Source organism: Streptomyces sp. CB02980 (assembly GCF_014451325.2).
Taxonomy (GTDB): domain Bacteria; phylum Actinomycetota; class Actinomycetes; order Streptomycetales; family Streptomycetaceae; genus Streptomyces.
Window position 1 is genome coordinate 1 of record NZ_JACSCH020000001.1, and the last position, 47,384, is coordinate 47,384.

Consider the following 47,384-nt stretch of genomic DNA (forward strand, 5'->3'; position numbering starts at 1 on the left):
GGCCGGCCGACGAGATCATGCCGCTGCTCCGCACCGCCGCCGACGCCGCGCTCCTCGGCTTCACCAGAGCCGACCTGCTCGAGCAGGCCGAGGCCATCAGCACCGGCGCACCGTACGAGCTCCGCGTCTGCGTCACCGGGTAGAGCTGGCGGGTGCGATCAGCCGCGCAGCGGCACGCTCGGTTCCTCCTCGGCCAGCGCCTCAGTCTGGCTGCTGCCCTCCACCTGCGGCCGCGGGCGCCCAGTAGCCGGGCCGCGCCCTGTAGCCGATGGTGAAGGTGTGGCGCATCGAGCGACCTCCCCGAGGGTCAGAACCCGCCGGCTGCACTCCCCGCAAAGACGTCCACGCGTCGGCGTAGCACCGGCGCCGCCTCGACGGGCACATCGCGTCGGTGACGCCCTGGCACCCTGGGCAACAGCACTGACGGCCATCGCGGCAGCGATCGGCCTGTTCTTCAGCGCCCTGGTGGCGTCGTCGAGCGTAGACGCGACACGCAGGCAGCTGGACCAGGACGAGCGGCAGCAGGCTGGGCGGGTCGGCTACTGGGCCGAGTCAGCCGGCGAGCTTGCCGAGACCGTCATCATCGTGAACCGCTCGCTGGATCCCGTGACCAACGTCGAGCTGTGGTGGTACGCGCCGGACGCGAACATCGACCCGGCCAAGCATGAATGGGTCTTCATGGCCTTCGAGACCATCCCACCCTGCACCCGAATGGTCTTCGATCACCGCGCCATCGACGAATTCCTTCTGAGCCACTTCGGGATCGAGCAGGGCGGGGCCCCGGTCCGGGCGATCCAGTTCATCGACAGCGACGGGCGGCAGTGGTTGCGCGACCCGACGGTGCTTCGTACGGCCGAGTACGAAAGGGACGATGGCGAGTACGTCGGTGATGCTCCTGCTCGCCAGGAGCCTGCCGAGCACTGCGACAAATGATCATCTTCTCGTGACAGCGCAGGACATATCCCTCGGCAGCCGCCGCCGCCGCATAACGGCAACCACAGCGGTGCGCCGTACAAGCTCCCCATCCGCGTCACCAGGCAGCCGAAGAAGGCGTGCGATCACGGGCCAGGTCTGCCTAGCCTGGGAGCTGTAGGGTCCCGTCGTTTCTGGCATAGCGCAGCACGCTGACCAGCAAGTCTCTGGGTTGCCTCGCAGTGCGGGTCGACGTCCTTGTCTCAAATCCGTGGCACTTCCTCAGGGCAGCGCTGGAAGATGTAGGTGTGCAGCTCTCCCACGTCTATCGCGTCACCAAGTACGACCCCGCAGACCGTGACGATCACGGGCACTACACCGGTGCCGAGGACGTCACCAGCGATCACGGCAAGGTCGAGGCGGCCTATCTTCAGGCGGTTCAGGCGTTCGCCGCGGATACAGGCGTCGACCGTCTGTCTGTGCGCGAGCCGGAGGTCTCGTCGTTCGTCCATTTCGGCGTCGAACCGCCTCTGGATGGCTTCGGTCTCGGCACGCTCCTTCCGGGCGGTCTTGCCGACTTCCACGACGGAGCAGAGGTGCCGCTGGACACCGGGTTGGAGCTGGTGCGGCTCATGCTGCGGGACAGTGGGGCCTGGTGCCGGCTGGAGGCTGAGGGGGCGTTCGCCGTGCACGTCGGATGGGACCAGTACGTCTACATCGGCAGCAGTCAGCCCTGTCATGTGGCCCTTGCCTGCACCCGCGAGCTCGGACTGTTCCCGGAACGCCTGGACGCATCCCCCTACGACTTCGAGCCCGACGAGGACGGCGTTCGACGGCCGGGCGACAACGCATTCTGGGACGGCCTGCACAGGGCAGTTGCCAGCGGCCGCGCGGGACTTCTGGAAGAGATCTACGTCCAGAACGCCTCACGATGGCATCGCCTCACCAGCGGCACCATCGATACGGTTCGCGCCGCCCTCGCTCCTCGCGCGCGTCTGGCCGTGTGGCCAGACCTCTCCTCAGACACCGCCACCGTCCTCGACGCCCTCCCCACCGAGGGCCTCGTCGAAGGCGTCTGGCAGGACACAGACGGCCAGATCCACAGCGCTGTCGCTGACGAAGACGATTTCCCGGAGCTGGCTGCCCGAATCGCCGGTGCGCATGCTGCAGCGCTTCTGCCCATCTACGCCGAAGAACGCATCCCCCTGCTCTCCGCTGTCATGCCTGACAGAGACGGAGTCATGCGCGCCCGCTGGCAGGCCGAACCATCACTCAACGACACGGCTCAGGAACTCTGACACCCGAACGTGGACACGCTGAGGCAACCGCGCACCAGATGGCCGCGATGCCGGAGAAGAACACTCTGAGGAAGGCCACGGCCCAGAAGACCATGGCGAAGAAGACGACCCGCCGGAAGACCGCCTGACCCGTTCGGGTCGTGTCCTCGGGGTGCTGCCAGGGACGATCTCCCTGTGGAGACTGATGAGCCGGTGATCGGTGACTACCCGGACGCAGACGAGCCCCGACTGCCCCTGCTGACCGCGGCAGAGGCCCCGGACGCGATCGGGTACATGCGGCTGCTGGAGACACTCAACCTCACACCCCGCCGGCTCCCCACGGACTAGGTTCTGTCCGGTCGATCACGTGCGGAGCCAGACGAGTGTTGCTGCGACGGTCGCGGTGCCCAGGTAAACGTAGGCGCGCTTGTCGTATCGGGTGGCCACGGCCCGGTAGTTCTTAAGCTTGTTGATCGCTCGCTCCACGGTGTTGCGCTTCTTGTACAGCTCCGTGTCGAAGCCGGGCGGGCGACCTCCCGCTCGACCCCGGCCTTTGCGATGCCCGACCTGGTCGCTCTTCTCGGGGATGACGTGCCGGATGCCGCGCTGTCGCAGGTAGCGGCGGGTTCGGCGGTTGCTGTACGCCCTGTCCACGCTCACGCTGTCCGGCGTGGTCCGCGGGCGCCCCGGACCGAGGCGGCGGGGTACCCGGATTCGCTCCATGACCGGCTCGAACTGGGTGCAGTCCGCCCGCTGGCCCGGGGTCAGAAGCAACGACAAGATGCGGCAGCGACCATCGGCACTCAGGTGAATCTTGGTGGTGAACCCTCCCCGGGAACGGCCGAGCGCCTCACCTCGCGCACCACCTCCGCCAGCCGGATGCGCAACCTGCCCCCCACCTTGCCTCTCTGGTGTGCCACCGCCCGCGCCCCCTTTGACGTGGCAGGAGGCGGGGCCTTGCGGGCGCCGGCCGCATGCTGGTGAGCGCGGATCGACGTCGAGTCCACCGAGACGTCCCTGTCGATACCACCGACAGCATCGGCCTGCGCCTGCACCTGCTGGAGCAGCCGCTCCCACGTCCCGTCGGCGGACCAGCGCCGATGGCGCTCGTAGACGGTCTTCCATGGCCCATAGCGTTCCGGCAGGTCACGCCACTGCACCCCGGTCCGCACCCGGTGCAGAATCCCGTTGACCACTTGCCGGTGATCACGCCACCGCCCGCAGCGGTTATTACCCGTCGGCAGGAGCGGCCCAAGACGTCGCCACTCCGCCTCTGTCAGATCCCCCCCGACCGGTCATCAAGAGCCAACGAAGTAGTGGACGGCATAGACACGGTCAGCATCTGCGATGCCACCACGCCAACTCCGGATCTGCCATGGGCTCGTGATGCGTTCGCCTGAGCAGCACCTCATCCAGACTCTCGACCCGTACCTGGAGCTCGGCAGCGGCGCTCGGCGGCAGCATGAGCAGAGCTTCTTGCAGCTTGTCCCGAGCCCAGCCCTCACCACAGCACGGGCAGGTGAACTCGGCCTCCCAGAGCCTCCAGCGGCGCTTGGTGCCGTGGACGCGGACAGACCACAAGCTCAGTGCAACCGACACGATGCCTGGGGTCAGTCGCTCCCGTTCGAGCGTGCGGACGGCCGCATTTGCTGCCCCCGACAGTCTTGGGACATCGCGATAGCGCACCCAGGGCCGTCCCCATCCGCGTTCACGCGGTCGAAGTGAAGCTGGCGTTCTACGCGGCACGACCCCTTCGGACATCAGTCATGAACAGCATCTTCCCACAGCCCAAGATCGGCCGGACAGGACCTAGGCACAGCCCACCCCGCGCCCGACCGCCCTTGAGTCCGCTCCCCCGACCGATGCACCCCGCCGAGTGGCTCGCCCGCCGGCCCGGCCCCGAGGCGTCGCACGCCTAGGTACAGCCCGCCCCGCGCCCGACCGCCCTCGAATCCGCTCCCCCGGCCGATGCGCCCCGCCGAGTGGCTCGCCGGCCGGCCCGGCCCCGGAGCGTCACACGCCTAAGATCACCGGGACGAGGGACCGCGGACGAGACACGAAAAGAGGCAGCTGACATGGCGGACGAGCGCGTGTACCTGGTGACCGGGGGCGGCACGGGGATCGGGGCAGCGACCGCGCATGCATTGACCCGGGCCGGACACAAGGTGGCAGTGTCAGGGCGCCGCCCCGAGCCGCTGCGCCTGGTCGCCGAAGAGACCGGCGCCCTGCCCGTACCGTCGGACATCGGTGACCCCACCGCGGTGACCTCGCTCGTCGACACGGTAGTCGGCACCTATGGCCGTCTCGACGGACTGGTACTCAACGCCGGCATCGGGCGGGGCGGCGGAGTGGGAGAGGTGACCCTGGAAGACTGGGACGAGGTCATGCGAACCAACCTCACCGGTCCCTTCCTGCTGCTACGCGCCGCGCTCCCCCACCTGCTCCACGCCCGCGGCGCGGTAGTCGCAGTGGCCTCGGTGTCCGCCCTGCGCAACGGCGTCGGGAACGCCGCCTACGCCACCTCCAAAGCAGCACTGCTCCAAATGTGCCGCTCGCTCGCGGTCGACTACGGAGGCACCGGGTTGCGCGCCAACACCGTCTGCCCAAGCTGGGTACGCACCGACATGGCCGACCGCCGAATGAACCGGTTCGCCGACGAGGCAGGCCTGGAAGGGAACAGCCTGGAAGCGGCATACGAGGAAGTGACCCGAGTCCTGCCCGCCGGGCGGCCCGGCGAACCCCAAGAAGTCGCCGAGGCCATCACCTGGCTACTGTCACCCGCCGCCTCGTTCGTCAACGGTGCGGTACTCACCATCGACGGCGGCGCGACCGCACTCGACCCCGGCACCCTCGGCTTCGACTTCCGGATGGAGCCACGCACCCCACGGACCTGACCGACAGCCACGACCGAAGGTGACCGGCCACGTTCAACCGACCGCCCACCCCACACAGCCGGGGACAGCCGCGGTCATCCCGCACGATCAGGGACGGTCACAGTCATCCCGCACGATCAGGGACGACCCACGACGCGCCACTGGTGACGGACACACGCACCGGACGACAGTTCAGACCGTGGAACACACCGTGCTCCGGCTGACGAACCCGCTGATTCCCGCAATCGCGGACACCGCAGCAAGCAGCTCAAACACTCACATGCCGGTACGGACATCCCGCAGGCACGGGGCGAAGCCCGACTTTGCCGCTTCACAGGGGTGCCCTCCGGGCCATCCCCGCGGGCGCGGGGGCGACCTCGTGCTCGACGAGGCGAGCGCGATCAAGGGTCTTCTCCTGACGGAGCTGGTGGATACTGTGCGCACGCTCGAACCATCCCGCGGGCACAGGGGCGACGACCCAGCAGATCGAGCGGGACGAGATGGGGTAGGACTATCCCCGCAGGCGCAGGGGCGACTGTCTATTCAGCGCGTCGATCCGGGGCGCGCGGGCAGGGTCGTCGTGAGTGAGGCAGCGCTCGATCGCGTCGAGAATCCCCTGGCCATCGGTGCGTAACTCATGGTGACCACCCTGGTGTCGAAGGAGACGGCGGACGAACCCGTTAGGGCTGCGTCCCTCCTCCTCCCAGTCTGCGCGTCCTGCCCCGTGACCACGGAGGGGCCGGCCCCAGCGCGGGCCGGCCCTTTGTCGGTGTCCGGGGAGCGGGTGCGGGTGCGGGGCTAGAAGCCCTTCACCACCCAGTCCTGGACGTCAGGGGTGGGGCTGCCCTGAGTCCACAGGGTCAGCCAGACTCCGTTGCCGAAGGAGTTGCCCTTCGGCGTGATCGCCTTGCCGTAGGCGTTCACGGCGCTGCCGTCGGCCGAGGGGGAGAACCGCTGGACGTCGCTGGAGGGGTTGCACGTCCACAGGGTCAGGAGCGCGCCGTTGGTGTTCGCGCCGTTCGCCTCGGGGGTGATGCACTTGCCGCTCGCCTTGTGGACGATCAGGCCGTTGTCGTACTTCCAGCGCTGGGCGTCCGCTCCCGTGCAGGTCCACACCGTGACCGGCGTGCCGTTGGCGGTGCCGTTGCCCTGGGGTGTCGCGCAGACGGAGCCCGCCTGGTGGAAGTTGGTGAGCCAGCTCCAGCCGTCGACGGGCTTGCCGGCGTCGGGCTCGATGTTGAACACGACTCTGCGCGGTCCGCTGGAGTCCACGAGCGCTTCGTTGGCGCCCCAGAGCCGCTTGGCGAGGGGGTCCCAGGAGAGGCCCTGGGTCAGCTGCGGCGCCTGGGTGAGGACGTGTGGCGCTTCGCCGGGCTTGGCCACGTGGATGCAGGAGTAGAGCTCGGTGCCGCCCGGCCAGTACGTCGGGCACGTGCCGCTCATGTAGTAGTTGGTGCCGTCCGTGGCCGTGCCCTGGATGCCCCAGACGGGCGAGGAGTAGCCCGTGGTCTCCGAGGCCACCGTGGTGGGAAGGCCGGTGCCGAGGGCCGACAGGGGCCAGCGGACGATGCGGGCGCCCGCGCCGTTGCGGTTCTCCACCGAGACCAGGGCCGGCGTCGCGCCAGAACGGTCGACGCTGAGGCTGCTCAGGCACAGCTCGCTGTTGAGGCTCGGACCGCAGGCGCGGGGGCTGTTGTTGAGCCAGGCCGTAGAGACGTTGTCGACCGCGGCGGTGCTGATGGTGCTGTAGCGGGCGACGAGCGGCATCGCCCAGAGGTGGAACCGGGCGGAGGTCTTGCCCGCGTTCAGGCGGGTGAAGGCGCTCGTGGTGTCGTTCATGCGCCACATGCGGGTCAGGTCGAAGACCTGGAGTTCCGCGCCGTTGGCGACGAACAGCCGGTTGCCGTACCAGGCGACGCCGTCCGAGTGCGAGGTGTACTCAAGGGGCTTGAAGTTGCCGTTGACCGGCTCCACGAGCGCGATGTGCCCGTACTTGACCTGGCCGCCGGTCGACTCCGTGATGGTGACCCGCGCATAGTCCTCGACGGTCTCCGACGGCTTCCGGTCCTTGACCCACGTGCCGTGGTACCAGGCAGTGGCGGTGAGGGAGCGCCCCGCATACAGCCCGTCGGCAGTGGCGCCATGCGAACCCGCGAAGCCCTGCGGCATCCAGCCGCCGCCGCCCTCCGCGTAGTTGGACCGGTCGTCCTCGTCGTCCCAGCAGAACCCGTCGGGCTTGAGGGCGCCGTTCAGTCCGGTGGCGTGACAGAGCCCCGGACGTCCCGTACGGGTGCCCAGGACATCGGTGACGGACGCCTTGGCTACTCCGGCGGCCTCGGCGGAGTCGATGAGGCCCGTCTTGTCCCCGTCCACGCGGGTGAGCTTGAAGTTCGCGGTGAACGGTTCCAGACCTGAGGCGGCCTGGGCGGGCTGGGCGGGAAGCAGGACCGAGGCGGCCACGGCCGCGCCGAGTGCGAGCTGAGCGAGGCGATTTCTTCGCCCGAACATGAGTTTCATTCGGGCAGGCTAAGTACCTCCGCTCGCCCATGATCATCTTCTTCACCGGGTCTTCACGCAGGTCACAGGGTCTGCGCAGGCGCCGCGTTGAATGTCCGGCAGTACCTCCAACGAGCGGAAGCGGCCGTTGGCAGATCGACCATCCAGCGTCGGATTCCATGTCGCCGCTCAGCGGAAGAGATTGATCCAGCTCAAAGCCCCCAGATTCGTCCGAGGAGGTCACCACGAAGCTCCGCCGCGGCCTCACCGCCGAACTAGTGCTGTGACTGCATACGTTCACCGGGTTGGTGATCCCTGACGTCAGGAGCTGAACTCCTAGATCGACACGAGCCACCAGGTATTCATGGCCCCTCCTACAGGCCGAACAAGCGACTCAGGGCGGCGGTCACCCAAGCATGAGTTGGCCCCAGGGGGTACTGCCGGGGGCCGTCGGCTCACTGATCCGCAGGGCTCAGCTGACCGGTCCCGTCATCGCGTGCGGCCCTACCGCCGGTTCGAGCAGCGACAACGTCCGCTGCTGCGCATCGAGGCCGACGCGGATGCCAACCGGCATCGGCAGATTCGGGCCGGCATGCCCGAACTCGACGTTGCCCAGGACCGGGATGTCACGGTCACCGAGGACGTCGAGGACGATCTCGGGCAGAGCAGGGGACGCGCCGGGCTCGAGTCCACTGATCTCACGCGGAACGCCCACGACCATGCCGGAGATCCGATCGAGGATGCCGCAGTGCCGCATCACCTGCAGATAGCTCCACACGTGCGATGCCAGGCCGCCCGTCTCCTCCCAGAACAGCACAGCACCGTCGAACCATTCGAGCGGCAGCGCGAAACGCGTCGCCTGCGCCAGCACGATGCGATTGATCACCCCTCCGATCAGCCGACCTTCGACACGACCAGGACGCCAGCACTCCCACGACGGACTCGCAGGCAGCGCACCGATCGCCTCGGTAGCGGTCAGCAACCTGGAGTAGAGCTTCTCGAGTTCCGCTTGGCGCGCCACGGGCGCAGACACCCAGTGTCCGCCGAAGCCAGGGACGGCCATGTCGGCATGGAACCCGACCAGACCCGTGCGCGAATAGAGCACCAGATGCAGCAGCGAGATGTCGCTGTAGCCGAGGATCGGCTTGGGGTCGGCCCTGATCGCCTCGACGTCGATCAGGTCAAGGTAACCGAGCGCGGTCTGGCCGCCGTCACTCGCAACGATCGCGCGCACCTCAGGATCTTGCAGAAGACCATTGAGCTCCCCGGCGATCTCCGCCGGCGTGGCCGCGCTCCACCAATGGCGGCGTCCTGCTGCGAGTAGCGGAGCCCGACGCACGCGAAATCCCATCCGCTCGAGCACGACCACCGTCTGCTCGACGTTGGGTTCGCAAGCGGCTGGCAGCGGACCGGACAACGATGCGATGACAACGAGATCTCCGGGCCTCAGGGCACGCGGCCGAAGCAGTCGAGGCAGTGCAGGACTGGACATGGCGTCAGTGTCGCCGGTGCCATCGGCAGGGTCACGCGACTTTCGCCGGCCGTCCACCCCAGCACAGGCCCTCCTCGCTACGGATGCGGGCTCGCTCGCAGCGCTGGGCCGCGAGGACATCTGGACGGCGGGCATTGGTGTTGCGCCAGCACAGGTAGGCGTGCTGGCTTTATTCACGGGTTGTGGGTTCTGGCACAGATCTTGGGGAATGGCCACAGATGGTGACAGGGTCGTTCGATGGAAAACGGCCATGAGCCCGGATGCTTGACTGCAACGTGGTCACCAAGTCGCGGTCGTCGAGCGCCTACGGCGCCGTGTGCCCCTGCACTATTCGGGGTGAAGAACGCAGCGGATCCCGGTCAGGCTCTCGTTCAGCTCGCGAGCTCCCAGGGCGACGCGTTCGTCTGGATCCCGCGTCAGCTCCTCGCAGAGCCGCACCGCGTCGTCGCGGTCGCTGGCGTAGATGGCAAATGCATCGCGGACCGCGGTGTGGATCCAATCGCCATGGTTCGGGCTGGCGACTGCCAGCGCGGACGCGATAATCAGCAGTCCGGCCCTGTCCTGCCGTCGAAGCAAGGCTTCTGCGGTCACCCGTGTGACAAAGGTGTTTTCGCGGTCGAGCACCAGCTCCAGCAGCGGATCGACAGCCTCCTCCATCTCGGCAAAGCTCGCCAGACCGCGACCGGCGTCCGCCCGGTCCCCAGAGTCGCTGCTTCGCCCGAGCTCGCCAAGGGCCACGACAGCAGCACGCCGCAGGGCACTGTTCACCAGCTTGCCCACCCCTCCCGCAAATTTCGGCAAAAGTAGCACCACGGTCCCCGCGGCCGCTCGGGGGCCTCCAAGGCGACTGCCCACCGCCAGTGGGGGAAACTCACCCGGCCCACGAAAACGACCTCCAACCGGCTCCGTACTCACTGGTCAGCCCCACTCACGAACCCCCGAGTGGGCACCCTGTCGGGATCTGGGCGACCGGCTTCGAAGACGTCGACCAGCGGCAGAGCAACACCTCCGCGAGGAGCTACTGAAGCAAGATCATTTTTCGGAGCAGTTCAAATCCGGCTCGACCGTAGAGCTGTCGCTTGATCTCCTTGATCCGGTTCACGGCGCACTCGATGCTGCCCGAGCTCCAGTCCAGGGTGAGCCCGGCTGTCACGGCGTCAAGGTCCCGGAGCAGGTGGAGTGCGAAGCCGGTGAGCCCGGGCAGCTGGCTGGCCTCGACCGCGTCGATCCAGGTGGGAAGTGTGGCGCCGAGGCGGCCGGTGAGTATCTCGCCGAAGGCGCGGACATGCCCGGCGGCCGTGTCCAGTTCGGGGCAGCGTGCCAGGACATCCTTGAGGCCGGCGCGGTCGTCCTCGCTCAGCGCGGTGGGGTGCCGGGTGAGCCAGCCGGTCACCTGGCGCACCGTCGGGGGCCGGGGCGGCGCGTCGGCCGGAGCCCCGCGGAGGGTGGCGATGTGGGCGCGGACCATTTGGTAGGTGACGGGTGCGTTGTCGGCGACGAGTTCATTGTGGAGGTGGGTGACGCTGGTGCATCCCGCGGCGAATCGGCGCTCCAGGTAGGGCTTGCAGGGGTCCAGCCTGCTGGATCGGGGCCGGCTGTCGCGGATGGTGTCCTGCCAGCGTGCGGCGTTCGCGTACCGGAGCACGGTGTTGAGGCCCCAGCCCAGGTGTCGGGCAATCGCCCGACGTGAGTGACCTTGAGCAAGAAGCTTGTGGACCAGGGCGTGTGCTGCCTTCTTCCGCTCGGCCCGCCGGCCGGCTGGTACCGAGTCGTCCTGCGGCCGGCCGGAAGCCAGTCGGGTGGCCTCCGGCAGCATGCCGCTGGGCGAAGAATTGCTCAGACAGTCGCGATGGGCGGCGACGCAGGTCTCCACGGCTCGGCCGAGGCCCTGCCACAGATGGAACCGGTCAGCGACCTGCAGAGCATCGGGGCACCGCGCCGGGCGCCCTCGGCATAGGCTCCCGCTCGGTCCCGGCAGATAATCTCCACGCCGGGGTGACGGACCAGCCACACGGCCAGCGGCCCGGCTTCACGCGTCGGGAGCCATCGACCACACGATGGTCTTCGACGCTGGTCAAGACGGTGGAGTAGGTCTGGCCGCGACGGATCGCGAAGTCGTCCACGCCCAGCACACGCGGAGTACTGAACTGCGGATCAGGCAGTGCCATGACCCTGCGTAACAAGGTCATCCGTCCCGCGCCGAACCCCAGCTGGGCAGCCAGCCGAGCGCCTGCCCGCCCGGCCAGCGCGAGCCCCACTCGCTCCAAGGCTCGGTTAAGCCGAGTCGTGAACCTTGCGTGCGGGGCGGCCAGCCGGGAGAACGGCTCGGCGAACGTCCGGCGCGGGCAGTCCGCCGTTCCGCAGATGAAGCGCCGGACCGTCAGCCGGATCTCAAAGCCCTGCTCAGCGAGCGGAAGGTCCTTCAGCTTGCGCTGGTAACGGTTGTGGACCCGGTCCGAGAAGCGACCGCAGTCCGGACATGCAGCCCCGGCGGCACGGCCTCTCGCCACCACCTCGACCGTGCCGAACGCGGCCGTAGCCGTCTCGACATCCACATCGTCGATCCCGTTGAACACCAGCGAGTCCCAGAACGGTGCATCGGTCTGCATGAACAGCACCATCGCCATCCACAACCGCCCGCAGCAGCGGCCGGCAGACACCTGAGGGAGCGTCAATTCAGACCGTTGGACGACAAGGCGTACGCCGTCTCACACGAACCCGCCTCCTCACAATCGAACATCTAGGTCACCCTCCGCGACCGCTCCCCAAGATCTGTGCCAGAACCCAATTCTCGTGAACATTCGCGGGCGTCAAGATCCGCAAGTGCTGCCCAAACCGGCGGACAAACGCTGCCCCTAGAAGGGTTCTGGCTCGCTTTCCGTGATGTGTGCACGCTGAGTTACGACTGGTGCTCCGATCGGGCTTCGGGAAGTTGCCCGAAAATGTTCAGGGCCGATCTTGGCGTGGTCGACAGTGCGGCGTCGTGGAAGAAACGTCGCCCCGCCTTGAGGGCCTGCTGTTACCGTCCATCGCGGACGTGTCGGTGCTGTCGCTGAACGTGAGTCACGAGGCGATACGCATCGACCTGTGCAGTACGGCGGCCGGGGCGGCATGCCCGGACTGTGGGAGCGAGTCAACCCGGGTGCACAGCTCTTACCTGCGGTTTCCTGCAGACGTGCCGAGTGGGGGACGTCTGGTGATCATCCGACTGCGAGTTCGACGGTTCTTCTGTCCGGAGTCGTCCTGTGCTCGGCGGACGTTCGCTGAGCAACTGCCGGGACTGACCCGGCGGCACAGCCGGTGGACCGAGCGGTTGCGGTCGACTCTCGCCGCGGTAGGTCTCGCCCTCGCCGGCCGCGCTGGCGCCCGGATGGCACGGGCCTTTGGGGTGCCCATCAGCCGCAGCGCGGTGTTGCGGCTGCTCGAAGCTTTACCCGAACCGGATGTCCCGACCCCGCGGGTGGTTGGTGTCGATGAGTACGCCACACGCAAAGGGCGGGTCTACGGCACGGTGCTCGTCGACGTCGAGACCCGCCGGCCGGTGGATCTGCTGCCTGACCGGGAGGCGTCCAGCCTGGCCGCATGGCTGGCGAAGCGACCCGGCATCGAGATCGTCTGCCGGGACCGCGCACCGTTCTTCGCGGAAGGCGCCACAGCCGGGGCGCCCCAGGCGACGCAGGTCGCCGACCGCTGGCATCTGTGGCACAACCTCGGGGAAGCCGCCGAGCGGGCTGTCGCCCGCCACCGCCAGTGCCTTCGCATCCTGGTCCCCGATCGCGAGGGGAAGGCCGAACCGCCGGCACCGGCCGAGGAGAAGGCGGATTCGCCATGGCGGAGCGAGCGATTCGCCAACCGCGTCCGAGCCAGGCACGCCACGGTCCACGCACTGCTGGAAGCCGGCCACAGCCGCCGCTCCATCGGGCGTCAGCTCCAGATGACCCACCGCACCGTCAAAAGCCTCGCCGAAGCCGCGAAGCCGGAAGACCTCTTCCACGGCCAGTGGCAGCACAACCGGACCTCCGTCCTCGACGAGTACAAGCCCTACCTGGACGAACGTTGGGACGAGGGCTGCACCAACGCCTGGAAGCTCTGGGAAGAGATCGTTCCCTTGGGCTATCGCGGCAGCTACGGCCGGGTCAGCGCCTACCTGCGAGAGAAGCGCACCTCGCCACGGCCGGTCACCGCGCAACCGCCTGCACCCCGCGTGGTGACGAGATGGATTCTCAGCCGACCCGAGAAGCTGACCGAGATCGAACAGCTCCGCCTCAAGGCCGTCCTGGCCAACTGCCCCGAACTCGATGCCCTGACCAGTCATGTCCGGTCTTTCGCCCAGATGCTCACCGAGCGCCAGGGTGAACGGCTGCCGCAGTGGCTCGACGCTGTCCGCCAAGACGACCTGCCCAGCCTCCACACTCTCGCGGCCGGCATCGACCGAGACCGCGACGCCGTCATCGCCGGACTGACCCTGCCCTGGAACTCCGGCGTCGTTGAGGGACACGTCAACCGGATCAAGATGCTCAAGCGCCAGATGTTCGGCCGGGCCGGCTTCGCGCTGCTGCGCAAGCGAGTCCTGTTGGCTCACTGATCGATGTCAGAAGCGCGCGATAGCTTCCCGACATGGGTGTTTATCTGGTGAGCGTCGGCGCGGAGGAATGGTTCGGTGACGAGGAAGACGGATGGGGTGAAGTTGCTTCGGGGCTCGATGCTGAACTCAGGCGGCGGGGCATGCCGCCCTACGAGGATGTCCCCGCAGAGACGGACTTCGCCCCTGGCTCAGGGCAAGCTTTCGAGGAAAAGCTGACCCCCGATATGACCGGGTTCCTCGCCTTGTGTCAGACGCATCTGTCACGAGAGGAATCGGAGATCCTCTGCGGCTGGACCGTGCTCGTGCCCTTCTCCCTAGATGAGGAGATCTGGTTGCCCATCGAGTCCGACGACCACGAGTCCATGGTGGCCGGCGCTCCTCAGGTACTACCGCTCGCCGAGAAGCTGGCGGCAGCCATCGATCTGCCAGCCGAAACCCCGGCGACGTGCGACAACCTCGACCTGAGCACGTGGTTCAGGCACCAAGCAAAGGAACTGGCCGCTGGTCGAACAGGATCGTGGACCAAGGACCTGGATACAGCCTTCTACGTCGCACTGTTCCTGCGCGCTGCACAGCACTCGATCCGGCGCGGCTGCCCCATCGTCTGCACCTGAGACCCACCTTCGGTCCCACTGGTCTCCCAGCGAACATCACCCACCGTGCACGCGTCACGGAAAGCGAGCCAGAACCCCTAGAAGTGAACAAAGCCACCATGACGTCGTTGCGTGCGTACCAGGTGCGGGTGCAGGTTTCGTCGCCGGCGGACGACCAGTCGCCGTGGTTGTCCGCGCTGATGGCCATGCCATAGCCGTCGTAGGCGGTGCTGACGGCCGTGGTGCGCCACTTCTTCGCGGCGGTCAGGTAGGTGTTGGTGTAGGTCCGTGCGGTGCGGATGTAGCCGGCGGTGATGTGGGCGTAGGACTTCTGTTGGCTGGCGGTCTGCTTGTACCAGAGGTCGTTGACCTGGTTGCCGACTACGGTGGTGCCGTTTGTAGGTGATCTGCTGGCGGAGTCTGCCTGCGTACTGTTCGCTGTCGGTGAGGTCGCCGACGGTGACTTCGTCGCCGGTGCTGCCTGCGATGTTGTCGATGTCGATGCCGGAGACGGTGACGCTCTTGGTCAGCGGGTTGCCGCCTGCGTCCTTGGCCAGGCTTCGGTCGCCGTGCATGCCCTGCATGTACAGGCTGACGGTCTTGGAGCGGGTGTCGCCGACTGATCCGGATCCCCACAGCATCACCCAGACCTGCCCTTCGCGTGAAAGGCCTCTGGCCCCGAGACCGCCGGTCCGTACCTCGATCACGGACCGGCCACACCCCGTGCCTCACCCCGCCTCAGCCGCGCGAGGAGGGGCTGGCTACGTAGCTCGCAACCGAGAACGTTTGTTGTCGGTTTCCAAGAACGCTCCCTGGCCGCAGCCGTTCGCGATGTCGGCCAGAAGGAGGAGCGCCAGATCGAGCAGACAGTGCCGCTTGCCCCTCCGGGCCAGGGGCCTATTCCTCCGGCAGTCGCGCCATGTCGGACACGGGCCCGAGATGGCCGAGCTTGTCGGGATTTGATACGGAGCGGAGCGCCCGGATGACGCCGTCGGTGATGTCCAGCTCGATCACCGACGCCACTCGCCCTTCGGCGTCGTACGTCACCGCGCCCGGCCGGCCGTTGATCAACGCCGGCCGGAGGGTGGCGCCAAGCGTCAGAACCCGTCGGATTCCGCCGACGAGCAGCTGGCCGACGCGCCGCGGGTCGGTCACCGGGTTCCTGGTCGCCCGCGCCTTGCCGCCGCCGTCGCCGTGGAACACCACGTCAGGCGCGAGCATGCCGAGCAGCGCCTCCAGGTCGCCGCCTTCCGCGGCCTCGAAGAACTTGCGGGCGAGCTTCTGGCCCTCTGCCCGCCGCGCCGGGGTCGGTGTGCTGCCGACGTCCTGTCCTCCGGCGACGATGCGCTTCTTGGCGCGGGCGAAGATCTGCCGGCAGTTCGCCTCGGACTTGCCGGTGGCCCTCGCCACATCCGGATAGCCGTACCCGAACACCTCACGCAGCACGAACACCGCCCGCTCCACTGGGGAGAGGACCTCCAGCAGTACGAGGAATGCCATCGACAGCGAGTCGGCCAGCTCGGCGTGCTCAGCCGGTCCGGGCCGGTCGGTGGTCACGACGACCGGTTCGGGCAGCCAGTTCCCCACGTAGGTCTCGCGTCGTACGCGTGCCGAACTCAGGTGGTTGATTCCCAGCCGCGTCACCGCCGTGGTCAGGTACGCCTTCGGAGCGTCGATCACGGTCCCAGCCTGGTGCGCCCGGGTCAGGCCGAGGAAGGCGTCCTGCACGATGTCCTCGGCGTCGCCAACCGATCCGGTCATCCCGTAGGCGATGGAGAACATCAACGGCCGGTAGCCGGCCTCGTCCAGCACACCCGTTGATCCCAGCACAGAACCCTCCCCCGACTCGTATATCGCGGCAATAGGGCGAGCCTGCCTCCGCCTGCCCGTTCCAAGATCCACACGACGTTCAGCAGGTTATCCGAGGCCTCGGACCACCCGCCGCCGTGGAGACGCAGGTCACATCCACCCCTGTCACAGCTCGCGGGGGTGCCATGTCTTAGAGGGGCGACAGGGAACAACAACGAAGGAATCCACGATGAACGCTCGTCTGAACGTCTTTGCCAGCCCGGTCGCCGCCAAGGCGTGGAAGCACATCATCGCGGCGAGCAACGCGCTCGGGGACTCGACCCTGCCGGCCGCAACCCGCGAACTGGTGATGCTCCGGGCCAGCCAGATCAACGGCTGCGCCGGATGCATCGACATGCACACCAAAGACGCCGCAGCCGCCGGTGAGACCGCGGTACGCCTCCACCTGGTCGCGGCCTGGCGGGAGGCCACCGTCTTCACCGATGCCGAACGCGCCGCTCTGGAACTGGCCGAAGAAGCCACCCGCATCGCCGACGCCGCCGGTGGCGTCCCCGACGAGGTGTGGGCAAACGCCGCCAAGCACTACGACGAGGAGCAGCTCGCCGCCCTGGTGACCCAGATAGCCCTCATCAACGCCTTCAACCGCCTGAACGTCACCGTCCAGCAGCCCGCCGGCCACTACCAGCCCGGCCAGCACTGACAGCCGCCCGGACAGCCACTCCGGCTGCCGACGCTTCCTACCCTTCTACAAGGAGAACCCCATGAACCTCGCGCTGTGGATCGTCACCGGACTGCTGGCCGTTGCCTACCTGGCGGGCGGTGCGTTCAAGCTGGTCACACCGAAGGAGAAGATTGCCTCCAGCGGGCCCAGCGCGAGGTGGGTCGACGACTTCAGCGGCAGCGGTGTCAAGGCGATTGGAGCCCTTGAGGTCCTGGCTGCGGTCGGCCTGGTCCTGCCCGCCGTGCTCGACATTGCGCCGGTTCTGGTGCCCCTGGCCGCCCTCGGTCTGGTGCTGCTCATGCTCGGCGCGACCGTCACCCGCATCCGGCGTCACGAGACCAACTACATGGTCGTGGACCTCGTCTACATAGTCCTGGCCGGTTTCGTAGTGTGGGGCCGCTTCGGCCCCGAGTCCTTCATGAGCTGACCGGTGCGGTCTCCGGCCACACCCCCACGGCGTTCAGCTGGTTCACACGCAGCGGGGCAGAGATGCTCCACGAGTCCGCCGCACGGGCCGACGAGGTGCTGTGCCTGAACGTGGAAGACCTCTATCCGCAGGACAAGCGGGGGAAGATCACGGCCAAGGGCGGGGCGACCGAGTGGATTCACTGGCAGTCCGGCACCGCCCAGCTCCTGCCCCGCCTCATCGCCCGCCGCACCCGCGGCCCGCTGTTTCTCACCGACCGCAAGGCTCCGGCCCGGAACACCGACGCTCGACGTGTGCCCGGAGACCGGCCGGGCCCGGCTCTCCTACCGCCGCGCTCGAGATCGACAAGGGGCCCGTCGTCTATCACATCCGCCCGACTGAAGCGCCGGGCACCGAGATGGCCGGGGAGATCAGTGCCCTGGAGGCGCAACTCGATGCCGCCGGCTTCGAGGTCGTCCGATCTGGAAGTGTGCGGACCGCGCCGAGTGGCCAAGGGCGCCTGCGGCGTCGCTGCGCGATGGGCTTCGCCCACCCTGGACAACTCGTCCCGATCCGAGGCTCGGCGGGCTATCGGATGGCCCCGGACGAGTGACGTCCGGCTTCTTGCACTGCGGCTTACACGGGGTTCTGCAGCCCGCCGTCGGTCAGCGCCCGGCGGGCCTCTTCGCGGCTGAGCGGTTTGCGGTGGGGTGGGGCGAGGCGGCAGTCGCCGATGTGGACGCTGTCCGCGACCGGCAGCCCGCCCTCACGCAGGAATGACAGGACCCAGCCGGGCCCTTCCGGGAGCTGCCGTATGGGGCGCAGTGCGGCCTCGCGCCGCGCTGGCACTCACGCCGGCGCGAGTACCGAATCCTGACGTTCAGTTACTATGCACAAACGCAGTGTAACTATTTGTGAATGGGGAAAGCCATGCCACCGGTTGCCACGGTCAACGACGTATGCCTGGACGAATACCAGGCCCTGAAGCTCCGCAAGAAGCACAAGTACGTCGTCTTCAACCTCAACGACGACAACACGGAGATCGTCGTCGAGAGGGTCTCCAGCTCGGAGAGCTACGACGACTTCATCGCGGATCTCCCGGAGGCGGAATGCCGCTGGGCCGTCTACGACTTCGAGTTCGAGCAGGAGGGCGCCGGGAAGCAGGAGAAGCTCACCTTCATCTCGTGGGCCCCGGACACGGCCAATGCCGAGCAGAAGACGCTCTTCGCTGCCTCCAAAAACGAGCTCCGACGCTCACTGAACGGCATCGCGGTGGAGATCGAGGGGACCGATCACAGCGAGGTCGGCTACGAGTCGCTCCTCGACATGGCGAAGCAAAGGAAGTGACCTGGCACCCCGCTCACCGTCCGGCGCCCCACTGAGGTAGCGAGCCCTAGGGACGTGTCGCCCCGGCGCCAGGTATGGCCGGCTGCATGGTCCTGGTGCCCGACGGTGGGCGGATGCCGACCTTCGGCCGCGTACGCGGCGTCCTCGGCGGCTTCACGGGCCTGACGCCCGTTCTCGGAGCGCTTCCGCATCCGCATCTGCGCGCTGCACGCCGCCGCCAGGTCCGACAGGTCCCGTACTTCGTCCTCGCTCCACACCCGGGGCGAAGGGTCCATCACGGCAAGGACGCCCAGGACCTCGCCTGAACCTCCGATGAGAGGCACACCGGCGAACGCGAAAGCCGCCACGCCGTCCTCGGCGCGTGCGAGGAACTGGGAAAATCCGCTCTCCGCGACCCGCCGACAGCACTCCAGCACCTCCGGGGCGGGAACCCTTTCGGGCGGCCAGCACTCGGGGAGCGCCCCTGCGGCCTCGCCGGCGGGCTCCAGCCAGACGAGCCCGAGCGGGACCGCCAGGACACGGGTGGCGAGCCGGGCGAACCGATTCAAGCGTGCCCTCCCAACAATCCTGTGCGGAGCAAGGCGCAACGTGCTTGCCGCAACCAGGCCGTGGGGCCTTTCGCCTCGGGCCCATTTTAGGTGGGAGAGCGCCGTGAAGCGCGTATACCTCTGAAGCCGACGGGCGTCGGGAGCATCGGTACAGCAGTTGACACGAGAACGATCATGCTCAGCCAGGAGCTGCCCAACGGATCCTCGCTAGTGCACCCGTCGACCTGTTCCCATCGAGGAGCCGGTGCAGTGTGCCCACGCTCGCAGGCGTGCACACCTTTTGGGGCAAATGCACCCACCTTCGCATGAAACCGGATTACTGATTACTTTCCGTAACGTTTCTGCTTCTTAGGGTGCGGTTCGGGGTGAGTCGTTCGGCGAACCCCCACACCTCCTCCAAGGAGTCAACTGATCATGACCACCCCTGTCGTCGACATCTGGGGCCCTGCCGCTCCAGGAGCTCGAGCCGAAATCTCCGCCGCGCCGGCGCCTCACGATGAGTGGGAGCTCCCTGGCGGGAAGGCCTGGGTCTTCTACAGCCCGCTGAACCGCAGGCAGCTCATCCGGCCGGTCATCCTCTCCGACGGCTTCGCCGGCGGGCCGAGCAGCCTGGACCGGCTCTGGGCGGGCCTGGAGGAGAACGGTGACTACCGCTTCGTCTCCGAGCTCCACGCAGCCGGGCGGGACGTGATCATCCTGGGCTACGACGATCGGGCGGCATCGATCACGGCAAACGCGGACACCGTCATCGACTGCATTTGCCGGGCCCTTTCCGAGCGGGTGGGACGGTCGAAGCTGGTCGTGGGCGGGTTCAGCATGGGCGGGCTCGTCACCCGCTACGCGCTGGCGAAGATGGAGCTGGACCCCGCCCTCCCGGACCACGAGACGTCCCTGTACCTCTCCTACGACACCCCGCACCGAGGCGCGTGGCTGCCTGTCTCCCTGCAGGCGTTCACCCACTTCGCGGCGGACAACTGGGGAGAGGTCCCCCTCGTGGGGGAGAAGCTGCGCCAGTTCTCGGCGCTGCTCAACAGCCCCGCCGCACGGCAGATGGCGCGCTGGCACCTGGAGAAGGCCAGCGGCACTGTGAAGGAAGCTCCCGAGCGGGTCGAGTTCCTCCAGGAGCTCGAAGAGCTCGGCAGCTGGCCTCGGTCCGTCCGCAAGATCGGCGTCGCCAACGGTGTGGACACCGGCAACGGCAACGGCATCAAGCCCGACGTGACCGCTGTGCGGGCCGACGGTGAAACGCTCGTCGACACATGGCTCAAAACCCAGGCCACCGGCGACCAGGAAGTCGCCCGTCTGCAGAAGAAGGGCGGCGAGGCGGTCTCGGTCCGCACCAGCGGACTGCCCGACATCGACGGCGCCCCCGGCGGCTTGTTCACCGCCCCCTCCGAGCAGGGCGACCCCGGCAGCTTCGGCCTCGTCGCGCTCCTCGGTAGGCTGCTCGGCAACACCGTGGACCCGGACGTCATCACCACGTCCTGCTTCATTCCGGCCATCAGCGCCCTCGCCGTCGGCGACATCAGCGACCCGAAGGCGCTCTACCAGCCGATCACGCCGGACAGCAGCGAGCTCGACGCCTTCGTGGCCGCCGGCCGCAACGAGGGCCACACCACCATGACCGAAGAACTCGGCGCATGGATCGTGAACGAGATCGTCGCCAGCAGCTGACCCCTCCGGGGGCGGACGGGGCGAACTCACACAAGCCCGCCCGCCCCCGGCCTCCCGGCGAGCCTCGCTCGTGGTGCAGGAGGACGGCCCTCAGCCGAGGAACACGATGGCCGCACTACGGCTTCGGGGGACATCGGTACAGCACCGATGTCCCCCGAGAACGGTTCAGCAGATACCGGCAGCTGAGCACCCTGGGCTATGGCGGCGAGGGGGATGGCGGGGTTGGCGACGGAGAGGTCGGGGCTGTGGTGTTCGCCGAGGCCGAAGACGTCGAGTGGGAGAGCGCCGTAAAGCCCGTATGCGCCTGATTGCCGAGGTGGCGGTGACAGCGCCGGCCTTAGAAGCTCGGCCCCGCCTATTGGAGGCTCCACCGGTGCGGGTGCCCGGGCTCGATGGGGCAGGCGAAGATGTTCAGCAGGCCGTCTCGGCCGATCCGTGAGCTGCGCGGGGCGGCTGTCCCGAAGGTGCTCGGCGACATCCCGCTCTTCGACAGGCATCCAGCTGCCGTTGGCGCCGCCCCACTCGTGGCTGTCGACGGTCAGCAGGAGGACCATCGGGGCGGCACAGGCTTCGCAGATCATCGGGTGGGGGTCGGTCGTGCGCCAGGAGGGGAATCCACCCACCCGGCAGCCCTGGGGAATCGACAGGTCATGGTGGTAAGTGACCAGCTCGTCGTCCAGACCGCGCTTCTCCGCCTTGCACTCCTCCGCACGCTCCCAGGCGTCGACCCTTCTCCACAGCCTGGCCGGCAGCGAGCCGGCGTACGGGTAGGTGACGACCTGTTCGGGGTGCAGCACGCATGGCTCGGCGACCGCGCCCTCGAAGCCGACCAGCGCCGGCTGTGGCGGAGCGTCCAGGGGCACAGCGACCAGGTCGGAGCGGCGCCAGCGCACGTGCGGGGCCAAGCCGTAGCGGCTCGGGCCATGCGCCTCGAACGGGCACCAGAGGACCTGGAGCAGATCGCAGCCGCCCGGGCCCGGCGGAAGGCCGGGCACGTCCCGCCGGTACAGCTGGACCAAGCCGATCAGCGGGATCGGATCGGGGTCGGCGACGTCCGGGTCGCGGTGCCTGCGACCGAGCTCCGTGAGCAGGACCCGTTCCTCGTCGCTGGGTCGGCCACGGGCCCAGGCGTCCGCGAGCAGCTGTCGCCCGCGATGGATGTCCGCGACGCGGTACCCGCGGCTGCGTTTGTGTGGCTCGGTGCAGACTGGCCACGGTTCGTCGGCCGGCCACAGCAGAGGACCGCCGACCGAGCTGACCGACGCGTCCGGACGCCCCGGCCGCGGGTGCAGACGCGTCGTCACACCACGAAACGCCCCCAACTTCGGGAAGAGCTCCTCGACGTGCACGGGGCGCGGTGGCGTGGTTCTGGTCATGGCGGAAACACTAAGTGGCCAACTCCGAAAGTCCTTCGGGGCTTGACGCGATTGGTGTGGCTGTGTGGGGCACGGCAAGCTGGGCAGCGGCCAAGGCCGCTGCCCAGCGCTGAGGTCATATGGGGTCGCTCCCGCGTCCGAGGTGATCCCTTCCCATCCTGGCGGGGTTCATCGCGGGAGCCGCCTCGTGGTCGGTGCCTTCTGCGTGTCGTCAGGCGACGCGGAGGATGCTCTTGCCATGGGTTGTGCCCTCGGCGAGGCGCTGCACGGCCGTGGCCAGGTCCCCGAGGGTGTACTCGGTGGTGATGTCCATGCGGACCTTGCCGTCGGCGACGAGGTCGAGTGCGCGGCAGGCGCTGTCGGCGAGCCGCTCGGGGTGGGTCTGGCTGAGCAGGTTGCTGTTGTAGGTCAGGAGTGACTTGCCGTGCATGAGGAGGTCGTTGGCGTTGGCGAGGACGGGTTCGTACGTGGCGAGGTTGCCGTATGCCACGAGTCGGCCGTGTGCTGCGAGCTGGTCGAGGCCGGCGGTGCGGGTCGAGCCGCCGACCGGGTCGAGGATGACGTCGGGCTTTTCTTCGCCGAGCTGGGCCGGGAACTCCTCGCGGAGCAGGAGCTGGTCGTACCCGAACTGTGCGGCGTAGTCGGCCCTGTCGGCAGTGCTAACCACACCGACGATCCGGCCTGCTCCGGCCAGTCGGGCGAACTGGGCGGCGAGCGTGCCGACTGAGCCGGCGGCGGCGTGGATCAGCACGCTTTCGCCGGGCCGCACATTCGCGGCGGTGTTGATCAGGTCGTAGGCGGTCGGTGCGCCCCACCCGAGACCTGCGGCTGTCCTCAGCGGCATGCTGCCGATGCCAAACGTGAGCGTGGCGGGCGCCAGGACCACTTCGGCGTAGGCGCCAGAGGTAGTCAGCGCGGTGACGGCCTCACCGACACGGCGTGCGTCGATACCCGCGCCGACCGCGACGATGTGCCCGGATGCCTCGAATCCCGGGACGAAGGGGCGAGGTACGGCGAGGTGGCCGTCCCTGACCATGGTGTCGCCCCACTGGATCCCGGCGTAGGCCACACGGATCGCCACCTGGCCGGGGCCGGGGGCGGGCTCATCGAGTTCGGCCACCCGGTAGTGGTCATCGGCGTCGAGAACGACAGCCTTCATGGTTACAGCCCCCTGTGTTGACTCAGTATCCTTACAGTCGAGGACGGTAGGCATATAAGGTTCCTGAGTCAACCCATGAACCTGTCAACGGAGTGGGAGTACGCGGTGAAAGCCCCGATCGAGAACGACCTCTGCACCCGGATCAGGCGGTCGGAGCAGGCGTTGATGGCGCACCACGAGGCAGTACTGCGTGCCTACGGGCTGACCATGACGCAGTACACCGTGCTGTTGATCCTCTCGCGCGAAGGCGGCATGTCCGGCGCCCAACTGGCCCGCTCCTGCGGGGTGACGCAGCAGAGCATGAGCAGCGTGCTGGCCAATATGGAGACCAAAGAACTGATCCGCCGCGAGACGTCCCCGGTGCACGCCAAGGTGCAGATCGCCACCCTCACCGATGAGGGCCAGACGCTGCTGGACCGCGCCTACCAGGAGGTGATCGTCCTTGAGCGCGCGCTCACCGACGCGTTCACGCCCTCCGAACACGCCGCACTCTGCGAGCTTCTGGAACGCGCCACCACCGTCCTGGTCCAGCAGACGCGCCACGCGCCAGCCCCGCCCGCCACCTGAGCCCGAGGCCGCCACACCGCGCGAGCCCCATCACCGCGTACCCGCTCTGGAAGGTCGGTCACCCCGCCTGCGATGCCTGCCTGTTCTGCCGTGCCCGTGGTACTGACCGCCGCCGAGCGCCACCATCTGAAGAAGATGGCCTACGGCCACAAGACCCCGCATCAGGCTCGGCAGCGGGCAACCATCGTGCTGCTGGCGGCCCGGGGGCGCCCCAATGCCCGGATAGCCTCGCAGACGCGGATCCACGTGGACACGGTACGCACCTGGCGGGGCCGGTTCATCGCCGGCGGCCTGCCCGCCCTGTCCGACCGCAGGCGCTCGGGCAGGCCGCCCTCGTTCACCCCGCTGCACGACGCCGAGGTCAAGGCGCTGGCCTGCCAGTTACCCGCCGAGAGCGGGACACCGCTCTCGCGCTGGTCGTGCCCGGAACTTGCCCTCGAGGTGGCCGCCCGGGCCATCGCCCCGGCCATATCGGCTTCCACAGTGCGCCGCTGGCTCAAGGCCGACGCGATCAAGCCCTGGCAGCACCGGTCCTGGATCTTCATCCGCGACCCCAACTTCCCGACAAAGGCCGCCCGCGTGCTGGACCTGTAGGCCGTGTCTTCGACGGCGAACCCCTGGGCAACGACGAGTACGTCATCTCGAGCGACGAGAAGACTTCCATCCAGGCCCGCTGCCGCTGCCATCCTGCCCTGGCGCCAGGGCAGGCCCGGGCGATGCGCGTCAACCACGAGTACGGCCGTGGCGGCGCGCTGGCCTACCTGGCCGCCTACGACGTCCACCGCGCGAAGGTCTTCGGCCGATGCGAGCTGAAGACTGGCATCGTCCCCTTCGTGAACCTGGTCACCCAGGTCATGACCACCAAGCCCTACGCCTGCGCGAAACGCGTCTTATGGATCGTCGACAACGGCTCCTCCCACCGGGGGAAGAAGGCCATCGATCGTCTGGCCACGGCGTTTCCGAATGCGGTCATGGTCCACACCCCCATACACGCCTCCTGGACAAACCAGATCGGAATCTTCTTCTCGATCGTCCAACGCAAGGTCGTTACGCCCAATGACTTCACGGACCTGGCGCAGGTCCGGGACCGGCTCCGAGCATTCGAAGACCGCTACAACGCCACGGCACAGCCATTCCAGTGGAAGTTCACCACCTCCGACCTGGACGATCTGCTGGCCCGGCTCGACCGGCACACACCCGCCGACCGACAAGAAGAATCCTCCGTCGCCCTGCAGTTTGATCAACCCCCGAAGGACTTCCGGAGTCGACCACTTACAGCGAAGTCGCTCGTCATTACCCTGCCGGGACGTCTCGGCGGCGGCCTGCTGAAGGCGTTCGCGCGCGGCAGGGAGGACGCCCTTGCCCCAGGCGCTCTGTTCCTTGAGCTGCTGGGAGCCGGCCTCGAAGTTGATCTTCACCGAGCGGCAAATTGCGCGGTCACAATCCGTTTCTGGCCGCCGCCGGCCCCTACGGCACGGCGCGTGATCATCAGCCGGTGCTCCGTGCCAACCTGGCGTACGCAGTGGTCTGGAGCCGGAGGTAGACCGCCCGTGACGGCGAACAACGACCCTACCGTCAGGCAACGGCGTCTGGAAGCGGAGCTGCGCCGGCTCCGCATGGCCAGCGGCATGACCGGCACGCAGGTGGCGGCGCACCTGCTGATCTCTCAGCCCAAGGTGAGTCACATGGAGACCGGCCGCCGTGCCGTCAGCCCCCGCGACGTGCGCGACCTGTGCAAGCTCTACGGCGTCACCGACCAGAATGTCGTCGACTCCCTGACGGAGGTCGCCAGGGAGTCGAGCCGACAGGGCTGGTGGCACGCCTACGGCGACATTCCCCACAGCGTCTACATCGACCTGGAAACGGCAGCCGCCTCCATCCATACCTACGAGTCCATGGTGATCCCGGCTCTGCTGCAGACTCCCGCCTACGCGGCCGCGGTCATTGAGGAAACGATCCCCCTGCTCACGGTCGAGCAGGCCGCCGCGCGACTGAAGGTGCGACTTCGCCGTCAGCACCGGCTCTACGACCCCGCCCGGCCCTTGAGTCTGTGGGTCGTCCTGGACGAGTCAGCCCTACGGCGCGTCGTCGGCAGCCGGGAGACCCTGCGTGAGCAAGTGGAACACCTGCACACGCTGAGCACCGAGCCGCACATCACCGTCCAGGTCCTCCCCCACATCGCGGGCGCCCACCCGGGCCTCTTGGGGCAGTTCTCCGTCCTGGAGTTCCGCGACAGCCGTCAGACAGTGGTGTATCTGGAGAGGTTCACCAGCGGCCTCTGCCTGGAACGGCCGGCCGACGTGCAGCAGTACAACGCGATGTACGCCCGCATGCAGAATCAGGCCCTCAGCCCGGACCACACCCGGCACTTCATCACCGAAGCCATCAAGCTCCGCCCGTCCGGGTGGCTGACCACCGCCGGACGGTAACGCGCTCGCCGTAAGGCAGTGCGGGGGCGGCCCCGGCCAAACTGCGTCCCGTCACGGGGACCGGGGCTTGTCCCGCACACCCATTCCGGCACGGGCCAGGAAAGATAGCGTGTCCGTCCAGGGTGTGCGAAGGGGCCCCGATTCCGTTGTCCGGAACGCGGCCCCTGTCCTCACGGCAAGGTAGGGAAGGTCAGGCGAGGTTGATGTTCTCCGCCTGGGGGCCCTTCTGGCCCTGGGTGACGTCGAACGTCACCATCTGGCCCTCCTGAAGCTCACGGAAGCCCGTCGAGTTGATCGCCGAGTAGTGGGCGAAGACGTCCGGGCCGCCGCCGTCCTGAGCGATGAAGCCGAAACCCTTCTCCGCGTTGAACCACTTCACAGTTCCCGTAGCCATATCTCATGCCTTCCAGTCGATGAACGCCGCCCACACGATGTGGGAGGCGGAGGTGATCGCCCTGGTTCCTGCGGCACAGCACAGCAAAACGCCCACGCCGAAGGCGTGGGCAGAGGGAACTTCCGAACCACGACAGCTAACGGGGACGGTACACGTCCGCACACCCCGTCACCAGAAGGGCTCCTCCAAGTGGGAACGGACCCGCCGAGGTACGGCGGGGCGCGCACCGCCTCAGGCCGCGGCCGGCGGGTCGGCCTCTTGGGCGGCGCGGCGGTATTCGGCGTTGATGCGCTGCGCCTCTTCGAGCTGGTCTTCGAGGACGATGATGCGGCAGGCGGCCTCGATCGGTGTGCCCTGGTCGACCAGTTCGCGGGCGCGGGCGGCGATGCGCAGCTGGTAGCCGGAGTAGCGGCGGTGGCCGCCCTCGGAGCGCAGCGGGGTGATCAGACGGGCCTCGCCGATGGCGCGGAGGAATCCCTGTGTGGTGCCGAGCATTTCGGCGGCCCGGCCCATCGTGTAGGCGGGGTAGTCGTCGTCGTCGAGACGGGCGTACGAGTCGTCTGCTGTCATTTGCACCTCTCTCTGGAACGCGTGGAGGGGCCCTGGTGCCGTACGGCACCAGGGCCCCGAAGGAACTTCTACACCACGTGCCGACCCTGATACCGCGCCGGCCTTCTGTGTCCGCCTACCCAACCCAGTCGCTGTCGGGAGTGCGAGGATCGCGGTTGCTTGACCGGAGACCACCTCACTATCGATGTCCTGCGGTACCCGGACTCGAGACTTCCGTCCGGGCGATCCTGATGGTGCTTCGTTCCTCCGTTCTTCCCTCGGTGATCAACTTCCTACCATCGGGGTACTGCGTACTGCTGACACTGCGTACTGCGTACTGCGGGTGATGCGTACTGCTGAGCGACCTGTGACAGCGTCACTCTTCGGCAGCCAGCCCCGTGGCCCGTCCTGCATCTGCTCTGGCTTAGAACCCCACTGCCGAACTTCCCGGTGCGCGCGCCCGCAGCCGACGCCTTCACCGAGGTACCACTCACTCACTTCACTGCTGGGTACTGCGAACTGCACTTACTGCGGGTACTTCCACTGCGTTAACTGCGGTACTGCTCTCGGCGGCCCCTGATGACTGCGGGCCACCCGGTCCGGTCGTCAGCCCCGTCGCCGTCCTGCAACAACCCTGGCTCCGGAACTCCACCACCACACCGTCCTGCGTACTGCAACCACCTGTACTGCGGGTACTGCTGCCCGGCAGTTCGTCTCTGCCGAGCCCTTCGGTCTCCCTGCGTTACGAGAGAAACCATAACTACATCACTGACGGATGTCTACTTCGGCCATCATAGATTTTCATGTAGCCGGCGAGCAGGTAATCGGTCCCGTCCGTGACAAGACAGGCGGGCGGCCGTCCAGACCGCTCGGCAGCCGGCCGCCGGGCCTGAACTGCGCAGGGTGCTCTGGGCCGCATCGGCCTGCCGCGTCGCCCCGCCTCCCGGACGGGTCCTGCTGCCGGGGTCCGCCCCGGGAGGAGGGGGTACGCACCCGTGAACAACGACCCCTTTGGCCAGGGCCCCGACCTGTTCGAGCCCGACCCCGAGCGCCCCGTGCTGGACGCTACGTTCGAAGACTTCTTCCACCGCAACAAGACCTTGTTCTTCAAGATCGCGCTCAACCGGCTCGGGGGCCCCGCGACGCCGACGAAGCGCTCAGCGACGCCGCCCTGGTGATGTACCAGAAGTGGGAACGCATCCAGGTCCACGTGAATCCCGAGGCCATGGCCATGCGGATTCTCAAGCACAAGATCATCGATGGCGCCAGATCTCGAAGCGTCGCTCCATGGCGTCGGGGCCGGCGTCCCAGTCACGCAGCCACCCGGGGATGAGGTCGGGCAGCTCCGCGGTGAGCAGCTGCGCGACGTCGCGTCCGTTGGGGCCGAGGGCCTGCCAGGCTTCGGTCTCCTCGATGACGCGGATCTGGTGTGCCAGGAGGCGGTAGGGGTGGTCGCGCTGGGCCCAGTTCCCGGTCTCGCCGAGGGGTTCGACGACGAAGAGGCGCGCTGGCCACTGCCAGAGGTCGTTCAGGACCTCGCCGAGGCGGTGGTAGGTGCGGAAGTACGCGAAGTGGGTCTCGTCGTACTACCTGGTCTTGCAGGGGGTGGGGTGGTCGATCACCTGGCCGACGTGGTCGGCGAGGCTGACCGGAGTGCCGGCTTCGGTACCGCGGGGGACGGTTCCGTCGGGCTGGGTGGCCATGTAGTAGACGCGGGGCTTGCTCGCGGGGGACCTTCGTGGAGATGCGGCGGAGTCGGAGTTGGAGCCGGGTTGTCGGATCCTCCGACCTCCCTGGCCCTGAGGTCCGGGGTGGGTGGAGGTGCGCGGAGTCGTCAGAACGGGCGCGCCTGCGGGAGACGCGGAGGCGTCTCCCGGTCGTTCGGGTGTTGACCCGGCGGGCCGAATCGGACGCGGTGGGCGGCGGAAGTGCGCGGAGCGGGTCAGCGAATGACGACCGGGCGGTGGAGGTCGCGGTGAAGAAGAGTGACGTGGTGGCCGCGGCGGCGCAGACGCCTCGCGAGCAGATGGGCCGTGACGCCGGCCCTTTTCCGAACTAAGAACTCGTCCTTGGCTGTACTTCGCGCAGGGCCCAGGCTGCTTCGCGGTTTCGCCCGTCTACGCCGGTGCCGGGCTGCAACGACTTCATTTGTGGTCGCGCATGACGGTAGGGATCTCGTCGCGGGTCGGGTAGTTCGGCAGGGGGGCCGGCTTGCCCTGAAGGAACGCAGTGATGACGGCGGCGGCCCGGTCGTTGTTGTCGTCTAGGCCGTTCCACATGTGATGGCCGACTCCGGGCATGTACTGCGTGCGCTGGATAGCGGGGTCATTGGCGAGGATGGCGGTCGCCCATTGACGGACCTGGGAGGAGCATTCGGCGATCATCAGCATCGCGGGGGTCCGGGACTGCCTCAGTAGCGGTGCGATGGAGGGCGAGTCCTTGACTGTCTGCTGGACGCGGAGGCTGGCGGCGGGGCTGAAGGAGAAGTTCTGTGCGGTGTCCTCGCTGGGGATGCGGTGCGCGTCGCGCGCGCAGTAGGCGGATGCGGTGTCGCTGCCGAGGTCTGCGGCGGTGAAGGCGTTGTCGCCTTCGGCCTGTCCGATCAGTCCGGTGTCGGGGGTGAGGAGTCCGAGTCGCATGAGGCCGAATGCCACGGCGTACCGGGGGACGTGCGTCGATCGCGGTCCGGTCGGGTTGGGGGCGAGGTCTTGTGCGGATGCTCGGCCCTTGTGCCCGGTGATGTGTGCGGTGGGGCCGTCCATGGGCCCGGGCTCGGCGATGATCGCCCGGTGCAGGCGTGTGGCGACGCCTGGGTCGGCCAGGGCTCGGGTGAGCACGACTCCGCCCCCGGAGAATCCGAGGATGTCGACCTTGCCCTTGTCCAGACGGTCGACGAAGGCGGCGAGGTCACGGACCGCCCTGGAGATCGTGTACTGGTCCATGGGGAGCAGGTCGCTTCGTCCGCCGCCGGCCTGTTCGTAGGCGTAGACGTCGTAGCCCTGGCGTGCCAGGAGTTGCAGAAAGGTGTGGTCTTGCACCGAGATGCCGCGGATGGGGCCTCCGTGGAGGTACACGAACGGGACGGGATGCCGGGGGCCGGGGTTCGCAGGCGGGTAGTGATAGACCGCGACCCGGCTGCCCGTGGCCAGGTTCCAGTGCTGAGTGGACACGAACGGCAGCGCGGGCGGATACCGCCGGGCCGTCGGTGCGGTCGGGATGCAGACCGCCGCCGTCAACGCCGCCGCGACGACCACCGGCAGGAACGGCACGAGCCGCGCCGGCCAGGTGCTGTGCCGACCCCGCCACAGCGCGAGGACGGTCCCGGTCCCGAGGGTCGTCAACCACGCGGCGAGACCCGAACCCGCCCCGTCCGTGAGTGCGATCAGTGCGAGGAAGACGACGACCAGCGCCGCAACGGCGGCCAGGGCCAACAGTAGGCGTCCGGTAAAGCGGACGAGACGTATGGCGGACGTGGGCACGGCGGACCTCCGACAGTTTTGGAACACTGTTTCAAAACGACGTTATCAGAGGGGGTAGGCTGCTCACCATGGGTAGGCCCAGAACAAACGACGAGGCCGTCAAAGAGCGGCTTGTGGAGTGCGCGACCGAGATGCTCGCCACCCGTCCGCGGGAGTCCGTCACGGTCCGCGCCGTGGCCACTGCCGCCGAGGCGTCGACGACGGCGGTGTACTCCTTGTTCGGCGGTAAGGACGGGTTGATCCGTGCGGTGCGCGACAGAGCCGTCGCCGGCCTGCTCCAGGACCTGTCGGCGGTACAGACCTCCGCGGACTCTCTCGCCGACCTCTACGCACTGGCCGTGGCCTACCGTCGTTGGGGGCGCGGACACAGTCACCTGTACACAGTGCTGTTCGGTGGTGTGCAGTCCTTCGACCCGTCGGGAGAGGCCGGTGCCAGTGACCCGATCCGCCCGCTCCTCGCGGCGATCGATCGCGCCTTGACGGCGTCCGTCCTCGCCGGCGAAGCAACGTCGATCGCCCTGTCGATCTGGGCTGCCCTGCACGGGCTCGTGACTCTCGAACTCGCCGGGGCCCTCGAAGCCACCACGGCCGAGGCCGCTTTCCGCTCGACGATTCACGCCACGCTGCGCGGATGGACGACCCCGGAGGTGTTCCGCAGTCTTCGCCAAGCCGAACTCGCCCGGTGACCGGATCAGGGCCGGAATCCAGGCTCTCCCGACCCTGGCTGAAGCCGTGGTGGGTCGGTGAAGACTGGCTGCGTCAGTGACAACCGACTCCAGTGGTAGGCCAGTTCTGACTCCACTGGGGGTGTCCAGCCGGACGGCGAGACATCGGCCGGCCACACCCAGGGTCAGATGCCCGCTGTACCTGCCGGCTCTCCGGCGACCACGGGCCGCACACGAGTCAGCAGGAGTTCCAGGAACCGCTCTGGCCGCCGGAACGCCGCGAAATGGCTGCAGTCCTCGATCAGCGCGAAGTCCTTGACCGGCGCCTGGACGTCGTCAAAGAAGCGGCGGGCGAGCTCCGGCGGCGCGAGGACGTCCTTGTCTCCCTGGAAGATGAAGAGGGGAAGCTCGAACTTCGTGCCCTCGGCCCAGTCGTCGAACCCGGTGGTGGCCTCAGTGATCTGCTCCGAGATGGTCATGCCCTTGACGAAGCGCCCCAGCTCGCGCAGCGAGTGCAGCGGCGAGAACCACAGGGACCCCATGACAACCTTCTTCATCGTGTCCAGCGTCAGCGGGTCGCTGGTGGCCACCAGCTTGGCGTGCATGGCGCGCTGGCGGGCGGTCCACTGCCGTTCGTCGGGGTCGAGCGCCTCGACTGCCGCCAGTTCCTTGCGCTTTCCGGTCGTACGCAGCCGGGTGAGCAGGGCCTGGTGCACGAAGTCGTCACGGCCGGCGTCGTGGATGTTCTGGTCGGTGCCGATGTATGCGGAGTAGCGTTCGGGGAACTCTCGGGCGAGCCGCAGGCCGAAGGCGCTTCCGTAGGACTGGCCGAGCAGGACGATCTTTTCGGCGCCCAGGCGCACGCGTATGTGGTCGGTGACCTCGATCGCGTCCGCGTAGATCCGGTCGAAGGTCATTTTCCCCTGGCCTTCCGGACCGCTGCGGCCGAGGGTCTTGAGGGCGCCGCGCATGTCCCAGCGGACGATCGTGAAGTGCCTCTCCCAGGATCTCGTGCGCGGTACGAAGATCGCGGTCGAGGCCCCAGGGCCGCCGTGCAGTTCCAGAACCACCGGGTTGGCCAGATCCTCGCCACGGACCGAAATCCACTGGTCGATGCCGCCGATGCTGACGAAGCCCTGCTCGTCGATGCCGTTCGGAGTGTCGATCTTCATCAGTGAGGCGTTGCGGGAACGCTTGATGGCGCGGTGGCCAAGGGCACCGACCGCGGGTGCGGCAAGGAGGACAGCTGCGGACGTGGCGGCGATGGTGGCGATCACGATGACTCCCTGGAGAGAAACTGTATATGTCGTAAGCGGTTGGCTATACGATATAAACAGTCAGGGTGAGGTGTCAACGGGGTGCAGCAGGAGAGGTGGAGGTGGCCATGAAGAAGGTCGGGAAGCAGGCCGGCGTGAAGGAGAGCTTCGCGCTGCTGTGGGGTGAGCAGGAGCCGCCAAGCCGGGGCCCGAAGCCCTCGCTCACCGCGGGCCAAATCGCAGAGGCGGCCATCGAGATCGCCGACGCGGAGGGCCTGAAGGCGGTCTCGCTTGCGCGGGTGGCCAAGGAATTCGGCGTCACTGCGATGGCGCTCTACCGGTACGTTCCCGGTAAGACGGAGCTCCTCGACCTGATGGTCGACCTTGCGATCGGCCCCCCGACCCCGGTCGCCGGCCTCCCCGGCGGCTGGCGCCCGCAGCTGACCGAGTGGGCCCGGCAGTGCCTGGCGACGTACCACCGCCACCCGTGGATCCTGGCAGCGACGGGCATGCGCCGCCAGATCATGGGCCCTCATCAACTCGGCTGGCTGGACGCAGCCTTGGCCGCGCTGGTCGCGACGGGGTTGTCGGCCGCCCAGCAACACGACACGTTCCTGCTGCTCGTCGGCCATGTTCGCAATGTCGCCCATCAGTACGTCGATGATGACGAGGCGGCGAACGAGGAGTGGGCCCACCTGACGGCCAAGGTCCTGGAGCGACAGAAGGAGCGCTTTCCCGCCCTGACGGCGGTGGTCGCGGCAGGCGGCTTCGCCCCGCAAGGCGGGAATCCGTTGGACTTCGGCCTGGAACGCATCCTTGATGGGGTAGCGGCCCTGATCCCCAGTGACCCGGTTCGGGACTGCCAGTAGTCAAGAACTCCCCGACCAAGCGATCATGCACCCTCCCGCTCCGCGCTCCCCGACACGGCCAGGTGGAGTCGGAACTCACCCTCCGACTGGAGTCACTTGGTGTCTATAGAGCCAGTGAAGACCGGCATGCCAAGGTCAACCAGGCGCGGCCGTCCATCGGTCGGAGCTCGTTTGAGGCTGTTGAGCTTGGCCATCGCGGCGTCAAAGCTGACTTGAAGTCCTTCGACCTCGCCGAGCCGGCCGTTGGCGCGGGCCTCGCGGATGCGCTCGCGGAGGTTCTAGATGATCTCCAGGAGGCGGGGCCGCTGGCGAGGATCCATCTGGAGGACCGGGCAACGGATGCAAGCATGCTCGTGCTTGCAAGGGGTTCCGTAGGGTCGCCCGCAGGTGCCCAGGGAGACTTTGCGGAGCTCGAAGTGCTGCTGGAAGTCGTGCCACTCCGCAGGGGTCGGTTCGCGGTATTCCTCTTGGGGCCGCTCGGCTCGGCGCCGGTCGAGGAAGCCCCGGTAGGTCCGCACCAGGTCATCCTGGAACACCGCGAGGTACGCCTGAGTGGTGGTCAGCGTCTTGTGACCGAGGATTCGGGCAGCGATATGGACTGGCAGGCCGCCGGTGACGGCTTCGGTCGCGAACATCCTTCGGAAGTCGTGCGGGGTGTAGCGCAGTGGCTCGCCAGCGTGGTCGCGGAGTCCGGTGGCCTCCCGGGTATCGCGCAGGGACCGCAGCGCCGGAGCCGGAACGCTGCGGGCGAAGGGCTCGCCGTCGAGGCCTTGGTGACGGTAGCGGGCGGCAGCGATCGTGTGCTGGTCGGACGCGATCGCGTAGAGGTGGGTGTCGTCGGCCTCCAGGCGGATGCCGTGCAGCGGCTCGACGAACTCACTTCCGATGTGGCTGACCGTCCGGGACAGCATGCGGCCGAGCTGATGGGCGTTGATGGCGACGGGCATGTACGCGTCTCCTCGAGAAGGTGAACGGGGGATGAGGCCGAGCGGAGCTGTTCCGGCTCCCGGCCCGCCCCCACGGCGGTCAAAGGCGCGGGGAGGGACTGGCAGACGTCAGCTCGGTACAGGCAGGTCGTAGCGGTCCGCCTCGCGGTGCTTCGGCGAGGGCGTCAGGTCTGAGGTGAGGGGAGTCGTCGGTGTAGGGCACGTCGGTTCTCGGAATCCGATGCCGTGAACTCTCCTCAGCCCCGCTTGCCCAAAAGCTTGCCCACGACCCGGTCGGGGCACAACGCGGGCAAAAGCGCAGGTCATCGCTTATCGACTGCTGGGGACGTGCGGACGTGCGGCACGGCGGGCATCCGTATGGAGCCGGGGTGCTTCCCTGGCGGGCAAACTCCTTCGGCTCCGGTGGGCGCATGTGCCTCGTCCCTTTCAGGCTGGGCGGTCTCGAGCTGGTCGACGAGTTTGCGGCAGGTGCAGGCGCCGGCATCGATGTCGTGGAGGCGGGCCGTACACCCCGTCACGAGCCAGCTGGTGCCGTCAGGTTCCTGAACCCAGTGGCAGGCCGGCGGGGGCCTGGGCCTGGTCGTCTCCTCTGGTGTCTGCAGTGGCGTCGGCGGCCCAGCAGGGGTGTCGGCGGGCGCGGCCGGAAGCCGGGCGGCCTGTCCGGCCCTCGCGCTCCTTTCGGGGGGCGAGGGCCAGGCGGAGCGTCCGGGTCGGGTCAGCGGTTGGGGAACTGGATGACGGTCGGGGTCGGGGTGTCGTCGCCTGGCGGGGTGGGTGTGGGCAGGGTGGCGTGGATGTCGAGCTCGGGGCGGAACTCGGGGCTGAACGCCGGTGTGGCCGGAGCGTGGTTGTGAATGAGGGGGCGGAAGGTCAGGCCGCGCAGGGCGAGGGTGCTGGCGAGTGCCCATACGGCGGCGGCCAGTGCGGCGGCCAGGAGTCGGCCGCCGACCGGGGAGGCAGTCCAGATGACCCAGATGCTGCTGCTGCCCCACAGGGTCCAGAGGATGCGGGCGCCGGTGATGCGTAGGAACCCGCCGAACAAGCCGGTCAGGCCGGTGGCTTGCCACAGGGCGTAGGCGGTGGCGCCGGACAGGGCGGGCAGATGCGCGGCCTGTCCGTCGAGGAAGGACCGGATCGGGGTGGTGAGGGTGGGCCAGACGCCGCTGGTGTCCTGCTCCAGGTCCATTCGGGGCCGGGGCACCGTGCCGGTGATGGCCTCGGTGACGGCGCCGAGAACGCCGGCGGCAGCGGCGAGCAGCATCAGGGCCACGGCGGCGGCACCCAGCAGGGCGAGGGCCTTGATCCAGTGGGCAAGGCCGTGCCAGTCAGCCTTGGGGGCTCGGCGGATGTCCTCCCACACTCCGTGGAGGACGCCACCCTGGTCCCAGGCGTGGTTCCACCAGTCACGGGCCGCATACAGTCGCGCGCGTGCCGCGGCGTTCCTCGAGTGCTGCGTCGGCTTGGGGAGTTCGGGGGTGTGGTTCGGTCCGGTCTGCATGGCAGTGGTGCTCCTCTGGGAGGGGGCGGTGGTGCTGGGCCGGGCGGCCTGTCCCGCTCTCGTCCTGCCGGCCACGGCGGTGGCGGGGGGGGTGCCCCTATGTGTTTGGTCAAGGGAAACGGGGGTGCGGTGGGTCGGCGAGCCGGGCAGCATGGCGGGGTGGCCGACCTGCTGTGGGATGACGTGAAGCGTTTCTTCGACCCTGACTTGATGGGGTCGTTGCCGGACGTGCTTGTCCCGGATGCCTCGGTGGAGGACTGGCAGGCGGTCCTCGATCTGGTCGCGGAGAAGGGCTGGAAGTGCCAGGACTCCGAGGGAGAGACGGTGCTTCCGGTGCCCCGGGCGGAAGCCGTTCTGTCCCGTCCGGCGGATGCCGAGTGCCCTGACCTGCGGGTCTGGCCGGCTGCCGATGTGTTGGCGATCTTTCGTTTCCATGCCGACGATGAGGTCGACTTCGACGTCGACCTGCGGGAGTTGCAGGGCCAGGGTCGACTTGATGTGTTCTGCGGCTTCCTTCGGGAGATCGGGCGGCGGCTGGGCAAGCCCGTGCTGATGGACCCGGAAGGCGACTCCGGCCATCCGGTGCTCGGCTTCGACGTTGAGGCTGATCGAGTCGGTCTCCTCGCAGACCCGCAGGTCAGGTGACTGCGGCCGGCGGCTGCGGTTCGTAGAAGGTTCCGTCGCGGAGCATCGCGAAGAGGACGTCTGCTCGTCGTCTGGCGAGGCAGGGCAGGGCCTGGGTGTGGTGTTTGCCCTGGGCGATCTTCTTGTCGTAGTAGGCCCGGGATGCCGGATCGCTCAAGGCGGCGAACGCGGAGAGGAAGAAGGCGCGTTTGAGCTGCTTGTTTCCTCTTCGCGAGGGCTGTTCGCCGCGGATCGAGGAGCCCGAGCTGCGGGTTGCCGGGGCGAGTCCTGCGTAGGCGGCGAGGTGGCCGGCGGTCGGGAAGGTGCTGCCGTCGCCGACCTTGACCAGGATCCTGGCTCCGGTCCTGACACCGGCCCCGGGCATCGACGTCAGGACTTTCGAAAGAGGGTGGGCCTCCAGCAGTTACTCGATCCGCCCGGCCAGCAGCTTGCGCTGGTCAAGGACGGCCGTCAGGGAAGCGGCCAGGCTCGGGACGATCAGCGCGGCCGCCTCGGTCCCCGGAACGGTCACGGTCTGCTCGTCCAGAGCAGCGAATATCTCCTCGACCAGCCGCTCGGTCATCCTCGGCGCCTTCGGCCGCAGCAAGGTGATCAGCCGCCGACGGCCGGCCTTGCGGATCTGGGCCGGGGACCCGAACCGTTCCAGCAGCGTGAGGACGGCCGGGTGCTGCAACCGCGGTCCCAGGACCCGTTCCAGAGACGGATGGATCTGGGTCAGCAGGCCGTGCAGCCGGTTCGCGACCCGGGTGGCCTCGCCGGCCAGGTCGTCGTCGAACCCGACGATCATCTCCAGCTCGGCGATCGTCTCGTCCTCCTCGCCGTCGATCGCCCGCAGCGTGTGAGGCATCGCGCGGGCAGCGTCCGCGATGATGAACGCGTCCTTCGCATCGGTCTTCGCTTCACCCGGGTAGAGGTCGGCGATCCGCCGCATCGTCAGGCCCGGAAGGTAGGCGACCGGGCAGCCCATGTCCCTGGCCACGGCCAGCGGGAGGGCGCCGATGGTTCGATTCCCGTCATCTGCTCCGTGGCAAAGCCCCAGGTCAGCGACCTAGGGCTTGTTTGTTGCCCGATCCGGTCCGGAGCCTCGCACGACATAGTCCCTCACGTGGCCCGCAGTTGGCGCTCAGCCGACGTGGGGGATCCGCGTCGGATCCGGATCGACGTCACACTCGGCGCCGCGTGCGAGTGCTTCGCGACACATCAGGTTGATTCCGCTCGCATCTCGGACGTCTCCGCAGTCGTGAAGATCCGGTCCAGGTGGTGACGGAGCACCGCGATCGCCGACTCCGGACTTCGCTGGCCCACGAGGATGCTGGTGCCCATGGTCGCCGCCATCGCGAGCAGGCTGATCGCCTCCGTGTGCGCGTCGGCGTCCGGGTCGGCCAGGCCGGCCTCCTGCGCGTGCTCGAGGAGTCCGGTCAGGGCGTTCTCCGCAGCGTCGGGGTTGTCGATGAAGGGCTGAGCGGCCAGCGCCCCGTCGGTCACGGACAGGATCGCGTAGGAGCTGTACAGCAGGTGGAACGTGCGACTCTCCTCGTCGGTCGGCAGCGAGGCCGACAGCAGCGCCTCCACCGTGGTGCGCGGGCCAGGGTCCGGGCCGGCGGCGGCCAGGCGGGCGCCCACCCTCGCGGTGAAGCGGTCGGTCAGGTGCCGGAGGCCGTAGAAGAGCAGCTTCTCCTTGGTCTCGAAGTAGTACTGCACGAGCCGGAGCGACACACCGGCTTCCGCGGCCACGTCCCGCATGCCGACGGCATGCAGTCCGCGCCGCCCCGCCACCTTGATGAGCGCCTCTGCAATCTGGGCGCGCCTTTCCTCATGATCCACACGCTTCGGCATGTTCCCGTGTCTCCGCCTGTCGCTAGGGGGTTCGCGCTCTGCTGCCCGAACCCCTTCATGATACCGATGTACCATATTGGTGGTACAGTCGTACCATGAAGAATGACTCTTCACAGGAGGTGCCACCGTGCCCGAGAACACCGCCCGCGTACGCCGCGATGTGGGCCGCTACGTCAACGACGCCCTGCGCGACCGCTTCTTCGCCGCCGAGGACGTGCTGCACGCGATGGGGGCACCCGTCCGCTCCGAGACGGACGTCGAGACGAGCTTCGGCACCACTCACGTCTACCGGTACGGGCCCGCGGACCCCGCGGCCGAGTCCCGGACCCCGATCGTCCTGATCCACGGCGCCGGCTACAGCTCGGCCATGTGGTACCCCAACACCCCCGGGCTCAGCCTTGACCGCCCCGTCTATGCTCTCGACACCCCGGGCGACGCGAACCGCAGTATCCACCGCGAGCCCATGTGGCAGCCCGAGCGCGCCGCGCAGTGGATGGACGAGGCCCTCGACGCGCTTGGCCTCGACCGGGTCCACCTCGTCGGCTCCTCCTACGGCGGCTGGCTCGTCCTCAATCAGGCCCACCGGCGGCCCGGACGGCTCGCCTCGGTCACCGCCCTCGACCCGGGCGGCCTGGAGAAGGTCGGCCTGCGCTTCTTCGCCTGGGTCTTCGTGAGCCTGTTCGCCACCTTCGCCCCGAAGGCCCTGCGCCCCCGGCTCGCCAAGTGGCTGGACCAGCCGGTCATCGCCATCCCCGAGATGCGCAAGTGGATCCAGCTCGGCGCCCGCGCGTACCGGATCCGCCGCCCCGCACCCCTGCCGCTGGCCGAGGACGCGCTGCGATCCATCGGGACCCCGCTCTACGTCATCATGGGCAAGCACAGCCTGCTCGTACGCCCCAAGCGGCAGTTGGAACGCGTACCGCGCCTCGTTCCCGGAGCCCGCGCCGAGATCATCACCGCGACGGGGCACGGCCCGCAGATCGACCATCCCGACGTGGTCAACGCCCGGATGCTGTCCTTCATGGAGGACGCCGACTCCCTCGGCCCTGCTGAGGTCGACGCATAGGACTACGGCAGGGAGAAACGGTGCCGCCGGCGCCCGCTCCGTGCCACAACGTGCCAGTAGAAGCAGCGAACAGCGGTCAACAGGGGTGCTCCGGACCTTCTCCAACGGACCGTCCCGCGAGAGCTGTTTTCCCAGGTCATCAGCTGCCTACGCCCGCAAGTACGGAGTGATTCCCAGGGTCGTGGCGCCCTGCCAGGCAGGCTCGGCCGATCGGACGCGGACCCGCACAGACAGCCTCCGCGCTTGCAGGGCAACAGCTGGGCATGCACGAGATTGACCGGCCCCGGGGAGATCCCACTCCGATCGCTCAGAGAGCTCGGTGGCCGGATACCCAGTGCCGACAAACGAACGTATGCCGACACTCGCACCACTGATCACGAACCCGCAGGTGGGAACTGTCGACAACTCGCGTCGGAAATCAACGTCGGTAAACGTGCGGGGGTCACAAGAAGTCGGAGAACCTCCGCCGTTACTTCAAGCCCTCACCGGCGGCCATCGCCGAGCTGACCAGCCTTCTGACCCCCGGTAACAGCCGGCGGTGAGCCAGAACCTTGATCAACCTGTGTACTGACGGCAGGCGGTTGGACCGGACTCGCGTGGATCGCACACCGTCCGCCGGTGCTCGCTGTGCGGGGAGTCCGCCCACTCACTGGGATGTTGCCACCAGGCCCGCCTCGTAGGCCAGGATCACCAGCTGTACCCGGTCGCGGGCATCGAGCTTGGCGAGCAGGCGGGTCAGGTAGGTCTTGGCGGTGGCGATGCTGATGCAGAGCTCGCCTGCGATCTCCGTATTGGACAGGCCCCTGCCGACGAGGGTCAGCACCTCGCGTTCCCGGGCGGTGATGGCGCCGAGCTCCGCCCGCCGCGGCGGTGACGCTGCGGGTCGGGCGGTGAACTCTTTGATCAGCCGGCGTGTGACAGCTGGTGCGATCAGAGCGTCCCCGGCGGCAACGATCCGGATTGCGGAGAGGATGTCTTCCAGGGCCATGTCCTTGACGAGGAATCCGGACGCGCCGGCGTGCAGCGCCCCGTAGACGTAGTCGTCGTCGTCGAAGGTCGTCAGGACGACGACGCGTGCGGAGCCGGTGCCCTTCGTGATCAGCCGGGTGGCCTCGATGCCGTCCATGCCGGGCATCCGGAGGTCCATCACGACGACGTCGGGGGCGAGTTCCTCCGTCAGTCGTACCGCTTCCGCGCCGTCTCCGGCCTCGCCCACCACCTCGATGTCCGCGGTGTCGGTAATGACCATCTGCAGGGCGGCGCGGACCAGGGGCTGGTCGTCGGTGAGTACGACACGGATGGTCATATGGCTCTCGCCTTCTCTTCTGCCTCAGTCATTGTCGGTATCGGCAATCTGACCGCAACCAGGAAGCCGCCCCCGGGACGGGGCCCGGCCGTGAAATCGCCGCGCAGCAGGGCAGCACGCTCGCGCATGCCGATCAGGCCGTATCCGGTGTCGGTGCTGGTGCCGCCGCCTTTCCCTCGGTCCGAGACCTCGACGGCGAGTTCGTCCGCACGGTATTCGAGGCGCACGAGGCAGGAATCGGCCCCCGAGTGCCGTACGGCGTTGGTCACCGACTCCTGGACGATTCGGAACGCCGCGAGGTCGATGTCAGCGGGCAGCGGCCGGTGCTTGCCCTGCCGGCGCACCTCCACGCGGACACCGGCGGCCGTGGCCGTCGCGGCGAGTCGTTCCACGTCCGCCAGGCCGATGGCCGGCTGCAGGGATGCTGGTGCGAGCCCATGGTCTTGGCCGGTGCCTTCCTGATCCTGGTCGGCCTGGCGCAGGGCGCCGAGCATCCGCCGGAGCCCGGACAGGGTCTCGCGCCCCGCCTTCTCCACGGTGAGCATCGCCTCCCGGGCCCTGGCCGGCTGGGTCTCGACGACCCGGGCTGCGGCGCCGGCCTGCAGGGCGATGATGCCGATGCTGTGGGCGACGGTGTCATGCATTTCGCGGGCGATGCGCAGCCGTTCGGCGGTGACGGCCTGCGCGGCGGCCCGTGCGTACAGCTCTTCGGTGTGGGCGCGGGCCTGATGCACCGAGTTGCCGATGAGCCAGGCGATGACCACGGTCAGGGCCAGGGAGGGCTCGGGGGCGATTCCGGAGTCGTCCCCCATGAGCCGCCGCATCATGAAGTAGCAGGTGAGCACGCCGAGTGCCCCCGCGGCCGCCGTGAGCGAACTCCGTCGGGATCGGATGGCCGCGATGTAGCAGAGGGCCACATCCACTGCCAGGAACTGCAGCGGCGGGATCTCGTCCTGGCGCCAGGCCACCGTCGAGGCGACCGTGCCGGCGATCACCAGTGCGTACGCCGGTGTAGTGCTGCGGCGCAGCGCCGCACTACCGGCCAGGACCAGCACGAAGGCGAGCGCAAGCAGGGCCCGGGCGCCAAGCGAATCGAGCCCGTCCCGAGGAAAGTTGAGCGAGTGCGTCGGCCCCGGCGGCATCACGATGTACTCGACGATGGGCTGCACTGCTGCCGCGAACCACGCCAGCGCCGTCCACAGGCCCGGCGGTATGCGCTTGAGTAGCGGCGAAGACACGGAGGCGGACATCTGGTGATCGTAACCGTGTGCCGTCCATGGGCCATCGGCCCATGGATGTACAACCGGGGTTGACACGCGCGCCCGGCGCTTGTCAGCTCCAGCCCGACGACGGGCGGTGTCGCCCCCGGCACCGTTATCCCCGTGATCGAAGTCAACGAGCTCACGAAGCGATACGGCAGCACGACGGCCGTCAAAGATCTGACCTTCACCGTGCGACCCGGTCAGGTGACCGGGTTCCTCGGACCGAATGGTGCAGGCAAGAGCACCACGCTGCGGATGATCCTCGGCTTGCATAAGCCCACCAGCGGCAGCGTCACCGTCGGCGGCCGTTCCTTTCGCGATCTCCCCCGCGGCCTGCGCCATGTCGGATCCCTTCTCGACGCGCACGATGTGCACGGCGGGCGCAGCGCGATTGCACAGTTGTCCGCCCTGGCCCGCAGTAACCGCATCCCGCAGCGCCGGGTGGAGGAGGTGCTCCGGGAGGTCGGTCTCGCCGAGGTCGCCCGGCGCCGCATCAGCGGATTCTCGCTCGGCATGAAACAGCGGCTCGGCATCGCCTCCGCCCTGCTCGGCGACCCACCGGTACTGCTCTTCGACGAACCGCTCAACGGCCTCGACCCGGAAGGCGTGAGGTGGGTGCGTGACCTGTTCAGGCGACTTGCCGCCGAAGGCCGCACCGTGTTCGTCTCCAGCCATCTCATGTCCGAGATGGAGCACACCGCCGACCAGCTGATCGTCATCGGCCGCGGCGAGCTGCTCGCGGCGGAAAGCCTCGCGGAGTTCTCCGCTCGTGGCACCCGGCTGAGCGTCACGGTGAGCACGCCCGCATCGGCCGTCCTGAGAGACCTGCTGACGGCCGAGGGAGCGGCTGTACACACGGCGGGCGACCTGCTTGCTGTGACCGGTGTGACCGCGGTCCGGATCGGTGAGATCGCCATGGAGCACCGCATTCCGCTGCATCACCTCAGCGCCCGGTCCGCCTCCCTGGAAGAAGCGTTCATGGAGCTCACCGCCGACAGTGTCCAATACCTCGCAGGAGACCCCCGGTGACCACGACATACGCTGCCGTTGACGAACTCGGCGCCGACGAACCCCGCGCCCGATTTCACGACCTGGTGGCCGCCGAGTGGATCAAGCTTCGGTCGCTGCGCTCAACCTGGATCGCGTACGGGGCCACCGCACTGGCCGTCATCGCGTTCAACGCGGGCACCGCCTACGACACCTACAACTACTGGCCGGAGCGGAGCGCGGCGGACCGGGCAGACTTCGTCCGGGCCGGAATTCCGCTGCAGGAGGCGTTCACGGCGAACGCCGTCATGGTCATGATGCTCGCCCTCGGTGCCATCGGCGCCGTCGCGATCCTCGGCGAGTACAGCACGGGCACCATCCGTACGACGTTCGCGGCCGTTCCGGCCCGCCGTTCGGTGATGGCTGCCAAGACGGTGGTCGTCACGGCCGTCAGTACCGTCTTCGGCGCGATCGTCGCGGGGGCCTCATTCGGGCTGACGCAGGCGATCCTCGACGGCCGGGACGCAGGCCTATCGATCGGCTACCCGGGCGCCCTGCGCGTCGTAGCGGCGTCCGCTCTTCTTGCGCCCGTGTGCGCGCTCGCCGGCATGGCGATCGGCTCCCTCATCAGGCACACCTCGGCCACCATGGTCGCCTCGGTGGTAGCCATCCTCGTACTGCCCATCGCCTTCACCGACGGCCGCCACTGGTCGGCGGTCGCCGGGCACGCCACGCTCTACCAGGCGTGGTCACGGCTCGTGGAGGTCGGCTCACCCCGGACCGACTTTCCGTGGACGACCGGCGGAGCCTGGACCGTCTATGCGGTGTGGGCGCTCACCACAGCCGTGCTCGCCGTCACCAGCGCGCAACGGCGCGACCAGTGAGAGAACCGGTCAGCCAACTGCCTGGGTGGCACTTCGGCCTTCCGTTACTGGCTCCGCGTCGCTGACGAGCATCGCCGCGGCGGCCGCGACCAGGATGACGGGTTGACGAAACTATTCCTCATCGACGGCATCCGGGTCGCGCAGGGACCGCAGGCCGCCTGGCAGCTCCGGGAGCTGGAAGGAGTACCGGCCGAGCATGTTGATGTGGTGTCGCACGAACGGCGAGAGGCGGGCCACGTCCTCGTCGCGGACGTCGAAGCCGTCGGCCCGGAGCTGGGTGATGGCGGCATCCATATAGCGGGTGTTGAACAGCACCAGGGCGTTGAGGACGAGGCCGAGGGCGCCGATCTGGTCCTCCATGCACCGCACCTGGGAGAAACACTTCCCGCGATGCTGGGGTGAGGGCGGTGAGCCCCCGTCGCAGGGTGTCAGGAGGACTGCGCGTTCGGCGTCTGGACGTAGCTCACCTGCAGAGCGCCGTTGCCGTTGGCGACGGGGGCCGTGAACTGGAAACCCGTGGCGGCCGTCATCCCCGAGATCTGGATGTCGCGGAGCATGGGGAGGACGCCCACGGTGAACGCGGCATCATCGCCCTCTACAGCGTTGAGGTCCTGCGTCCCGAACATGTAGGAACCCATCTCCATCAAAACCCAACTGCTTTGATACGGGGGGATGTACTGATTCTGGAGGTAGGCCACGTCCGAACTTCCGTCGAGGCAGTCCAGCCAGAGCATGTTCTGCGTCAGATTGGTGAAGGTGAAAAGGCTAACGGCGGAGGCGACATCGGGGTCGACGACGGTGAAACCCCAGCCGGCCGCGCACCGGAAGAAGTCCGCCTGCTGCACGCCGTTGTCCCAGATGTCCGTCTGCATCGCCTGTTCGGACGGGTACATCTCATGGTTCGTGGACTCCGCGATCCAGGCCTGGTAGGTGCCCGAATCCCACTTCGCCCAGGAGGGGACGTCGTCAGGGCGGTTATTCTTGAACGACAGGAAGATCGAGTACTTCGCGGGCATGAGCATCTGCATGACGGAGACTTCGTAACCGGGAGTGGCGGCCGCGACCAGGTCTGGAGTCGTGCTCGGATCCCAGAAGAGCGAGTCGGGGCCGCCCTGCTTGATCGCCAACGGGTACAGGGTCTGCAGCATCCCCCAGTCCTTCAGGATCTCGGTCTCCATCGACCCCATGGCGCCCAGCACTGCCTGGTAGTTGTTCCTGAGCTCGCCCCAGAGGTCTGATGCCGCCACCTGGAAGGGGTCGGGCGAGATGCTGTGGGGGCCGGAATCCGCCAGGGCCGCGTTCACCGCTGTCATCATCAGGTTTCCCACGATGCCGCCGACGCTGATCGCGGCCTCGCCCACGCCCGGCAAAGCGCACAGAGCGGTATAGAGGAGGCCCTCGACGATGGCCAGGATGATTCCCCCGACGTTCGGGTCCTGGTCTCCCTCCATGATGCCGGCGTCGTCGATCAGCTTGGCGACGGTGGCGCCGTCCGTCCCGAACAAGGTGTTCTGGAAATTCGTGTAGTTGGTGAACACGTTTCTCGCGGTGATGGCGCACTCGATCTCCGTCTCCAGTTGTAGCCGGACCGCGTCCCACGCATCCTGCGGAATGCCGTCCGGCGCGTCCGTCCAGGAGACGATGTCGGTGTTGTAGACATCGAGGGGGGCCTGGAGGTTGTAGTACTGGGCACGGAGCGACACAAGCCCGAGCCGGTCGAGGATGACGCTGTACGCCTCGGCCTGATCACCCGTGAATTCCGGGAACGGCTCCGGGTCCCTCCCCACGATCTGCTGCAGGGGCAAGGGAGAGGGCGGAACGGTGTACCACGTGTAGCTCGAACTCGGAGCACCGGACGCCGCCACGATCGGGGTGCCGTCGTACGGGGCAGCGGCGCCTCCCGACGGGCACAGGAACTCTCCCGTCAACGCGCTGCAGATCTGGTTCGGCGTGCTCAGGTCCCACACCTGGCTGAGCGGCAGAGGGTACTGCTGCAATTGAACGGTCACGCCGCCGTTTACGCCCAGGGTGAGAGCGAGGTTGTCTCCCAGGCCGCTCAAAATGCGGCCGTCCGGCGTGATCTGCCACAACTCGTTCGCGGCGTGGGTGGATGTCTGCGTGAGCGGCCAGAAGATCACCGGTGCCCAGGGGGAGTGGCTGTATCCCTCGACGTTGAGCACACAGTTCTGTCCGGCGTCGTCCTGGAGCGCGCTCTGGAAGTAGACCCACGTGGGGACCGTCGCGTCACCCGACTGCAACGGCGCCGCCAGAAGCGTCCAGTAGTGCGCGCGAACCGGATCCGACACCGACTCCCCGTCGAGCTCGGCCAGGACGGGGTTCGCCTCGCCGGAGACCGTGAGAACGTGACCGCTCAGCGTCCGGCTGGCGAGCCGACCGTCCCCGGCCACGCTCCAGAACTGGTGCGGACGGGCAGGATCTCCGACCGGCGCGGCCACGAGTACGCCGTCGTCGTCGTCCCAGGCCATCGCGCACCCGCTCAGCCGGCTGACGATGCGGCCCTCAGCGGTCATGCTCCACTGCTGGCTCCGCGTCTCGGCGCTTCCCTGGGAGTTGAGCGCCTTGGGGCGGGGAACCACGCGGGCCCCGGGCTGCGCGCCATCGCCCTCGACACGGAGCACGTACGGCTGGTTCTGGTCGTGCTGGGGGAGCGCGGGCGGCAACGCCTGGCTCGCAAGGAAGAAGAAGTGATTCGAAAGCGGAGTCACGGTGGTCATCCCGCTCGCCTTCCGCAGAGAATGCCGACGTCTCCAGTGAATCTCCCCGCCCAGGTCACCGCCACTGGGGGGTGGGCGTCGATCAGGTCGGACGGGAACTCCCTCACACACGAATACGGTGCTGTGGCGCGCCACGCTGCCTCAGCCGTAGCAGGCGACGTCCTCGGGGATTCAGGTGAGGACGCCCTCGGCCGCGGCGTGGACGAGGTCGTCCCGGACCCAGCCGGTCTTCCCCTTCGCCGCGCCGCACGTCACGACCGCCTTGGTCCAGCCGCCGCGCCAGTCCTTCTCCGCGCACCGGCGCCCCGGCAGTCGACACCGGGCGCTGCGGAACCGGGTGGCCGGCCGGGACCGGATCATGGCGGAGGTCCCCGTGACGCTGCGTCAAATAGCCGCGACGGGCGATCAAGCCGCAGGGTGACCGGGGCGGCCGTCCATGGCACCGTCAGGCCGCCCCCGTACACCGGCAGAGCGAACGTTCCCCTCACCCAGCCCATGCCACTGCCCAACGACCTCGCCGCCATCCTCACCACCTGACCAGAGCGCAAAACGGTCAACGGTCAACGACAGACCACGTCCACAACCTGGTCACAGTGCCTATCAAGCTGGAGAATGCGACCGAGAGACACGACGCTTCCCTGCGCCAGGTACACGTGGAGGACGGCGGCCGGATCCGGTACCGCAAGACGTGCGAGATCGACGGCCAGGTCCTCACCGAGGACGAGATCGGCAAGGGCTACGA

At 68.0% G+C, this 47,384-nt stretch carries 43 protein-coding genes and 6 pseudogenes; 22 read left to right on the plus strand and 27 right to left on the minus strand.

The window, feature by feature from the left end; all coding sequences use genetic code 11:
- The first annotated feature begins 279 nt into the window (after positions 1 to 279).
- The 3 genes from E0F75_RS00005 (at position 280) to E0F75_RS00015 (ending at position 2,537) form a co-directional block, all read left to right on the plus strand.
- Positions 280 to 933 carry a hypothetical protein gene (locus E0F75_RS00005; protein WP_187620370.1) on the plus strand — a complete coding sequence of 218 codons (654 nt, stop codon included), beginning with the start codon at positions 280 to 282 and terminating at the stop codon, positions 931 to 933.
- A 287-nt stretch (positions 934 to 1,220) separates the two neighbouring features.
- A complete protein-coding gene (locus E0F75_RS00010; protein ID WP_187620371.1) occupies positions 1,221 to 2,210 on the plus strand; it encodes an RNA-binding protein in 990 nt (329 codons plus the stop codon).
- A gap of 174 nt (positions 2,211 to 2,384) precedes the next feature.
- Positions 2,385 to 2,537 (plus strand): hypothetical protein, encoded by a 153-nt coding sequence (locus E0F75_RS00015; protein ID WP_187620372.1) that lies wholly within the window; start codon positions 2,385 to 2,387, stop codon positions 2,535 to 2,537.
- Between the two features lie 15 nt (positions 2,538 to 2,552).
- Here E0F75_RS00015 and E0F75_RS00020 read toward each other — a convergent pair.
- Positions 2,553 to 3,469 (minus strand): annotated as a pseudogene (locus E0F75_RS00020) (IS5 family transposase).
- A 795-nt stretch (positions 3,470 to 4,264) separates the two neighbouring features.
- Here E0F75_RS00020 and E0F75_RS00025 point away from each other — a divergent pair.
- Positions 4,265 to 5,083, plus strand: coding sequence for an SDR family NAD(P)-dependent oxidoreductase (locus tag E0F75_RS00025; protein WP_187620373.1), 819 nt, complete (start codon positions 4,265 to 4,267; stop codon positions 5,081 to 5,083).
- Positions 5,084 to 5,860: 777 nt separating this feature from the next.
- Here E0F75_RS00025 and E0F75_RS00030 read toward each other — a convergent pair.
- From E0F75_RS00030 to E0F75_RS00055, 7 genes and pseudogenes are all read right to left on the minus strand, one after another.
- The gene (locus tag E0F75_RS00030) at positions 5,861 to 7,579 is read right to left on the minus strand and encodes an RICIN domain-containing protein (protein WP_187620374.1); all 1,719 of its coding nucleotides are present in this window, start codon (positions 7,577 to 7,579) and stop codon (positions 5,861 to 5,863) included.
- A gap of 451 nt (positions 7,580 to 8,030) precedes the next feature.
- Positions 8,031 to 9,050, minus strand: a complete 1,020-nt coding sequence (locus tag E0F75_RS00035; RefSeq protein ID WP_187620375.1) for an LD-carboxypeptidase — start codon at positions 9,048 to 9,050, stop codon at positions 8,031 to 8,033.
- Between the two features lie 31 nt (positions 9,051 to 9,081).
- Positions 9,082 to 9,213 (minus strand): annotated as a pseudogene (locus tag E0F75_RS00040) (IS630 family transposase); the annotation flags it as partial.
- 164 nt (positions 9,214 to 9,377) lie between these two features.
- The gene (locus E0F75_RS00045) at positions 9,378 to 9,830 is read right to left on the minus strand and encodes a hypothetical protein (protein WP_229312380.1); all 453 of its coding nucleotides are present in this window, start codon (positions 9,828 to 9,830) and stop codon (positions 9,378 to 9,380) included.
- 238 nt (positions 9,831 to 10,068) lie between these two features.
- Positions 10,069 to 10,695, minus strand: coding sequence for a transposase (locus E0F75_RS00050; RefSeq protein ID WP_229312381.1), 627 nt, complete (start codon positions 10,693 to 10,695; stop codon positions 10,069 to 10,071).
- Between the two features lie 39 nt (positions 10,696 to 10,734).
- Positions 10,735 to 10,866 (minus strand): annotated as a pseudogene (locus tag E0F75_RS40575) (hypothetical protein); the annotation flags it as partial.
- 91 nt (positions 10,867 to 10,957) lie between these two features.
- Positions 10,958 to 11,677 (minus strand): transposase family protein, encoded by a 720-nt coding sequence (locus E0F75_RS00055; RefSeq protein WP_229312382.1) that lies wholly within the window; start codon positions 11,675 to 11,677, stop codon positions 10,958 to 10,960.
- Positions 11,678 to 12,108: 431 nt separating this feature from the next.
- Between E0F75_RS00055 and E0F75_RS00060 the strand changes: the two genes are divergently transcribed.
- Together E0F75_RS00060 and E0F75_RS00065 are read left to right on the plus strand one after the other, a co-directional pair.
- Positions 12,109 to 13,635 (plus strand): ISL3 family transposase, encoded by a 1,527-nt coding sequence (locus tag E0F75_RS00060; protein ID WP_308189540.1) that lies wholly within the window; start codon positions 12,109 to 12,111, stop codon positions 13,633 to 13,635.
- 32 nt (positions 13,636 to 13,667) lie between these two features.
- Positions 13,668 to 14,249, plus strand: coding sequence for a hypothetical protein (locus E0F75_RS00065; protein ID WP_187620376.1), 582 nt, complete (start codon positions 13,668 to 13,670; stop codon positions 14,247 to 14,249).
- Between the two features lie 77 nt (positions 14,250 to 14,326).
- On the opposite strand, the gene E0F75_RS00070 is transcribed toward E0F75_RS00065, so the two are convergent.
- The gene (locus E0F75_RS00070; RefSeq protein ID WP_187620377.1) at positions 14,327 to 14,935 is read right to left on the minus strand and encodes a hypothetical protein; all 609 of its coding nucleotides are present in this window, start codon (positions 14,933 to 14,935) and stop codon (positions 14,327 to 14,329) included.
- A 190-nt stretch (positions 14,936 to 15,125) separates the two neighbouring features.
- Positions 15,126 to 16,010, minus strand: a complete 885-nt coding sequence (sigJ, locus tag E0F75_RS00075) for an RNA polymerase sigma factor SigJ (protein WP_187620965.1) — start codon at positions 16,008 to 16,010, stop codon at positions 15,126 to 15,128.
- Positions 16,011 to 16,266: 256 nt separating this feature from the next.
- On the opposite strand from sigJ, the gene E0F75_RS00080 reads away from it, so the two are divergent.
- A complete protein-coding gene (locus E0F75_RS00080) occupies positions 16,267 to 16,737 on the plus strand; it encodes a carboxymuconolactone decarboxylase family protein (protein ID WP_187620378.1) in 471 nt (156 codons plus the stop codon).
- Between the two features lie 61 nt (positions 16,738 to 16,798).
- Complete coding sequence (locus E0F75_RS00085; protein ID WP_187620379.1) at positions 16,799 to 17,185, plus strand: DoxX family protein; 387 nt, start codon at positions 16,799 to 16,801, stop codon at positions 17,183 to 17,185.
- 615 nt (positions 17,186 to 17,800) lie between these two features.
- Here E0F75_RS00085 and E0F75_RS00090 read toward each other — a convergent pair.
- Positions 17,801 to 18,013: a DUF6233 domain-containing protein gene (locus E0F75_RS00090; protein WP_187620380.1), complete on the minus strand. Its 213-nt coding sequence runs from the start codon at positions 18,011 to 18,013 to the stop codon at positions 17,801 to 17,803.
- Positions 18,014 to 18,094: 81 nt separating this feature from the next.
- Here E0F75_RS00090 and E0F75_RS00095 point away from each other — a divergent pair, with 81 nt between their 5' ends.
- Positions 18,095 to 18,511: an actin depolymerization factor/cofilin-like domain-containing protein gene (locus E0F75_RS00095; protein ID WP_187620381.1), complete on the plus strand. Its 417-nt coding sequence runs from the start codon at positions 18,095 to 18,097 to the stop codon at positions 18,509 to 18,511.
- Here E0F75_RS00095 and E0F75_RS40580 read toward each other — a convergent pair.
- Positions 18,472 to 19,098 carry a GAF domain-containing protein gene (locus E0F75_RS40580; RefSeq protein ID WP_374115347.1) on the minus strand — a complete coding sequence of 209 codons (627 nt, stop codon included), beginning with the start codon at positions 19,096 to 19,098 and terminating at the stop codon, positions 18,472 to 18,474. The genes E0F75_RS00095 and E0F75_RS40580 overlap by 40 nt on opposite strands.
- Before the next feature lie 375 nt (positions 19,099 to 19,473).
- Here E0F75_RS40580 and E0F75_RS00105 point away from each other — a divergent pair, with 375 nt between their 5' ends.
- Positions 19,474 to 20,733 carry a triacylglycerol lipase gene (locus E0F75_RS00105; RefSeq protein ID WP_187620383.1) on the plus strand — a complete coding sequence of 420 codons (1,260 nt, stop codon included), beginning with the start codon at positions 19,474 to 19,476 and terminating at the stop codon, positions 20,731 to 20,733.
- 26 nt (positions 20,734 to 20,759) lie between these two features.
- Here E0F75_RS00105 and E0F75_RS00110 read toward each other — a convergent pair whose 3' ends face one another.
- Together E0F75_RS00110 and E0F75_RS00115 are read right to left on the minus strand one after the other, a co-directional pair.
- Positions 20,760 to 22,109 carry a hypothetical protein gene (locus tag E0F75_RS00110; RefSeq protein WP_229312385.1) on the minus strand — a complete coding sequence of 450 codons (1,350 nt, stop codon included), beginning with the start codon at positions 22,107 to 22,109 and terminating at the stop codon, positions 20,760 to 20,762.
- 211 nt (positions 22,110 to 22,320) lie between these two features.
- Entirely contained in the window at positions 22,321 to 23,268 is a 948-nt protein-coding gene (locus tag E0F75_RS00115; protein WP_187620384.1) for a zinc-binding alcohol dehydrogenase family protein, read from the minus strand.
- A 75-nt stretch (positions 23,269 to 23,343) separates the two neighbouring features.
- On the opposite strand from E0F75_RS00115, the gene E0F75_RS00120 reads away from it, so the two are divergent.
- The 4 genes and pseudogenes from E0F75_RS00120 to E0F75_RS00135 all read left to right on the plus strand — a co-directional run bounded on the left by E0F75_RS00120 (position 23,344) and on the right by E0F75_RS00135 (position 26,264).
- The gene (locus E0F75_RS00120; protein WP_187620385.1) at positions 23,344 to 23,835 is read left to right on the plus strand and encodes a MarR family winged helix-turn-helix transcriptional regulator; all 492 of its coding nucleotides are present in this window, start codon (positions 23,344 to 23,346) and stop codon (positions 23,833 to 23,835) included.
- 90 nt (positions 23,836 to 23,925) lie between these two features.
- Positions 23,926 to 24,429, plus strand: a complete 504-nt coding sequence (locus E0F75_RS00125; RefSeq protein ID WP_229312386.1) for a helix-turn-helix domain-containing protein — start codon at positions 23,926 to 23,928, stop codon at positions 24,427 to 24,429.
- A gap of 122 nt (positions 24,430 to 24,551) precedes the next feature.
- Positions 24,552 to 24,851, plus strand: a pseudogene (locus tag E0F75_RS00130) (IS630 family transposase); the annotation flags it as partial.
- Positions 24,852 to 25,385: 534 nt separating this feature from the next.
- Positions 25,386 to 26,264, plus strand: a complete 879-nt coding sequence (locus E0F75_RS00135) for a helix-turn-helix transcriptional regulator (RefSeq protein WP_187620966.1) — start codon at positions 25,386 to 25,388, stop codon at positions 26,262 to 26,264.
- 190 nt (positions 26,265 to 26,454) lie between these two features.
- Here the strand turns inward: E0F75_RS00135 and E0F75_RS00140 are convergent, their stop codons facing one another.
- Together E0F75_RS00140 and E0F75_RS00145 are read right to left on the minus strand one after the other, a co-directional pair.
- On the minus strand, positions 26,455 to 26,658 hold the full coding sequence (locus E0F75_RS00140) for a cold-shock protein (RefSeq protein ID WP_030556983.1): 204 nt from the start codon (positions 26,656 to 26,658) through the stop codon (positions 26,455 to 26,457).
- Positions 26,659 to 26,889: 231 nt separating this feature from the next.
- A complete protein-coding gene (locus tag E0F75_RS00145; RefSeq protein WP_187620386.1) occupies positions 26,890 to 27,228 on the minus strand; it encodes a MerR family transcriptional regulator in 339 nt (112 codons plus the stop codon).
- A gap of 974 nt (positions 27,229 to 28,202) precedes the next feature.
- Here E0F75_RS00145 and E0F75_RS00150 point away from each other — a divergent pair.
- Entirely contained in the window at positions 28,203 to 28,385 is a 183-nt protein-coding gene (locus E0F75_RS00150; RefSeq protein WP_187620387.1) for a hypothetical protein, read from the plus strand.
- Positions 28,386 to 29,351: 966 nt separating this feature from the next.
- On the opposite strand, the gene E0F75_RS00155 is transcribed toward E0F75_RS00150, so the two are convergent.
- Positions 29,352 to 30,686: an alpha/beta hydrolase gene (locus tag E0F75_RS00155; RefSeq protein WP_187620388.1), complete on the minus strand. Its 1,335-nt coding sequence runs from the start codon at positions 30,684 to 30,686 to the stop codon at positions 29,352 to 29,354.
- A gap of 68 nt (positions 30,687 to 30,754) precedes the next feature.
- On the opposite strand from E0F75_RS00155, the gene E0F75_RS00160 reads away from it, so the two are divergent.
- Positions 30,755 to 31,372, plus strand: coding sequence for a TetR/AcrR family transcriptional regulator (locus E0F75_RS00160; RefSeq protein WP_187620389.1), 618 nt, complete (start codon positions 30,755 to 30,757; stop codon positions 31,370 to 31,372).
- Positions 31,373 to 31,536: 164 nt separating this feature from the next.
- On the opposite strand, the gene E0F75_RS00165 is transcribed toward E0F75_RS00160, so the two are convergent.
- Positions 31,537 to 32,628 carry an alpha/beta fold hydrolase gene (locus E0F75_RS00165; RefSeq protein ID WP_229312387.1) on the minus strand — a complete coding sequence of 364 codons (1,092 nt, stop codon included), beginning with the start codon at positions 32,626 to 32,628 and terminating at the stop codon, positions 31,537 to 31,539.
- Positions 32,629 to 32,735: 107 nt separating this feature from the next.
- Here E0F75_RS00165 and E0F75_RS00170 point away from each other — a divergent pair, with 107 nt between their 5' ends.
- Positions 32,736 to 33,476 carry a TetR/AcrR family transcriptional regulator gene (locus E0F75_RS00170; RefSeq protein WP_187620968.1) on the plus strand — a complete coding sequence of 247 codons (741 nt, stop codon included), beginning with the start codon at positions 32,736 to 32,738 and terminating at the stop codon, positions 33,474 to 33,476.
- A 278-nt stretch (positions 33,477 to 33,754) separates the two neighbouring features.
- Here E0F75_RS00170 and E0F75_RS00175 read toward each other — a convergent pair whose 3' ends face one another.
- Complete coding sequence (locus tag E0F75_RS00175) at positions 33,755 to 34,423, minus strand: site-specific integrase (protein ID WP_229312388.1); 669 nt, start codon at positions 34,421 to 34,423, stop codon at positions 33,755 to 33,757.
- A 715-nt stretch (positions 34,424 to 35,138) separates the two neighbouring features.
- Positions 35,139 to 35,921 carry a hypothetical protein gene (locus tag E0F75_RS00180; RefSeq protein ID WP_187620390.1) on the minus strand — a complete coding sequence of 261 codons (783 nt, stop codon included), beginning with the start codon at positions 35,919 to 35,921 and terminating at the stop codon, positions 35,139 to 35,141.
- Between the two features lie 159 nt (positions 35,922 to 36,080).
- On the opposite strand from E0F75_RS00180, the gene E0F75_RS00185 reads away from it, so the two are divergent.
- The gene (locus tag E0F75_RS00185; RefSeq protein WP_187620391.1) at positions 36,081 to 36,566 is read left to right on the plus strand and encodes a hypothetical protein; all 486 of its coding nucleotides are present in this window, start codon (positions 36,081 to 36,083) and stop codon (positions 36,564 to 36,566) included.
- Here the strand turns inward: E0F75_RS00185 and E0F75_RS00190 are convergent.
- Positions 36,559 to 37,581, minus strand: a pseudogene (locus E0F75_RS00190) (IS110 family transposase); the annotation flags it as partial. The gene E0F75_RS00185 and the pseudogene E0F75_RS00190 sit on opposite strands and share 8 nt — an antisense overlap.
- A gap of 185 nt (positions 37,582 to 37,766) precedes the next feature.
- On the minus strand, positions 37,767 to 38,402 hold the full coding sequence (locus tag E0F75_RS00195; RefSeq protein WP_187620392.1) for a TetR/AcrR family transcriptional regulator: 636 nt from the start codon (positions 38,400 to 38,402) through the stop codon (positions 37,767 to 37,769).
- Between the two features lie 127 nt (positions 38,403 to 38,529).
- Here E0F75_RS00195 and E0F75_RS00200 point away from each other — a divergent pair, with 127 nt between their 5' ends.
- The gene (locus E0F75_RS00200) at positions 38,530 to 39,468 is read left to right on the plus strand and encodes an alpha/beta fold hydrolase (protein WP_187620393.1); all 939 of its coding nucleotides are present in this window, start codon (positions 38,530 to 38,532) and stop codon (positions 39,466 to 39,468) included.
- A gap of 646 nt (positions 39,469 to 40,114) precedes the next feature.
- Here the strand turns inward: E0F75_RS00200 and E0F75_RS00210 are convergent.
- Together E0F75_RS00210 and E0F75_RS00215 are read right to left on the minus strand one after the other, a co-directional pair.
- Positions 40,115 to 40,774: a response regulator transcription factor gene (locus E0F75_RS00210; RefSeq protein WP_187620394.1), complete on the minus strand. Its 660-nt coding sequence runs from the start codon at positions 40,772 to 40,774 to the stop codon at positions 40,115 to 40,117.
- Positions 40,771 to 42,024 (minus strand): sensor histidine kinase, encoded by a 1,254-nt coding sequence (locus tag E0F75_RS00215; RefSeq protein ID WP_187620395.1) that lies wholly within the window; start codon positions 42,022 to 42,024, stop codon positions 40,771 to 40,773. The genes E0F75_RS00210 and E0F75_RS00215 overlap by 4 nt, the downstream gene beginning before the upstream one ends.
- Before the next feature lie 132 nt (positions 42,025 to 42,156).
- On the opposite strand from E0F75_RS00215, the gene E0F75_RS00220 reads away from it, so the two are divergent.
- Positions 42,157 to 43,065 (plus strand): ABC transporter ATP-binding protein, encoded by a 909-nt coding sequence (locus E0F75_RS00220; RefSeq protein WP_187620396.1) that lies wholly within the window; start codon positions 42,157 to 42,159, stop codon positions 43,063 to 43,065.
- Entirely contained in the window at positions 43,062 to 43,907 is an 846-nt protein-coding gene (locus E0F75_RS00225; protein ID WP_187620397.1) for an ABC transporter permease, read from the plus strand. The genes E0F75_RS00220 and E0F75_RS00225 overlap by 4 nt, the downstream gene beginning before the upstream one ends.
- A gap of 111 nt (positions 43,908 to 44,018) precedes the next feature.
- Here the strand turns inward: E0F75_RS00225 and E0F75_RS00230 are convergent.
- The 3 genes and pseudogenes from E0F75_RS00230 to E0F75_RS00240 all read right to left on the minus strand — a co-directional run.
- Positions 44,019 to 44,264: pseudogene (locus E0F75_RS00230) on the minus strand (Tn3 family transposase); the annotation flags it as partial.
- 71 nt (positions 44,265 to 44,335) lie between these two features.
- The gene (locus E0F75_RS00235; protein ID WP_187620398.1) at positions 44,336 to 46,642 is read right to left on the minus strand and encodes a hypothetical protein; all 2,307 of its coding nucleotides are present in this window, start codon (positions 46,640 to 46,642) and stop codon (positions 44,336 to 44,338) included.
- A 171-nt stretch (positions 46,643 to 46,813) separates the two neighbouring features.
- A complete protein-coding gene (locus tag E0F75_RS00240) occupies positions 46,814 to 47,002 on the minus strand; it encodes a hypothetical protein (RefSeq protein WP_187620399.1) in 189 nt (62 codons plus the stop codon).
- A gap of 233 nt (positions 47,003 to 47,235) precedes the next feature.
- Here E0F75_RS00240 and E0F75_RS00245 point away from each other — a divergent pair.
- The coding region (locus E0F75_RS00245; protein ID WP_374115360.1) for a Ku protein at positions 47,236 to 47,384 on the plus strand (149 nt) is incomplete at its 3' end.

Excerpts from the sequence above, each read along its gene's own strand:
- E0F75_RS00025 (WP_187620373.1), top strand. The coding sequence starts at position 4,265 with ATGGCGGACGAGCGCGTGTACCTGGTGACCGGGGGCGGCACGGGGATC.
- E0F75_RS00235 (WP_187620398.1), bottom strand. The coding sequence starts at position 46,642 with ATGACCACCGTGACTCCGCTTTCGAATCACTTCTTCTTCCTTGCGAGC.
- E0F75_RS00175 (WP_229312388.1), bottom strand. The coding sequence starts at position 34,423 with ATGCCCGTCGCCATCAACGCCCATCAGCTCGGCCGCATGCTGTCCCGG.
- E0F75_RS00240 (WP_187620399.1), bottom strand. The coding sequence starts at position 47,002 with ATGATCCGGTCCCGGCCGGCCACCCGGTTCCGCAGCGCCCGGTGTCGA.
- E0F75_RS00105 (WP_187620383.1), top strand. The coding sequence starts at position 19,474 with ATGACCACCCCTGTCGTCGACATCTGGGGCCCTGCCGCTCCAGGAGCT.
- E0F75_RS00170 (WP_187620968.1), top strand. The coding sequence starts at position 32,736 with ATGAAGAAGGTCGGGAAGCAGGCCGGCGTGAAGGAGAGCTTCGCGCTG.
- E0F75_RS00160 (WP_187620389.1), top strand. The coding sequence starts at position 30,755 with ATGGGTAGGCCCAGAACAAACGACGAGGCCGTCAAAGAGCGGCTTGTG.
- E0F75_RS00095 (WP_187620381.1), top strand. The coding sequence starts at position 18,095 with ATGCCACCGGTTGCCACGGTCAACGACGTATGCCTGGACGAATACCAG.
- E0F75_RS00120 (WP_187620385.1), top strand. The coding sequence starts at position 23,344 with ATGAACCTGTCAACGGAGTGGGAGTACGCGGTGAAAGCCCCGATCGAG.
- E0F75_RS00055 (WP_229312382.1), bottom strand. The coding sequence starts at position 11,677 with ATGGCGATGGTGCTGTTCATGCAGACCGATGCACCGTTCTGGGACTCG.
- E0F75_RS00145 (WP_187620386.1), bottom strand. The coding sequence starts at position 27,228 with ATGACAGCAGACGACTCGTACGCCCGTCTCGACGACGACGACTACCCC.
- E0F75_RS00035 (WP_187620375.1), bottom strand. The coding sequence starts at position 9,050 with ATGTCCAGTCCTGCACTGCCTCGACTGCTTCGGCCGCGTGCCCTGAGG.
- E0F75_RS00085 (WP_187620379.1), top strand. The coding sequence starts at position 16,799 with ATGAACCTCGCGCTGTGGATCGTCACCGGACTGCTGGCCGTTGCCTAC.
- E0F75_RS00110 (WP_229312385.1), bottom strand. The coding sequence starts at position 22,109 with ATGACCAGAACCACGCCACCGCGCCCCGTGCACGTCGAGGAGCTCTTC.
- E0F75_RS00080 (WP_187620378.1), top strand. The coding sequence starts at position 16,267 with ATGAACGCTCGTCTGAACGTCTTTGCCAGCCCGGTCGCCGCCAAGGCG.
- E0F75_RS00215 (WP_187620395.1), bottom strand. The coding sequence starts at position 42,024 with ATGTCCGCCTCCGTGTCTTCGCCGCTACTCAAGCGCATACCGCCGGGC.
- E0F75_RS00195 (WP_187620392.1), bottom strand. The coding sequence starts at position 38,402 with ATGCCGAAGCGTGTGGATCATGAGGAAAGGCGCGCCCAGATTGCAGAG.
- E0F75_RS00180 (WP_187620390.1), bottom strand. The coding sequence starts at position 35,921 with ATGCAGACCGGACCGAACCACACCCCCGAACTCCCCAAGCCGACGCAG.
- E0F75_RS00030 (WP_187620374.1), bottom strand. The coding sequence starts at position 7,579 with ATGAAACTCATGTTCGGGCGAAGAAATCGCCTCGCTCAGCTCGCACTC.
- E0F75_RS00065 (WP_187620376.1), top strand. The coding sequence starts at position 13,668 with ATGGGTGTTTATCTGGTGAGCGTCGGCGCGGAGGAATGGTTCGGTGAC.
- E0F75_RS00210 (WP_187620394.1), bottom strand. The coding sequence starts at position 40,774 with ATGACCATCCGTGTCGTACTCACCGACGACCAGCCCCTGGTCCGCGCC.
- sigJ (WP_187620965.1), bottom strand. The coding sequence starts at position 16,010 with ATGTTCTCCATCGCCTACGGGATGACCGGATCGGTTGGCGACGCCGAG.
- E0F75_RS00140 (WP_030556983.1), bottom strand. The coding sequence starts at position 26,658 with ATGGCTACGGGAACTGTGAAGTGGTTCAACGCGGAGAAGGGTTTCGGC.
- E0F75_RS00115 (WP_187620384.1), bottom strand. The coding sequence starts at position 23,268 with ATGAAGGCTGTCGTTCTCGACGCCGATGACCACTACCGGGTGGCCGAA.